A 57,671-nucleotide genomic window follows, 5' to 3' on the forward strand; every position below is an offset into this window, starting at 1 on the left:
AAGCAGAGCTGTTTTATGAAGTTTTAGATTCACCTTCATCAGTGTTAAACTGTAATTTTGTAAAGGTTTCTACTGCTAAATATATTTTTGGTAAACATTTAAAGCCAGTGAATACAGCAGCTGATGTCACGTCAGCCAACACAGAAAAAGACGTAAAATAATAAAATTAAATATAAAAAGCAATGAGTCTGAAGTGCCCCCACAAATTTAGGACACTTATATTAGCTGCTAACTGAGGACTAACTTCCGATATTCAATCGGAGTTAGTCCTTTTTAGGGCACGCTTGTCTTTTAAAAAGAAACAGAAAAGCGATTCTTTTGGGTCGCCCCAGACGCAGGTAAAAGTTGTTTATTGGTTCGGCGCAAAGTTTAAACAGCTTTATTGATTTTTAATAATACAATTGAAATAGCAATAAAAACTGCAATACCCAGTATAATGATTCCATATAGAGCATACGTAATGTCAGTTGCACTAGCAATGCTTGTAAAAACTGTAGTGGTTAAAGGGCCTGCCATCACTAAAATTGTATTTAACAAACCAACAGATGAAGATAAAATTTTACGATCAACAGTAGTAACAAGCCACTGTAGTAATTTAGGGCTTACAATACCAGCCAAAAATCCTAATATTGTTAAGCAAAATAAACTAGCAAAAATGTTTCCATAAATAATAGCAATAGCTAAAGTAATAGTAGCAATAGTGTCTGCAAGGACAATTAAAAATAATGAAGTGTTTTTAAATATCTTAGTACCGATTGCACTGCCAGATGCCATGCCAATAGCTGCAACAGTGCTAACCACAGCTATTGTAAAACTATAATTGCCAATTAACATGTTTTTATTGCCAGCAAGTACAATTGAAATTAGTGGTTCGACTGTGCTAAGAAGGCCATTAAGCAAAGCGATGACCAAAACAATCGTTAAGAGGCCATTAGCTTGTTTAACTTGTTTAAGTGAAGAAACAATGGTTGCTCCGAATTTTTGAGTGTTAACTTCTTCTGGCTGTTTATTTACTTCTTGTTTTTTAACATTCATACCAATGTTAGCGTAGATGATACCGGCTACTAAAAAAGTAATGGCATTAACAATTGCTAATCCTGAGTATGACATAAATAGTAGAAGGCCAGACCCAGCGAATTGTGCGATCATAGTAATTAGCTGTGAAATGCCATTAGTAAAGCCTTGAGCTTCAGACATTTCATTTTCACCAACTAGACTAACTATTAGTGGGGTTTGCAAGCCCCCTGAATATTTACCCGAAAGATCTGAAATGAAATTAAGTCCGATAACCAGTAATACTAAATTCCAGCCAGATATGTTAGTTGCAAATAATAACCCTACTAACAGATATAGTGCGAATCTAATTATTGCTAGCCAAACAATGACATGATACTTGTTTTTTGTCCGATCAGCTAGATACCCACTAAGACTTTGAATTAGATTAGGTAAAGACTCTGTAATTGCAATCAAAGAAAGAGCTAAAGAGTAATTTTTAAGTCTACTAGCATAAGTCATAAGAGCTAGATAAAAAAGTATGTTGCCGGCACTTGATAGCCAGCTGGCTAAAGAAAATTTTCTATAATTTGTATTTCTTAAAAAAATATCCAAAACTATGCCTCCTATTTCTTTATAAACGCTATTTTTATTATATTTGGGTTTATAATTTTAAATGATAAAATGGCGAATTCGAATTTTTTTGGCTAAATAAGAAAGAGGGAGGTAAATTAATGAAGATATATGAATTATTGAGACAATACAGATTGGAACAAGGTAAAACTCAAAAAGAATGGGCTAGCAACGTAATCAGCCCTTCGTATTATTCTAAGGTTGAAAAAAATATTCACCGTATTTCAGCAGAAGACTTAATTGCTTTGTTAGAGGCTAATAATGTTTCGCCAATTGATTTTTTTAGTAAATTAAATAGTAAAGCGCAATTACGACATAAGCAACAAGCAATCTTTGAGCGGCTGGCAGGTGATGCGTATTATCAAAATTCTAAAGCGCAATTATTACGGTTAAAACACTTAATTAATGAAAATGATATTTTTGCTAATAATGATTTAATAATTACTATAGATGCTTATATTGCATTATTAAATGATGATGTAGATAGTTTGGATAAAAAAACTAAAGAAGCGATTAAAGAAAAAATTTTTAATACGACAAAGTTTGATAGAAGTAAGTTAGCTATGTATTGTTCGTTTATGCCTTTTTACGATATAGATAGTAATCTTTTACTTTGCCAAAGGATTATGCAACAGTATCAAAATAGTGCAGATACAAAGATTCAATCAATAATATTGGCAATAATAGCTAATTTACTAAGTTTATGCATTGAACAAAAAAGATATGAAGTAACTAAACCGTTTATTAAGATAGCAGTTGGAGTGGAGTCAAAACCAGAGCTGTTTTTTTATAAAAACATGCTATTGATTTTTATCAATATAATTGCTTATCATGATGAAAACAGCCCAAAGTATTTAGCTAAATGTAAAAAGGGAATTGAAAATCTAGCTTTGCTTGGTATGCCAGAGTATGGTAAAAAGGTAGAAAAGTTTTTTTATGAAAATATAAAAGTCGATAATGATTAATAAATATAGTAGTTGTTTTGAATATTAGGTACAGTTATATTAAATGGTAAAAGTTTGAATTATAATTGGTCTAATTGTGAAATTACTAGGTAACGAAAAAAGGGAAGGCTGTTAAATCAGTCTTTCCTTTTGCTATATGGCTTCAATTTCATAAACAATTATTTGTTGCAGTTTTAAGCCGTGTAGCTCTAAGTTTCATAGCAACTTCGTTCAATGTACATTATGTTAAGTTGCTTTGGTATATATGAAATTATAAATATATGTAGAAAATGTTGGTGCTTATCTTTGGTTTTTTACAATTGTTATTTGACGAAGACCATGTTGCCTGAAGCCCACATAATGTAAAAAAACAGAATAACACTAATTATTAGAGCTAATAGCCAACCTAAAACCAAACTTATAATAAAGGTAATATGTTTGTGCTGAAAAAATGTTGTTAATACATCGGCCAAAGCTGATAGTAGGAGACCCAAAGCGCCAACGCTTAAACCAAGAGATTTGAAAAACGGTAGGATTAAAACCAACAAGAATTCGCCTAATGCAATAAGCCATACAACTTTATATAGATGATCTGATAACAGTTGTTCTTTCATCTTAGTCTGTTTTTTGGTCATTATTGATAGCTCCAGCCTTTATATTGCCAAGATCTAACCTTAAATATTCTTCCTGCTTTGTAAGCACCAACTTGTCCAAGTTCAGCACCGACTATTTTACTAGCTATTTCCTTAATTACCCAGGTAGCAATAGATCCCATGTTGGGTACTCCAGCTATCGTAGTTATTATATTTACAGCAGTCTTAAATCCGCTACTGAAGCCCATTTTTCTAATTCTGTTTAACATCTTTTTTGAAATATAAAGGTCGAAGTTGCCATTCAATGCATTACCATGCCATTTTATCGTTGATTTTCCGGCTTTTCTGGTAAGGGTGTAGTCTGGTGCGTCTATCACATGATATTTGGCTAAAATTGATTCTACGGCATTGTCAGAAATAGTAAAGGTAGTGTCTTCACCATCTGTAGTAAATTCTCCGCTAGCTTTAATATCTTCTGCAATTTTTTCCGCTGTAGCGTCATCTATGGTTTTATCAGTTTGATTCGGAGTGTTGTTTTCAGTTATAGCGGGATCTTTTTCAACAGCTGCAAATGTATTATTAGTAAAGGCTGTTGCCATAGCTGTTCCAAGTAGACTGGCAGCTGCGAAAGAAATACTTAATTTTTTAAATGATTTTTTCATAAACGAATGACCTTTCTAAAAATAAGTAAGTTATATAAGAGAGCTATATAACTTACTTATATAATATTATAAGTTTTTAATAATGCAAGTGCTTAAATTAAAAAATGATTAATTTAATGTATAACTATCATATATGTCGTATAACAAATTTTTTAGCAGCGTTTTCCTCGGTTAAACAGGGTATGAAAAAAACAACGGTCTGCGCACTAGTAATGCCGTTGTTTAAGAGGTTTCTTTTGCTTATTGCGATTAATACAAGGTATCTGATGAGGAAAGCTGTTTAGGAATTATTATGCAAGTTCTGCTTGTTTTATCTTGTTAACTTTTATCATTACAAGCAAAGTAGTAGTGAAAACTATGACGCTAAGTCCTAAAACGCCATAAAGTGCATAATTAACATTGATTGCTCCAGCAATAGATGTAAAAAATGTTGTCATTGCCGGTCCTGCAATTGCTAAGATCGTATTTAAAAGACCTGCTGAAGATGCTAAAATTTTGCGGTCTACTGAAACAACTAGCCATTGCATTAATTTAGGACTACTTGTACCAGCTAAAAATCCAAGGGTTGACATTAGGATAAGGCAAAATACAATATTTTTATTTAGAATAGCAATTGCCATAACAGCACTATTAACAGTAGATAATAAAGAAAGCTGGAAAAGTGAAACGTTCTTTAAGAGTTTAGTACCTATTGCACTACCTGAAGCTAATCCAATAGCTGCTGCCGCTCCTAAGAGTGCGATTGTGAAGCTATAGTTGCCAATAAGCATACTTTTATGACCAGCTATAACGATTGAAATTAGTGGTTCTATTGAACTAAGTAAGCCATTAAGTAAAGCCACAACCAAAACAATGGTTAAGAGTCCATGTGCTTGTTGTACTTGTTTAAGTGATGACTTGATTGTTACAAAAAAGTTCTGATCATTGACATCTTCTTTTTGAGTATGCTGCTTACGAACTTTCGACCCTATATTGGCAAAGATTAATCCAGCTATCAAGAAGGTTAATGCGTTGACAATTGCTAATTCTGAGTAAGACATGAAAAGCAGGAGACCAGATCCAATAAATTGTGCAGCTAATGTAATTAACTGCGAGATACCACTGGTAAAGCCTTGTGCTTCTGCCATTTCATTTTCCCCGACTAAGCCAACAATTAGTGGGGTTTGCAAGCCACCAGAATACATACCAGAAAGGTCAGATATAAAATTAAGTCCAATAACTATTAACACAAGACTCCAACCGTTAATGTTGGTTGCAAATAGTATGCCAACTAGCATATACAATGCGAAACGAATAATAGCAAGCCATACAATTACACGATATTTATTATGTGTTCTATCGGCCAAGTAGCCACTAAGGCTTTGAACTAAATCTGGGAGAGATTCGGTAATAGCTATTAAAGATAATGCTAATGAATAATTTTGTAACTTGCTGGCATAGGTCATAAGCGCCAGGTAAAAAAGAATATTACCTGCTCCAGATAACCAGCTAGCAATAGTGAATTTTCTATAATTTTTATTTTTTAAAAAAATACCCATGACTTCTCCTTCATCAAATATTATTTCTTTGTAATGATATTTACAGTATATTTTGACTATAATGAAAAATATAAAAGTTTCGTATTCGAAATTTTTTGTCAAATAAGAATGTTATATTGAAAATAAGAGGAGGAATATATGACTATTGGTAACTTGTTAAAAAAATATCGATTAAATAAAGAAAAAACACAACGAGAATGGATAGGAAATATTATAAGTCCTTCTTATTATTCTAAGGTAGAGAAGGGGATCCATCGTATATCTGCAGAAGACTTAGTAAGTTTGTTAAATTATAATTCTGTTTCTTTAATTGATTTTTTTGGAGAATTAAATAATTCAAAGCAGATAGGTTACAATCAAGAACAGGAATTAATGGGTATGATAAATGATGCTTATTATCGCAATGCCAAAAATGAATTGGTAAAATTGAAGGAGATTGTTAACGAAAGTGATTTACCTAATAAAGAAGCTGACCTACTTTATCTAGATGCTTATATTGCGGATATAAACAACGAGGATTTAAATGATAGAGAAAAGCAAGCTTTAAAAGATAAGATCTTTAGTAGACCAAACTTTGATAAATCTACGTTAGTCCTTTATTGCAATTTTATGATGTTTTATGACCTAGAAAGTAATGTGATAATTTCTAGAGGGATAATTAAACAATTTCAAGGATCAAATGATGTAAAAATTTTAGAAATGATTTTAAGTGTTATTGGTAATTTGTTAATCCAATGCATTGAAGAAAAAGAGTATGATGAAACCAAATTCCTAGTCAGAGCAGCAAATCAAATATCAACCAAACCAGAATTGTTCTTCTATAAAAATGTCATAGTATTACTTGAAAACATGATTATGTATCACTATGACGCTAAGGATAAATATTTACAGATTTGTCATAAGTTAATTGAAAATTTTTCTTTATTAGGAATGACTGAATATGGCAAGGAAATAAATAAATTTTTTGAAAAGCAAAAATAAAAATATCGTATTTAACATAAAAATTGATGTAAGTCCCAAAAGTTAAACAACTTTTGGGGCTTTTTAGCCCGTTATGAGAGCGATCTTTAGATTAACCTGTAACTAAGCTAGCAGTCTTTAAAGCAGCTGCCTGAAATCCAGAGAAGGAATCTTGTTTATAAGGCTTCTTTTTTGCTTGTATGCACATTATGGTTTGAGCAAATTAGTCTTGTGCAATAAATTGCAGGAGTAGGTAAGAATGGTCTAGGCAATAGCCTTTTGTTGTCTCGAAAAAATTAGACAAGTGGCTGACTGTTACAACTGAGAGTACAAGAAATAATCCTAGTAAATTTGCCATAAGGATTAGAAGATATATGAAGCATAAAAATATTTAATAGTGGGAAAGATAAGTATTTTTAACTTCTTAAGCTTTTTTCAGATACACGAATTAAGCTATGCAAGTCTAAAGTATTCCATTCTAATTTTTGAAACATGTTTCAGAAAAATGTTGACTTTTTGAAACAAGATGTTTATATTTTATATGTAAACGATTGCAAAATCGCTTTTAAACTAGAAGTAGGAGTGAAGAAAATGTCTGAGAAAAAAGAAAGTAATTTTCTTAACGAAAAATTGATTCCTTTTTTTAACAAAATATCTAGTGCCAGACACATGGTTGCGCTGCGTGATGGGATGACAGCCGCTGTACCGATGATCATTATTGGTTCAATTTTTATGATTATTGGTCAGTTTCCTGTTAAAGGTTATTTAGACTTTATGGCCAGTATTTTTGGTTCCAATTGGTCTAATGTCGTGCAGTATATTACTAATGCGTCATTTCATATTATGGGGCTAGTGGCTGTAGCCGGTATTTCATATAGTTTAGCCAGAAGTTATAAAGATATTGATCCATTTTCAGCGATGATTGTGGCAATAGCAGCTTTTATCTTAACTATTCCTATGCAGGTAGGAAAAGATGGCGGATTACTAATTCCTCTGAATCAATTTGATTCATCAGGTTTATTTACCGCATTGTTAGTTGGACTATTTGTCACTGACTTGTATGTTTGGCTGATGCATAAAAATTTGGTATTTAAAATGCCAGACTCTGTTCCACCAGCTGTAAGTAATTCATTTGCGGCACTGTTTCCAGGGGCAATCTCATTATTTGTGGTTTGGTTAATCAGAATTGGAGTTGAAGCGACTCCAATGAAGAGCATTCCTAATGTGATTACTTTCTTCTTACAGGCACCGATGAGTAAAGTAACCAATACTTTAGGTGGAGCAATCGTAATCGAATTAGTAGTATGTATACTCTGGTTCTTTGGTATTCACGGTGCTAACGCAATTTCTGGAGTTATTGACCCAGTATTGTATGCTGCATTAAGTGTTAACTATACAGCTTTTAAGGCTAACAAGCCTCTTCCCAATATCATTACCAAAACATTTTTTGATAACTTTGTCCGGATAGGTGGCTGTGGCGCTACACTCGGTTTTGTAATTTTAATGGTTTTTGTTGCTAAAGATCAGGAAATGAAAGCACTAGGAAAGCTTTCTATCGGTCCAGCTATTTTTAATATTAATGAGCCGGTGGTCTTTGGTGTACCTATTGTATTAAATTACCGTATCATTATTCCGTTTATCTTAGCGCCAATGGCTAATATAATTGCAACTTACACAGCAATGAAAATGGGTTGGGTCGCTAAAACAATCGGGATATATCCACCTTGGACAACACCACCAATTTTATCCGGAATTCTTTCTACGGGACATATTTCCGGTGGAGTGATGCAACTGTTTAATATCGTAATGGATACCTTGATATATTATGGCTTCTTTAAGAGTATGGATAATGCTAAACTAAAAGTTGAAAAAGAAATGGAGCAAGCAAAAGCTTAAATCAAAAGTCTAAACTGAGGAATAACGATGCGTACAAAGCAGAAACTGACAGCAACACAATTGCAAATATACAATTATATTGTAGCTAATAAAAAAGAAGTAAAAGATATTACTTTACGTGATTTGGCTAGTATTCTGTCTGTTTCACCTGCTTCTGTAGTACGAACCATAAAAGCTTTAGGCTATAAGCATTATTACGATTTGCAAACTGAAATTAAAGACGAGCTGAATAGAAATAAAGTAGTTGATGACATTACTTATCAGGCCCAATATTATTTTTCGCAAGATTTTTTAACCGATTATGATCAAAAGATTGTTGCTTTTAAAAAGATTGCCAGTAAGACGACAGACTTTATCTTTTTTGGAATAGGATCTTCCGGTGATCTATGTGACTACGGTGCCCGCCAGTTTGTTAATAATGGACGCAATGCCTTTGCAATTGGCGATCCCTATTATCCAGTGGAGCTAAGCAGGGATTTATTTCATGGTAAAACTGTTATCGTACTATCAGTAAGTGGTGAGGGCCAACCGACTATTGACCAGGTAAAAAACTTTAGGCAATTGGGTGCGACAATTGTCAGTATTACTAATAATGAAAATAATACAATTGCCCACTTGTCGGATTTAAATTTTGCTTATCATCTGGAATTTAAAATTATCGGTCAAACTATTAATTTAACCTCTCAAGTTCCAGTTGTATATTTGCTTGAACGCTTATCGCGGGCGCTGCAGGATAACAAATAAAAAGTTAAAATATCAAGTCCCAAAAGTTAAACAACTTTCGGGGCTTTTTTATGATTAATTAGCTAAACAAAAACTCTTAGTGTCTTAATAGGACTAATTATTTAGAGATATTAAGAACTAGAATTTAGCTAACAGCTATAAACTACCTAATTTTAAAGTTCAAATCATTAGTACTCAAGTATTTTTAGTAACATTGCCATTTTTTGCATAATTTTCATTATAATTAAAGTGGTGCGAGAAGTTAGTATAATTCAGAAATAGTAATGGCAAGCTTGAAGCAGAAATTAAGTATTAAATTCTACGCTGGAATAATTATTATTGGCTTGATTTTACGGGTATTGGTATCCCTTCTTTAAAGCCTATGACAAGCAATTGTATGAAAAAGAACAAAGTGTTTCTCAAAATTAAATTTAGAAATGAGGTATAAAAATGAGTTTTAAGAAAGATTTTTTATGGGGTGGCGCGACTGCCGCTAACCAATACGAAGGAGCCTTTGATGTTGACGGTAAAGGGCTTAGTGCTGCAGATGTGATCACACAGGGTTCCTATGAAAATCCTAGAAAAATAACATGGAAAAACCCTAAAACTGGGGAAACAGGTTATGTGCCTTTAAGCATGGATGTTGATCAGATGAACTTTCCTGAGAATGCTGTGCCGGCTGTCCTTGATGGGTATTACTATCCTAGTCATAAAGCAACGGATTTTTATCATCATTATCAAGAAGATATCAAATTAATGGCTGAAATGGGCTTTAAATGCTTTAGAATGTCTATCAACTGGACCAGAATTTTCCCTAATGGTGATGATGAAGAGCCTAATGAAAAGGGTCTAAAATTCTACCAGTCTGTTTTTGAAGAGCTGCAAAAGTACCATATTGAGCCGCTGGTAACTTTGTCACACTATGAAATGCCACTGAATTTAACGATTAAATATGGCGGCTGGAAGAATAGAAAATTAATATACTTGTTTACTAGATATGCTGAAACGGTAATGAAGCGTTATAAAGGTCTAGTTAAATACTGGTTGACGTTTAATGAAATTAACGCCTTAAATTTTTCAGGTTATATGGCAGGTGGAATTTTAAATCCAACTTCTCAAGATATTGCTCAAGCTGCTCATAACCAGTTTGTAGCAAGCGCCTTAACTGTAAAGGCTGGTCATGAAATAGATCCTTATAATCAAGTTGGTCAAATGCTAGCATTTACAGCAGAGTATCCGTATACTTGTGATCCTGCAGACCAGATAAAAGTTATGAATGATATGCACAGCTCTCTGTTTTATTCTGACGTGCAAACTGGTGGCAGGTATCCTGAATATAAGATTGCAGAATATAAGAGAAATGGTATAAAGCTTGATGATTGCCCAGAAGACTACGATTTACTGAAAGAATATTCAGCCGACTTTTTAAGCTTTTCCTGCTATTCTTCATCTACAACTACGGTTCATAAGGATCAAGCAGCTACAACCGGTGGTAATTTTGTAGCAGGTGTTAAAAATCCCTACTTAAAGAGTAGTGAGTGGGGCTGGCAAACTGACCCTTGCGTATTGCGCTATGCTCTTAATGTATTGTGGGATCGTTATCATAAACCGCTTTGGATTGTTGAAAACGGCTTAGGAGCGCGTGATCAAGTCACTGAAGATGGCAAGGTTCATGATCCGTATCGTATTGATTACTTACAAAGTAATATTAAATCTATGAAAGAAGCCGTTGATATAGATGGAATTGACCTTATGGGTTATGAAATGTGGGGCTGTATTGACTTGGTTTCTGCTGGTACGGGTGAGATGTCTAAAAGATATGGTTTCGTTTATGTAGACCGGGATGATCAAGGAAACGGTAGTTTGAAGCGTACCCCAAAGGATTCTTTTTACTGGTATAAAAAGGTCATCGCTTCTAACGGTGAAGATTTATCTAATTAATCGTACTCTTGTAAGAAAGCAATTGATTCAGCAAATTTTAGGTTGAAAGTTGGTTTCAGCTACATTAAAAAGCTCTATTTTTAAAAAAATAGGGCTTTTTTGTATGTAATTGTAGAAAAAATAAGTAGCTATCATGATATTAATTGGTTTAAAAATTGGTTCTATTTTAAGACCGATTTACTAAATTGGTTACATTTCTTATTGATATAAAGCGTTTTCAATAATAGAATTTGGTTGATAGAAGGAAAAGCTGATAAAAGGGGGAGATTATTATTGCAAATAATTTTAGCAAGTCATTCTCAAATGGCCAAGGGTTTAAAGCAAACCGTTGAATTGATTATGGGTAAACAGTCTAATTTACATGCAATTGCCGCTTACGATGATGAACAAGAATCATTAAAAAAGCAGATTGCTGACCAAATAACGTCGAATTCTAATGAAAAGTATCTTTTTCTTACCGACATTATTGGTGGAAGCGTCAATACTACAATTGCACAAATGATTGATGATAAGGAAAACATGTTTTTAGTAACGGGTATGAATTTACCTTTAGTATTAACGGTTTTAACCGCTAAGATGGACAACTGTTCTTCTGACCAAGTAGCTAACAAATTAGAGGAGTTTTGTGAAGAGGCACGTAAGGAACTTAAGGTTGTCCGTGTAGCTGCCCAAGAAGCAGAAGATTTCTAAAGAGGTGGTATTTAAATGATAAAAATGTTACGTGTTGATTATCGTTTAGTTCATGGTCAAGTTGCCTTTGCCTGGACTAATTTTTTATCAGCAGATGCGATTTTGTTGGCAAACGATGATGTTGCTAAAGATGATTTTCGTAAAAGAGTGTTAAATTTAGCCAAGCCTAATGGTGTCAAATTAATTTTTAAAAGTATTGCAGATTCTCTCAAAGCAATCAAAAGTGGAGTTACCGAAAAATACAAAGTCTTTATTGTGGTAGAGAACGTTCAAGATGCATACGAGATGGCGAAAGGGACAGACGAAATTAAGCTAATTGATATTGGACTGGTGGCTGATCGAGAAAATACTAAAAATATTGCGAAATCTGTTTATGTTAATGAAAAAGAAATACAGCAATTGACTGAATTAGAAAATAAGGGTGTTGAGGTTGTAGTTAAACAAGCGCCTACTGATCGTGATGTTCAATTCTCTTCACTAGTTTAAAAAGGAGTGATGACAAATGGTAGGACAAGTAATAGGAATATTCTTTATTTCTTTAGTCGCTAATTCGCAGTACTTTCTTGGTACCAGTTTTATTGGCAGACCGATTGTAACCGGTATGTTTGTCGGATTATTATTTGGAAACCTCAAAGAAGGCCTGTTAATGGGAGCAGCTTCTGAATTAATCTTTATGGGATTAATGGGAATTGGAGCAAGTGTCCCTCCGGATGAAGTTATTGGCGGTATTCTAGGTACGGCTTTTGCCTTAAAAAACGGATTAGGTGTCAGTGCTGCGATAACTTTAGTATTGCCAATAGCATCTTTAAGTTTAATCGTTAAAAATATACTATATGTTTTGGTTTTTCCAGCAATGACTCACCGAGCAGATCATTTGGCTGATGAAGGCAAAATAACTAGAGCTGGAAATATGCACTTATGGATGTGCTTTTTACAAATTGCAGTGTTAACAATAGTGACTACTCTTGCTTTTGCAGTCGGAAGCAATGCTGTAGGCAATTTAATAAAAATGATTCCCAAGGCAGTAACCGATGGCTTAACCATTGCAACATATATTCTTCCAGCTATTGGCTTTGGGATGTTAATTAATATGACATATTCTAAAAAAGTGGCTCCATTCTTCTTTTTAGGATTTGTCTGTGCCGCCTATTTAAAATTAAATACTATTGCTACAGCTATTATTGGTGCAATTTGTGCGGCAATAATGTACGTCATCTTTGTTGAAATCAGAAGCAATAGTGAAAAGACAGCAGCTAAAGGGGATGAAATTTATGACGACTTCTAATCAAAGTGAAGGCAAAAAGCTGAGTAAAAAAGATTTAAGGGGTATTTTTTGGCGAACACTTCCAATGGAAGCTTCGTTTAACTATGAACGAATGATGAGTGCGGCTTTCGCCTATTCAATGACGGGAGTAATTAAAAAATTATATTCTGATCCGGAAGACCAAAAAGCTGCAATGAAAAGACATTTGGAATTTTTTAATTGTACGTCGGCAATGTCACCGTTTATCGTTGGTGTCGCTGCGTCAATGGAAGAAAAGAAGGCTAACGACCCCAGCTTTGATGTCTCATCAATCAATTCCATGAAAGCAGGTTTAATGGGACCACTTTCCGGAATTGGTGATTCAATTTTCTGGGGCAGCTTAAGAATTATTGCGGCTGGTATCGGAGTTTCTTTAGCAAAACAGGGTAGTGTATTAGGTCCTATTTTATTTATTTTAATTTATAACATTCCGAACATGTTAGTGCGATACTTTGGTACAATGTGGGGCTACAAGTTAGGTGTATCACTGGTTGATAGAATGAAGTCAGATTTGATGGACAACATTACTTATGCAATTAATATTTTAGGTAATACTGTTATTGGCAGTATGGTTGCATCAATGGTTGTCATTAAGATACCTTTAAAAATTTCTAGTGGTAAAGGTGCACCAACTGTCCAATCCATTCTTGATTCTATTTTGCCTGCATTATTGCCACTACTTCTGACATTCTTTATTGCTCATCTTCTAAAGAAGAAGGTAAATGTATTATATCTTTTATTAATAATTCTAGTTGTAAGTATTTTAGGTGCAATGTTTGGCTTTTTAGGAGTTTAACATGCCCGAATGCCCTAAATTAGAAAAAAGGCTCTTTGAGATTTTGCTAATTCATTTTCGCTTTGTATACTATCGTAAACAACAATCTAAATTAGTTAACTGGATATCACAACAATTCTTTGCGGATTATGAAAAGAAGCAAAAAGGTTTTTACTTAACCAAAGCTGAAAACAAAAAATTATTGATTGTTAATTGTTCAGCACCAACGAAGTCTTTTATTGGAAAAAGAAGTTTTAAGATCAATCATTGGCTGAAAATGCCAAAAATTATGACAATAATGCAATTCTTATCTTTATTATTGGTAATAATTTTTATCTTCATAAGCAGCTATCTTTGGTACAGTGGACAGTTGCTTCAATTATGTATCAGTTTATTTATCTGTGGAATTTTATCTATAATTGCGATTGGTCTGCCGCAAACTAAGTGTTTTTCACATATAGCAACACTAACTACTGCGATTATGATGGCGAAAAATAGTCAAATGGACTTGCTCTTCTTAAAAGGAGAGATGGCAGAATTGCCACATAAGTTAATTGCTAATAGATATAGTAAAATTGTGTGGCTAAGAGATATTTACAATGGAGAGCAGGTACTGTTAACTAAAAGTAAAGTTGATAATAGTATTGAAGAAATGATTTTTGCTGCAGATAAAACTCAGGATAACCAACTCGTTGTTAGAAATGTTAATCGTTACGGGAATGAAGTAGTTCCCAAATCATTAATAGTTTCCTTACAACAGTTGGAATGTCTATCTAAAGAGATAGTAATTTAGATAATATAACAAAGGTTTCTTATCTTAGTTGCTGCTAATTAGGCTTTAAAGTTTAATTAGCAGCATTTTTTGTAGATTGTGACACATAAAAACATAGATAGAGTCTGGAGATGGTCATTTGAAGAAGCTCAATAAAGTGTATAAGTAATAAAACTGTAAGGTTTATAAAAAAGGATTAAAGAACTAGCTATGTAAAAGAATTTTTAAGCCGTATTTTTAAAGTAAAAAGGACCTGTTTCTCAAACATAAGAAACAGGTCTATATTTAAAAACAATAACTGAAATAGCTATACCTAAAATAAAATGTAAGACTTTTTAATTATTTAAAAATGAGCAAAACTATGTGCCTTTAACGGGTACTTAGAAGTATCATAGCCAATTGCTTCACAGTTGCGGGAGGCAATAATCTGGAACGGTATAATGAGATTAAACGGTGATAGTTCATCATTATGTAATGAAGGGACTTTAAGGATCTTAGCACCAGAATCAAAGGCAATATTTTGATCAGTAATAATAAAGATATGTTTAGTTATTTGTTTAAGAAATTCAATATATTTATTTGCTAAGGACTTTTCTGGTCCGTTAGCAATAATTAAGAAGATATATTGATCTGCATCAAAGGCCATCTCATAACCGTGTATCAGTTCTCCGAATTCATGTACGCTTAAAGGAGCATGGAAAGTTTCATATAATTTCAAATAGGCTTCCATTGCTGTTGCGTAATTATAACCATATCCCGCAATAGCTCCCTTTCTCATAGTAACTAATTCATTTTTATGTTGTTGATAGAATTCTTCTGCAGTGTCCAGAGTTGTAGGTAGTTTAGTAATATCTTCTTTAGTTTGAGTTAAAAAGTCCTGGTATTTTGCTTCATTGAGTTTGTTTTGTGCCAATCCCAGTCGTAAAGCTAAGATTAACCCCAACATAATTGTAGAAGTATACCCCCGAGTCTCTACGGGAATACCTTCATCACCTGTATTTAAGTAAATAACGTTATCTGCTTCTTGAGCTATTTTACTTTTAGTTTCTTCTGAAATAGCAACAGTATTAAAATTAAGACTGTTTGCCTTTCGTATTGCATCCAGTGTGGAACTTGATGTACCAGATTGAGAAATTCCTATTAATAAGGTTTCATCCGGCTTGAAGTATAACGAAGGTACAAAATAGTGAGTAAAGTTATCAGGTATAACTGCTTGTGTATCCAAAGTAGTAAACTTGTTAAAATACATTGAAATTAAAGTAGAAGCATGAAAGCTAGTACCTGAACCGGTGAAATATACTTTTTTAATGTCCTTCTGTTGTACGAGCTTAATCAGACTATCAGCAATGGTTCCCTCAGTATCCAGAATTTTTTGTAGCCTTTCAGGTTGGTTATAAATATTGTCAATAATTTTCATTTTAAAACCTCTTTTAATTTGTACTATAAAATTAAGAAATATTTAGTTCAAAAAAGTGATAGAAGAAACAAGCTGTAAATATTGAATATTTCTTAATTAACTAGATTTTATATTTGATTTTTGAAGTAAACAATCAAAAATAGACCGCATTTGAAAATACCACCAAAATGCAAACCAATTTTGGAACCAATTAAATAAAATTAGTTAACTTATATATTAATAGAGATAAATAATTCCTTGAGTGTTAGAATAAATTTAAGTTTATCGTGCAACATTAAGGATTTAATATTAATGCAAACCAATTTCATTAGAAGCCTAAGATACTTATTTATATTTATCCGAGATAAGTGGTGATAAAAATTGATTACTAATAAATTGAAAAATTATTTAACACCTCAGGAACGAGAAATAAGTTCAGAATGGCAAATTCAGTTAATTAGTTCAGAAGTGATTGAACAAAGTAATTTCTGGGATGATCTTTTTATGAATGAAGTGGGTTCAATATGGCGACGGCTTTTTTTGTTAAAGTATCAAGACGATCCATTTTCTCTGATTAAATCCTTTATCCCGCAAAAGCTTGTTAGAAATAAGCCTAAACAAAGTAATGATATATCTAAGCAGAATCTGGAATTAGATATAGACTGCATCAATAAGGCGGATAGAATTAAGAAAAATATTCTTTTAACTTGGCCTACTTCAGAAGAATGTCGGCTTTTGTTATTAAAGCAGGAATCACAGGTTTTTGTTGAGAAGAATTATATTTTGTGTGATAAAAATATTATTAGGTATGAAGAAGAAATTATTATTCCAGATAAAATTGAGTATGAAGATTAAAAATGACTAGTTTTTTATATACTGCAGCTAAAGAAAAAATCATCTCTTTAATTGAAAGTAATGAGATTTCTATGGATCAAAGATTACCTTCTGAAAGAGCTTTGGCTCAAAAATTAGGGTTTACACGAATGACAATTAAAAAAGCACTGAATAGTTTAGTTGATGATCACGTTTTAATTCGTCATCCCGGAGACGGTACTTATCTTTTACATGGCAAACATTCAGGAAGAATTGATGCTGGTGATGATGCTCCCTGGTCATTAACTCAGACTATAAAAATAAAAGGTGGAGTCCCTAACAGTGAAATAAAATCATTTAAATTAGTTTACGATGTCCCGATGTTAACTAAAATATTTCCTGATTTTACAGAATTTTATGAGCTGATTAGAATTAGAAAATTTGATGATATCGTTTTTTCGATTCAGAAAGCATATATACCTTTTAGGCTATTTGAAGATGCTCACCGTTATGATTTTAGTAAAATATCATTATATGATTATATGAGCTACAAAAATATGCGTCCTGCTCTTTTCCATAGAAAAATTAAAACTTGTCCTGTGACTAGTGACTCGCTTTTTAAAAATTTTAGCGTGGGACCAAGTAAATTAGTTTTAAGTGTGGAATACTTGGGTTATACAAAACCCGATTGTTTGGTTGAGTATACTCAATCTTACTTTGATTCCAATCAGGTTGATTTCAAAGTCGAAATCCCATACTCTCCTAAATAAATGTTAGTAATTCTTACTAAAAAAATTAGAACCATCTCTTTAGTAAGCTATTAGTTACAGCTACATTAAAAAGCTCTATTTTTAAAAAAGTAGGGCTTTTTTGTGTGCAATTTTACACGTGCCGCGAATTTTTATACTTTTTAATAAAAAACTTAAAATTTCGAATACGACATTTTTTTAGTGGTCTTGCTTTATTAATATAACATTATGATAATAAAGAAATTAAAACAAGGAGAAAAACAAATGACTAAATTTAATATTCGTGGTGGCTTTGGCGATACTACTAAGCCAGATGTAAATACCCGTGAACAAGATAACCTTTACTTGGCTGTAAATTCAAAATGGTTAAAGGACAATCCTGTCCCTGCAGGTGAGCCGTGGATTAGTAGTTTTGATATAGCAGATAAACAAACACGTAAACACCTTTTAAAAGATTTTTCTGCTTTTGTTGCTGGTAAAAAACCAGTTCCCCAAGTTAAAAATCTTAACAAAGCAGTTGAATTTTACCGGATAGCTGAAGACGAAGAAAAAAGAGCCGCTGACGGTGCTGCTCCAATTAGGGAAGACTTGACCTTTTTAACCGGTCTCAACAATTTAGCTGATGTCAATAAGAACTTAACGAATTTGTTGCTAGCCGACAACTTGCCCTTCAAATTTGAAGTGGAACCAGATTTTAAGGATGCACAACTAAATATTGTCACTTTTTACCGGCAAAATTTGATTTTGGCTGATACCAGTTATTATGGTAATGAAAAAACTGCCGACTTGCTTGATGTTTGGCAAAAGCAAACCATTAACTTGCTGGTAATGAGTGGTATTAAGCAGGCTGAAGCTGAACAATACGCCACAGGAGCAGTTAAATTGGATCAGCGTTTGGCGCAGGTTTACCAATCAGCAGAGTATAATTCTAAAATTGAAAATATGTATCATCCAATGGGTATGGCAGAATTTGCAAACCAGAGTAAAAATATTCATTTAGCTGATTTGATGAAAGAAAATGGACTTGAAACTGCTAAGAAAGTTAATGTTACTGAGCCAGGCTATTTAGCTAAATTTGATGAATTGTTTAATGAACAACATTTTGCTGAATTAAAGGGTTGGCTAATCGGATATTTTATTAATCAAGCAGCTGGATATTTATCACGTAAATTTAGAAAGGCAATACTGCCACTAAGAAAAGCAATGTACGGCATAGATTCTTTAGTTACAGACGAGCGCTTTGCTTATGATGAAACGGTCAGATTATTTGGCGATGTCATTGGTCAATATTATGGTGAAAAATACTTGGGTGCTGAAGCCAAAGCTGATGCTACTAAAATCGTTAAGAATATGATTGCGGTTTACCAAGATCATTTAAAAAAGAATACTTGGCTGTCAGATACTACTAAGAAAAAGGCATTAAAGAAGCTAGATACTTTAGTCTTAAAAATCGGCTATCCAGAGCATGTTCAAGGGTTTTATGACAAATTCAAGGTAACACCAGCTCTAGCAGGTGGCAGCTTATATAGTAATGTTAAAGAAAATAGCCAGATTAAGCTTAAGGATAACTTTGCAGATATTAACAGACCCGTTGACCGCACACTTTGGATAATGTCGGCGGTAGAACCAAATGCTTGTTATAATCCGCCAAGTAATGACATTACCTTCCCAGCACTTTTACTGCAAAAGCCTTTTTATGATATACACCAAGATCGAGCAGCTAATTACGGTGGTTTTGGTGCAGTTGTAGGTCATGAAATTTCGCATGCGTTTGACAACAACGGCGCACAGTTTGATGAGTTGGGTAATATGAAAAACTGGTGGACTGATGAAGATTATGCCGAGTTTAATAAAAGGGTCAAAGCTGAAATTGAGCTGTTTGATGGCGTTGAGGTCGGTACGAGCAAAATCAACGGTAAATTAACAGTTTCAGAAAACATTGGTGATCAGGGTGGCTTGACAGTAGCTGTTGCAGCTAATAAGCAAGAAGGTGGAGACGCCAAAACTTTGTTTGAAAACTATGCGCGAATTTGGGCAACAAACGCTAAGCCTGAATTTTGGCAATTAGTCGCCGCATCTGATGTTCATGCACTCTCTCAGGCTCGAGCAAATGTGCAGGTACAATGTCAAGAGGAATTCTATCAGGCTTTCAATGTTAAAGAAGGAGATGGCATGTGGCTTGATCCGGATAAACGAGTACAAGTCTGGTAAAATTTGATACTATAAATTAAGTATTTTTTAAGAAAATCAGCTCCTGCTTTGTGCTAAAACAGATATAAGTCCAGCACGTGATGCTAGAAAAATAGTAAAAATAATTTTTTAGGCAGGAGAAAATAATAATGAAAAATATTCAAAGACTAACTACTATATTAGCAATTGTTTTGTGGCTTGTTGTGATTGGCATTGTTGCAGTTGCTATCTCTAACAATCAGTTGTGGAGTATGGCTCCGGTTATTGCATATAACCGACCGCAAAACGCTCTTGGCTGGTTAATTGTAGCTGCTATTGCGGCAACAGCGGTCAGTGTAATTTTAAAACTGACAAGGGATAAGTAAGATAAAAAGGGAATGTTGTGCCATTAAAATTGCCCTAAATAAATATGCGGCCAGAAAAGGAAAGCTGCTGGTTTTATTTTTGAACCAGCTCATAGAAACTTAGCGCACAAAAGAGTATTTTTCTCAGAATAAATGTTCACAAGTTATTTCTTTGGAATATTTCATTATATTAAATGGAAACAACCCTTAAGAAGTTGACGCTGCAATAATCAAAATGACAGACAATAGATAAGACAGATACCTGATATGTATTAAATAGTGTCAGGTATTTTTGCTCGCTTAATATAGATGAAGTATAATGGTTTCTTATATTAATATTATGTTGCGTCTTTGGCATTTAGATAATTACATTATTTAAATTTATTGCGTTAAAGAATAACTGTAAGGAGATAATTACAAATGAAAAAAATTGACGGGCATTTTCACCTGGTGCGCTCAATTGCAGGCTTATCCGGTCAAGGGCGAATGACACCTTTGGGAAATGGCAAGGCAATATGGGATAATGGTACTTTTCTCAAGCTAATCCCTAATGGCTGGGGTGATCATGACTTTACAGCGGAATCCGCTTTAAAAGTAATGCAGGAAAATGAAGTAGAAAAAGCAGTTTTACTGCAAGGCAGTTTGTATGGCTTTCAAAATTACTATTCTTATCAAGCGGTTAAAAAGTACCCTGAGAAATTTATTGCGGCATTTTCAGTAGACCCATTTGCAGATGATGCAATGAAAATTGTTAGGCGTCATGTGGAAGACTTGGGTTTCAGAGCAATTAAATTTGAAATTAGTCAGGGCGGTGGCTTACAAGGCTACCATCAACCATTTCGTTTGGATACTACACCTGAATTAGGCAAACTTTTTCACTTTTTTGCGGATTATCCTGGATTTGTGATCGCTGTTGATTATGGTAATTATAGGCAAATCAGCTATGAACCAGAAGCAATTGTTAACTTGGCAAAACGATATCCCAAACTGGATTTTGTTGTTTGCCATCTGTCTTTTCCCAATGCCGACCATTTGAATCGCTTGGAAAATGCTTTAGAACAATGGCAACCGTATCCTAATATCACTACGGAAATTTCAGCGATTCAAGATATTGAAAATGAAACTGATTTTCCGTTTCCTCGTTGCCAAAAAGACGTTGCACTAGCCAAAAAGATTCTGGGGGCTAAAAGGATTTTTTGGGGCACAGATTCCCCGTTGTCATCAACTTTTAATTCGTACCATAATTTAGCAACTTGGCTGGCAGCTACTAATATTTTCACTGAGGCAGAATTAGAAGATGTCATGTATAATAATGCTAACCGCATTTATTTTAAGCCACAAAATGTGCAGGCAATGCGTGATAGCGCAGATCCTGTTTTAAAAAAATGATAAGAGGCCCTAGGAAATGAAAGAGACAAAAGTTTTGGTAACTGGAATTGTTCCAGATGCAGGTCTAACGAAGTTAAAAAAGAATTTCATAGTAACTTGTAAACCAGAAACAGTTGGTAGAGCGTGGGTTTTAGCGCATTTAGCTGAATACGATGGGTTGATACTTACTGGAATGAAAGGCGATCGTGAATTAATAGATGCCGGCACTAATTTAAAAATTATTACTGCTAATGGCGTTGGCTTTGATCATATTGATATTGATTATGCAAAGCAAAAAGGTATTGTTGTGGCCAATTGTCCTAAAAGTGTTCTCATTCCCACTGCTGAAATGACATTTGCCTTACTTTTAGCAACCGTAAGACGCCTGCATTTTTATGATAAAACCATTCGTGAAGGAAAATGGGTTAATGTTTCTCAGCCGGAAAATATGGGAACAGGGCTCAAGGGAAAAACGCTCGGTATTTATGGTATGGGCCGCATTGGTTCTGCGGTAGCAAAGTATGCCCAAGTTTTTGGTATGAAAGTTATTTACCATAATAGACATCGTTTAAGTTCTCAAGAAGAAGCAAAGAAGAATGTTCATTACGTGGATTTTGCTACTTTAGTTAAAACAGCTGATGTAATTACTCTGCATGCTCCTGCAACTCCTGCTACAACAGGGGTTTTCAACGCTCAAGTATTTAAGCAAATGAAAAAGACAGCTTATATTATCAATGTCGCCCGAGGTAAGCTAATTAAACAAAATGATTTAATTGCCGCATTGCAAAATGGGGACATTGCTGGAGCAGGTTTAGATGTTTATGAAACTGAACCCAAAGTGCCACAAGCACTCTGCAAATTAGACAATGTAATTTTGTCACCTCACGCGGGTTCAGGGACGCTCACTGCCCGCACAAATATTACTACTGAGGCTTCACAAAATCTCATTTCATATTTAAGGGATCACAAGCCATTAAACCAAGTTAATAAGTAATTTTTTAATTAGTAAAAATAATCATGAATAAAAACCAAGTTTTTGCTTGGCTTTTTTCTTTTACTGTAATAAAATATGAAGTTAACTACATGAAGCCAACTTCATATTGCTAAGAAGGTGAGATTATCAAAAATTTAGTTAAGGAAAATAGAAAAAAGCTGCACTTAACGCAACGTGAACTTGCCGCTAAAGTGGGTGTCACTGAACGAACGATTATCTCAGTAGAAAATGGTAAATACAAGCCCTCACTCATCTTGGCGTATAAACTAGCGCAAGTTTTTAGGACCGATATTGAAACCTTATTTTGTTTACAGGAATATATAGAAAATGAAGAAGAATAAGAAAAGAAAGATCAAATATTATTTCGCAGCATGCTTTTTTACATTTTTAGCACTTCTTGAGTTAGTGCTGATCAGTTTAGAGGTTCTGCAGCACCGCAGGCAAACCGATATACCGAAAAATATTATTTATGCAGTTTTTGCTATTAGTTTTGCTTTTTATCTTTATTATAAAGCCAAAACTGTGGGCACAGATAAAGATGTTGAAGACGAGCGTGATGAGTTTATTGCAGTAAAAACTGATCACCAAATGTATAAAATAGCTAACTGGTTAATTTATATTCTGAGCCTGGTCTTTATAACTAGCGCAGCGTTCATGTATGAAGCTCAAGGCTTTACGACACCGGTCATAATATTGACAACTATTGCCGCTACTTTAAGCGTCTTATGGAACTTATTATTGTTAATTGAAATGATTATAGGTATTACTAATGAACTTAGAAACTGATGAGACATAAATATTGCTAAATAATATCCAAGCAACTTTGCATTTTAGTATAAAATTTGTCCCACTTACATTCCTGATAGTGACCTCTTAGTTAAATAGTATTGTAATCACGGTTCTTCTCAAGTTTAATTAATTTATCATCTTTGAAGAATGAAAAAATTATTAACAAAACTGAGGGAGAAAAATAATGATTTACCATAACTATTCACATTTAAAATTCTTTTGGCTTAATGTTTTCGGTTTGATATACAGTACTTTAAATATCTTTGCTGCTTATATGCTTAGCAATTTGATCAATATGGCAACCAAAAGACAATTTTCAGCTTTACCTTCTTTAGTAACGCAGATCATAGTAGCGTTAACTATAATCTTAATTTCAGGCTTACTATTTAATTACTTAAAAACCGATGCAGTTAAGCAGATTAACACTAAGTTGAGATCTAAAGTGCTGAAAGGAATGCTGCTAAATAAAGAAGAAGACAGCTCTGATTTAGGTTTTTTAACTAACGACTTTAAGTTATTAGAAACTAATCGTTATGAAGCTGAAATTGAAATTCTGATCTATGCCTATACCGTTATTTTGGCGCTGGGTTATGCTTTATATTTAAACTGGTTTGTTACCTTAATTTATTTCGTGGGCTCAGCAATCCCTACAATCGTCTCCAACTTTTTCCAAAAACCAATTCAAAAGGCTTCAGGTGATTGGACTAAGGCTAACGACAAGTATGTCAGCCAAACCAAAAATATTTTAGCTGGTACCGGAACTTTTAACTTATACGGCAAGCAAGACAATGCTGTTAAGCAGAATAAGCGTGTCGTTGATCGCTTGGAAGAAAAACTGGCCAAAATGAATGTGCTGAATAATAATACTAATACCTATCTTAATGTTATTGCGATTGCCAGTGCCTTTTTACTACCATTTGCTTTTGGGACATTATTGGTAGTCAATGGTCAAATAACTTTGGGAGCTTTATTTGCCATTACCCAGCTTTCTAACTCATTTGTTAACCCTATCCTGCAAATTTTAAATGAACGAAACAATTTATCGACCACGAAGGGTATTGTTAACAAGATCAAGCAGTTTATTGCTAAAGGGGAACAAAAGCCGCAAAACGGTGTTGCTACTGACGACTTTAAGCAATTAGAAGTGAAAAATCTGACTTTAAAGCGTCAGGGTAAAGAATTAGCTAGTCAAATTAATTTTGCAGTTGCCAAAGGACAAAAAGTTGCGGTCATTGGACCGTCCGGCTCTGGTAAATCCACCATGCTTCAATATTTAATGTATGGTGATTACGGCCAAGCACAAGAAGAGTTGCTTAATCAAAAAGCAGTACAACCGGGCTCTTTTACCAACCTGTTTGCATATTCAAGCCAAAGTGCGGTCATCTTTGCCGACTCATTATGGTTTAACCTTACGTTAGGTGCGGACATCCCGCGAGAAAAAGTTACAGACGTGTGTGAACATTTAGAACTGGGACAGCTGGTTAAAGAAAAAGGTTTTAACTATCAATTAGGTGATAATGCTGATCAATTATCAGGTGGGCAATTAGCCCGAATTGAACTGGCAAGGGCTATCTTAGCCAAACGACCAATTTTATTACTGGACGAAGTCAATGCCTCATTAGATAAGGCAACTTCTCAAGCAATTCATGATTACTTGTTTGATTCAGACTTTACTTTCATTGAGGTTATTCACCACTATGAACCGGCAGAATTGAAGCGGTATGATGCCGTAATTGATTTCAATAATTATATTGGCAATCATTAAACTATAAAACTACTAAAGAAATATATTTTTGTAATTTAAATTGCAGAAATAGATAAATTATCTTATAATCTGTGTAAATAAAAGATCATTATTCTTCGGAAGTATAACCTTGTAAAAGACCTAGTTATATAGTCTTTTAGAGGTGATACTTCCTTTTTTATATAAAAAGAGTTTACAATATGAAAATTTTTGTAACAGGTTCTACTACTGGGTTAGGTTTTTTAGCAGCTAAAAAATTGATTGAAAATGGTAATGAAGTTTATTTACATGCTCGAAATAAAGAAAAAGCAATTTATGTAAAAAATAAATTACCACAGGCAAAAAATGTTTTAATAGGTGATTTAGGAAAAAGGTCAGAAGTTATTAGACTTTCAAAAGAAATAAATAAATTGGGTCAACTGGATACTATTATTCATAATGCAGGTGTATATAGTTCGAATAATGAGCTTATTTTTAAAGTGAATGTTTTAGCACCTTATATAATGTCCTCATTAATCAGAATTCCTAAGAAAATAATATTTACTTCATCTAACATGCATTTAGGTGCGAGCTTGGAAATTGATCAAATAGAGAAGGATACGGACTACTCTTCTTCTAAGCTGCAGGTACTTTTGCTAGCTAAAAGCATAGCAAGGCTTTATAAAAATACTATTGTGACTACTGTAGATCCGGGTTGGGTACCAACAAGAATGGGAGGATCACAAGCAACGGACAGCTTAATTCAGGGTTATTCAACGCAAGTATATTTGGCAACATTAGATAATAATGCGGTTTCAGGCAAGTACTTTTATCATTTAAAAGAAACTAATTATGACGCTAGAGTTGATAATATTGACTTACAAAATAAGTTTTTAGCAAAGATGTATCAAATAACTAAGCTAAAAATTTAGCTTTCAAAAAGTGTTACTATAAAAATGATACTTTATTTAATTCTTAATAATTAAGGAGACTATTATGGGATTTAATCAAAACTTTTTATGGGGTGGTGCAACGGCTGCCAACCAATATGAAGGAGCATATTTAGAAGATGGTAAAGGTTTAAGTACTGCGGATGTAATGACTAATGGCTCTTATGGAAAGCCTAGAAAGGTAACTTGGAAAAATTTGAAAACAGGTGCAACAGGCGCTAAAGACTTCTTATTTGGTTCAGGACAAAGAGTTGTACCTGAGGGAACAGTACCAGCTGTTATTGATCAAAAATATTACTATCCAAGTCATGAAGCATCAGACTTTTATCATCACTACCAGGAAGATATAAAGCTTTTTGCTGAAATAGGTTTTAAAACTTTCCGCATGAGTATCAATTGGTCAAGAATATTTCCTACCGGAGAGGAAAAAAAGCCGAATCAAAAAGGACTTGAATTTTATGATAAAGTATTTAATGAACTAAAAAAATATAATATAGAGCCTTTGGTAACTCTTTCTCATTATGAAACACCATTACACTTAGCAATTAAATATAATGGTTGGGAAAGTAGAAAGCTAATTGAACTGTTTATGAGATATGCTGAGTTAGTAATTAATAGATATCATGATAGAGTCAAATATTGGCTAACATTCAACGAAATTAATTGTATGGATGTAAATCCATTCTTAGCAGGTGGATTAATTGATGGTTCAAAAGAGAAAAGAGCTCAAGCTGCACATAATCAATTTGTTGCTAGTGCTATGACTGTCAAAATGGCTCATGAAATTGATCCAGAATTGAAGGTCGGAGAAATGGTAGCATATAGTCCAGTATATGCATTAACTTCAGATCCTAACGACCAGTTAGCAGCAATGAAAATGATGCAAGATACATTGTTCTATGCTGACGTCCAAACTGGAGGCTTTTACTCTGATTATAAGCTTCAAGAATATAAGAGAGAGCATATTAAATTAAATGATACTCCTAAAGATTACGAGTTAATTAATCATTTTAGAGCCGATTTCTTAAGCTTTTCTTGTTACACTTCAAATACAGTTACTACTCATAATGGAGAGACAGACTTTTCAGCTAATTTACAAGCTGGTGTGAAAAATCCATATCTTGAAACAAATGACTGGGGCTGGGCTTTAGATCCCAACTCGCTCAGAATAGCTTTAAATACATTATATGATAGGTACCATAAACCATTATGGATTGTTGAAAATGGTTTAGGTGCTATTGATAAAATAAATGAAAATGGAAAAATTGAAGATGATTATAGAATTAAATATTTAAAAATGAACTTAAAATCGATGCTTGACGCAGTTGAAAAAGATGGTGTTGATTTAATGGGATATACAATGTGGGGCTGTATAGACCTAGTTTCTGCAGGTACTGGTGAAATGGATAAGAGATATGGCTTAATTTATGTAGATAAGCATAATGATGGAAAAGGAACATATAAACGGATGCTTAAAAAATCTGCATATTGGTATAAAAATGTAATAGAAACGAATGGCCAATCACTTAAATAAAATTTAATTCAGGAAAATGAGTTTTGTGTTAGCTCTTAATTGTTTTGTTTACCAATACTAATGTAAGAAAGCTGATAAATGTCGGGTAAAGCGACAATTATCAGCTTTTTTGCATATAAAAGTTAAAACTGCAACATTTGCTGCACTTTTATTAAATTTCTTCGATAAGTAAACCACAGCGGAAATTGAAAACTAATTCAATAAGTAAAAAGATTAAAAAAATAATAATTGCTGAAACATTTTGTGAAAAGGGAACATAGCTTTTAATCATAGGCGGGATTAATAATAAAGCTGCGACCATGACGGCTATTAAGACAGAGGACTTGGGATTAGGAATAACTTTATAATGAGCGTCAGTCTTATTAATAATCATTTTGGGCGAGCGATTTAATCCGCCTTGGGTGAGTTGCAGTGTGTCTCCTTTTTTTAAGTTTAGTTTTAAAGCATAACCTGCAGCGATACTGCCTACCCTTAAACCATTGACTATTACAGTTGTAGGTTTACCCATTGAAATATTATTTTTTGATCGTTGAACTGTAATCATACCGGCACGCTTTCTTTAATAATAGTTGTTTAAGATTAGCTTATTAATAAAACAAATCAATGTCAATGTTGTTTACTAAAAAAAATTATGTTTACAAAACAAAATATATAAACTATAATTTTAGTGTAAGTTGATGTAAGCGATAACAAGAAGGAGGTAATGAATTGTGCAGTTAGTAAATGTCAGAGTTGATAGCCGTCTAATTCATGGTCAAGTAGCTCGTGTGTGGACTGGGCAATTGGGAGCAGAACGACTAATGGTTGTTGGCGATAAAGTATCTAAAGATGACTTGGAAAAAACAGCTTTGAAATTAGCTCGTCCTACCCAGGCAGCTTTAAGTATTTTGCCACCGGATCGTGCAAGTAACAATATTGTTCAAGGCCGTTACGCCGACCAAAAAATATTTATTATTACACGTGAACCGGAAGCTCTGGTTCAGATGGTTGATGCAGGAGTACCAATTAAAGAAGTTAACGTTGGTAACTTGCCAAGTGGTGAAGGCAGACTGCAACTGTTCAAGAGCGTGGGAGTAAATGACGAAGAAATAAAGGCTTTTAAGGAACTTGATGCTCGGGGAGTAAAGCTTTACCACCAGATGGTCCCGAACGATTCTAGAGAAGACTTTATGTCTGAATTAAATAAACGGATGGAGAAATAATATGAATTCATTGAGTGTAGTTCAAATAATTTTGCTGTCTTTGTTTGCTTTCTTCCAAATCAATGAAATTGTCACAGTTGGTATTGGTTTTGGTAACCCAGTTAACGCTGGATTAATTGCAGGACTGATTGTCGGTGATATGAAATTAGGTTTGGCCGTAGGAGCAACATTACAGTTAATGATATTGGGAGTCGGTACTTTTGGTGGTGCTTCGATTCCTGATTATGCCACTGGAGCAATCATAGGTACTGCAATTGCACATATTTCAGGAAAAGGAATTAACTACGGTATTGGTGTTGCTATTCCTGTTGGCCTATTGATGGTGCAACTTGATATTTTGGCTCGTTTTGCTAATACCTACTTTGCACACAGAATTGATAAGGCAATCGATCGTAACGATGATAAAGCTGTTGTACGAAATAGTCTTTATGGGGCTATTCCGTGGGGGCTTTCACGGTCAGTGCCCGTATTATTGGTGCTAATTTTTGGTGAAGCATTTGTCAAAAATGTGCTGAATTACATGCCACAATGGTTAATGGGTGGATTAAAATCTGCCGGAACTATGTTACCAGCTGTTGGTATTGCCATCTTAATGCATTATCTGCCTATTAAGAAATTTGGTGCGTACATGATTTTTGGCTTTGTAGCTGCTGCTTACTTAAATGTGCCAATGCTTGGTGTAGCGCTGATCGGAGTCGGCTTTGCCATTAATCATTATAATTCTATCATTCATAATAAGAACCAATCTGGTGGCGACAGTAATGGCTTAGATACACAAAAAGCTGCTGAAATGGGTATTGATGATAAAGGAGTAATTACCGGTGATGAAGAATAATACTACAGAAAAGACTACGACGGAGCAAAGTCATAAGTTAACTAAAAAAGATATTCGTAGCGCTAACTTACGCTGGATTTTTACCTCTGCATTAAGCTGGAACTACGAAACTATGATGGCTCCAGGTTATGTTGGTTCACAAATGCCAATCTTACGTAAGTTGTATGGTGACAAGCCTGAAGATATGAAGAAAATGATGCGGGTGCAGTCTGAATACTTTAACACTAGTCCGCATATGGGTTCTATTATCCAAGGTGTCGATATTGCTCTTGAAGAAAAAGAGGGTATTAAGTCAGTTGACGGTGTAAGAGGTATTAAAACTGGTCTTATGGGACCATTTGCTGCCGTAGGTGATACTTTATTAGGTACCGTTCAATCAACTATCTTTGGTGCGATTGCATCATACATGGCCCTTAAAGGTAATCCGTTTGGCGCTATTTTATGGATGGTTGCACTAGGCGTTCTCTACATTTGGGCTTATACTTGGATGCCATTTGCCTACAAGCAAGGTGTCAACTTAGTTACTTCAATGAGTTCTAAGCTTAATGCACTGACTGACTCAGCAACTTTGCTGGGGGTAACGGTTGTAGGAGCTTTAATTCCAACTGTTATTACGTTAAAGATTCCGTTCATCTTTAGAGCTGGGAAAGTTTCGATGAAATTGCAGGATATCTTTAATCAGATTATGCCATCGCTTATGCCAGTTTTACTAGTTGCCTTTATTTATTGGCTACTGGATCGCAAACATATGAACTCAACTAGAGCAACTTGGTTTGTTCTAATCTTGGCTATTGTTTTGTTCAACTTGAAAGTTGTTGCCTAATAGCATGAAATATAGAAATTAATAAGTAATCAGATTATCTGCTGAGAAAAAGCATATTACTAAATTTAAGCAGGTAAAGTAAGAAAAAACGGATGTATTTTTCAATAATAATACAACCGTCTTTTCTTTGAACTGCAAAAAATATTTGTTATCATAATTGCAAAAATGCCGTAATAGCAACAATTATGTGTAGAATATCAGGTTCTAAAAGTTTATATTTTTAAGAAATTTATATTAATAGCACCTGTTATAACACCCAAATATGAAAGACGAGAAGATAAGATGGCTAATATCAGACAGGTAGCTAAGTTAGCAGGTGTTTCAGCAAGTACAGTCTCACGAATATTAAATGAAGACACTTCTTTGAATGTTACTGATCAAACACGGATCAAAGTTTTAGCGGCTACAAAAAAATTAAATTATCATATCAAAAGTAAAAGCAAAAAATGTCCAGTTGTTGGCGTATTAACAACTATGGACTTAGATCAAGTAGCAGAATATACGTATTACCAACAAATAAAACAGGGAATCATTGAAGAACTCAAAAGAGAAAAAATGACATTGAGTTCTATCTATTATTTAAATAACTCTTTGGATAGTTCATTTTGGGATGGCGTGTATTATTGGGATGGCGTGATTGTTATCGGCAGCTTGTCCGAATCAGCCATTAGCGAACTAAAAAAATTAAACTCTAATATCGTCATTATTGAAGCGAGATATAAAAATAATTCCGTCAAGCTGGTTAATGCTAATTTAACTGCCGGAGTAAAAGAAGCTTTAACACAACTAGAAAAATTTGCTCAAACCAATATTGTATATGTTGGTGGTCCCCGTTATATGACTAATTTGCAAGGAGAAAAAACGCAAGCAAAAGGTGAAGTTCGTTTAAATTGCTACCGAGAGTGGATGAAACTGCATGATCAAGATGAGTGTTCAATTCTTACTCCGGGTTGGAGCATTGAAGATGGCGTCCAGGCGGGTAAAGAAATTGCACAATTACCTACTTTACCCAAAGGAATTTTAGCTGGAAATGATCAATTGGCAATTGGAATAATGCAGGAATTACATACAAAAGGTTTTCATGCTCCTGCCGATTACCATATTATTGGGTTCGATAATATTCAAATGGCGCAATATTATATTCCCAGATTGTCATCAGTTTCTGTTCCGGAAAAAGACCTGGGTATAACTGCTGTCCACTTAATTAGAGAAGACATAATAGAAAAAAAGACGCGCGCCGCTACAACGTTATTAGAAGTTAAACTAATTTTGCGAGAAAGTACTGGCAATTAATATTGGAGGCCAATGATGTCAAATTATTATCCCAAGCAGTTAAGTGGAGATCAGACTAAGACTTTATTAATAAATCCTGATCGTGGCTTTCGCTTTGAAGTATATTTAGATGTAAAAACAGGTAAGAGCATTTATGAATATGCTGATCAAGATGCTATCGCTGCTTTGAAAAGAGAAGCATCACTGTATACCGATGATCAGCCGCGAATAGTGCAGGTTTATTTTTACTTAACAGGTTATCAACATAAACCGCTGGATGCACAGGCTTTTAACCACATGAATGCCTTTTTTGACGAACTGGCTAAGTTAAACTTAAAGGCACTGCTGCGTTTTGCATATATTTCTGAAGATAAGAGGCCTTATAGACAAGCTCCTAGTGTGCACAGGGTACAGCAGCATTTGGAGCAGTTATCAGGGTGGCTGCAGGAACACCGCAGGCAGATTCACGCTTTACAAGCAGGAATCATTGGCCCTTGGGGTGAGTGGTCGCAACATGCTCGTGATACTACTGATGAATCAACTATTCTTCATAGTTTGCTGTTAAATTCTCCCCAAGATTTGACGGTTCAAGTACGCTACTTAAATATTAAAAACCGTAATATAAATGTTACTGAAAAATGGAATGAACAGCGAATTGGCTTTCATGATGATTTTCTAATTGGTATTGACCACGAATGGAATACGGCTGGTAAAAATCATGAATCTAATGAATACCAGCAACTACTAAGAGAATCAAAAAATACAGTTGTTGATGGGGAAAGCATTTGGTTATTTGCTAATCCCATGTATTTAGAAACAAAATATGTCGATCCAGAATTAATGACGCAAAGAATGGTTGAGAATCATTTCACTACTTTGAGTATTGCGCATAATTATCATGAAATAGAAACTAATTCATATTTTAACGTAACGCTAGAAAATGAATTAAAGAGAACTGGCAAGCCAGAAGGGCTTAAGTTCCCTCAAACAGGTTCATTTGAATATTGGAAGCATGTTCCTGTTACACCAGATTTATTAGATGAAAAGCATTGGCCATATCAATCTTCATGGTTTTGGGATCAGAAAAAGCAGCCAATTAAACGTAATTATTTTGAATATCTACGTGATTATTTAGGCTATCGTCTAGAGACTACACAAATTAGCTATAATTCTGCTTTAAATGCCGCAGTTTACCTGACACTGAAAAATACAGGTTTCGCTGCACCTTTAGCTTTGGCAAAAATAGAATTGCTGGCTGTGAATAAGCAGCAGGATGTTATTGGTAAAGCTTTAGTAGAAAAAAGCACTTTACAAACTAATAATGAAATAACTACGGTTATTCCATTGACTAAATCTGATCAGCCTGACAAAGTCGGAGTCAAACTGCTTGCTACTAATGGTAGTACGGCACGTCTGGCTAATGAGTGTCAATGGGCAGATGGCATCAATTGGTTTAAATTATGACCGAGGAATTATCATGAAAAAAGCATTTAAGAAACTAACTTTAATAGCTGTATTTTTAGGGCTATTTCTTTTACCAAGCCAGCAAAGTTTATCCTCAGTAAAGGCAGCAACCGTTACTGGATATGACGAAAAGCCCCTAACCGAACAACAAAATCAAGAAATTACTAACAATACCGATCGCGGCTTTCGTTTAGAGTTAAATTTAAATGTTAAGACCGGCAAGGGCTTATGGGCTAATGCGGATAAAACCGGGATAGCGCAAATGCAAAATGCGGTAGCTACATTTTCTGCTGATAATCCGCGACTTGCACAAGTATACTTTTATCTAACAGATTATAAAAATAAGCCATTAGATCAAACTGCCTTTAATAATATGGATCAATATTTCCAAAAGTTAAAGCAATACCATTTGCAGGCTGTATTGCGCTTTGCTTATATTTGGGACGATGCTCATCCAAAGTCTCAGGAACCTACGACTGAGCAGGTAGTTGCACATATTAAACAGCTAGCACCCTGGATTGCCCAGCATCGCGATCAAATAGCGAATTTACAAGCAGGATTTATTGGAGCTTGGGGAGAATGGGACAGCGGTGCCCGTAGCCGTATGAATGAAAAAGAAATTCTCCAGGCCTTGTTAGCTAATACCCCTAAAGATTTATTTATTCAAGTCAGATATTACAATATCAAGTCACGAAATATTGATCCGCAGAGTTCTGACTGGCAAAGAGTTGGATTCCATGATGATTACCTGATTGGTCGTCCTCATGTTTGGAATACTGCAGGTGCTGATTCTAATTCTGCTGAATGGAAGGCGATGGCAGAACAATCTCAGACTGTACCGGTTGACGGTGAAATGATTTGGGGTTCTGCCAATGCATCAGACAATAACGGTCAGTTAATTTCTGCACCACTGATTGCTCAACGTCTAGCAGTTCATCATTTTACTTCATTGAGTATAGCTCATAATTATAAAGAAGACGGCAAAGACTATTCTTTGAGTGCTTGGAAACGGCAACTAGTAACACCTGCACTTTTAGACCAATATAAATTACCGTATCAGAAATCATGGTTTAAAGATACTAATGATAATGAAGCAAGTCGTTCTTGGTATGAATATATCAGGGATTATCTGGGCTACCGCTTAGCAGTTAAAGATATCAGCTATCAAGTAAATGAACAGAATATCGACTATCAAGTTAATCTAACTAATTATGGCCTGGCTGCTCCTGTCCTAATTAATAAAGCAGAACTAGTATTACTGGATGCAGCTAAAAACGTAGTGGCTACTAAAGATGTAACTGATATTGCTCACCTACAGTCTTTGCAAACTTTACCAATCAAATGGCAGGTAGATAAAGCCTTAGTCAGCCAAGCAAAATATTTAGCCTTTAAGTTTACTGGTTACAGTAATAAGGGAAACCGCTTGGCCAATAATATTAATTTTGCAGATGGCTATAATTATTTGCTGACACTTAATTAAATATCGTATTACTATAATTAAACATTAAAAAGCTGCTGGATTACGTCTTAAAACGTTAGTTCAGCGGCTTTTTTTACTTGATTTAAATTAAAGACGAGATTAGTTTTTGTTTTAATTTAGCCACTATCCTTTAGAAGATATAATAAATTTGATTAAAATATGATAAAATCATTATTAATTACTTTTGCCGGTTTCTAGTGAGTTTCATAAAGTCAGGTGTTATTATTCATGAAGAGCACATATTTTAAAGCCAATTTCAATATCGCACGCAAATCCAAGAAAAACATTCTGCTAATGGGAGCCTTAATTGTGTTCATGGTTTTCTTCGTTTTATTGGTTGGAAATCAGAATCTGGGCGACAATTACCGTCAGTGGCAGTCATACTATGACTCACTGGAAATTAATATCAGCTATTTTAATGGTAACTTATTACGTAAACAAAAATATAAACAAACTTATGACAATTTAAACGCCCAGGAAGGTTGTATTGCCAGCCTGCAAAATGGTGAAGTTTTAGAGTCGCCACAAACATATTTAGAGAGTTCACTTAACTTATTTCAAACTATGCTTGATGGTTATCAAAATAATTATTTAGGTGCCAGCACCTTAAATGTCCCCCCTAAATACCAACTGCATCAGAGACTGGTTACATATAAATATCTTTACCGGCATCATATACCACCTGCAATGAGCTCAAAAGTATCCGTAACTTATTTAATTTATATTGTGAACTTCATAGCTGTCCTGATCTTTTTTTATATCTTGCTTATTGCTAATGATGTGTGGATGGTTAAATTAGATCATGAAACGGTTTTACGTAATATTCCATATCGCGTAGAAGATGAAGTAAAAGGTAAAACAATGATTAATCTGGTTTTAACTTTAATACCATTAATTATTGGTTTAATTGGCGCATATCTGTTTGCCGGCCTTCTTAACGGCTTTCGCAGTTTGAATTATCCTAATGTTTTTTATTTTAATAAAATTAGGGCAATTCCTATATGGCTGGATTGCTTAATTTTTTTGTTCTATACAGCGGTCTTAGTGGTCTTTGTGACCAGTCTGACTCTGCTTCTTAACCAACTAACCAAAAACGTTTATTTAAGTACCTTTATTGGTATTGCTCTTTATGTTTTATCTTATTTACCGAGCAAGTTGCTTAAAGCCATTACTTGGCTACCGTCTGTATACTTAAACGTTAATGATGTGCTTAACGGCACTGTGGCAAGTAAAACTGGATTTGCAGGACTAAATTTTGCCACCGCAGCAGTAATATTGCTAATTTGGTCACTTGTCTGTGTAGTTTGGTTTAGGTATTTGGTTAATAAAAAGGGGGCTGCACGATGAGATGGCGCTATTTTCTTTTCCAATTAAAGGCATTTTTGCTCAATCCTAAAAATATTGGTCTATTTATTGCTACCATTATTATGTCTCTTTATTTTGGTTTGGTCAGTGTGCCCAATCATGAAGTAATTGAGCAAGTCGATGCTAAACCAATTCAAAAAGAATATATTGACGACACAGCTTTTCTCAAAGTAGCACGGCAAGAGATAGCTTATTCCAATAAACCGGGTTATTTTTATTTTCCCAGTAAGGGTGCGATAGATGCAGTTGGTACATATCCCAAAGTTTTAGCATACGATAAACAGCTTTTAAGGGCTTTAAAGAAAAATGATTTGCAAACATATACTAAGTATGCTAGCAAACGTTATCAATATATTGATAATCTGATTCATATAGAAGGAAACCAAAATTTCTTGTATCCAGCTGCTTATAATAAAAGTAATAATTACCAGCAGGATGGGCATTTTGGTTATCAACGCACGCGTCATTTATACAATGCACTTTTAGCTGGTAAAAAGAACAGGCAAACGCCGCTGAATAAAAATATTCTAGAAGAGCGCACGGCTTTGCAGGTAATGCAAAATTCGCTTTCTGGCTGGACAGTTCTAATATTAGTAGTAATAGTTTGCTTCTTTACAGCTGATATTGTGACTAATGACCGGAAATATTATACGGTACTGGAAAATATTCCCTTAAGTAAACGAACCATTCTCTGGCTTAAAACAGGGGTTGTCGAAGTAGGAGTGCTACTAGATTTTATTGTAGCTAGTGTAATAGCTCTTCTCTGTATCGCACCTAAATATGGTATGGGGTCATTAAAATTGAATACAGTCGCCTATTTAGGGCGGATTGACTTCAAACTTATCTTTAAAACGGAAACGCTGGGTATGTATTATTTGCAATTCATTATTTTTGCAATCATTGTTTCCTTTATTTTTATCAGGCTCACAATTTTGCTGTCTTTGACTCTACGTAATGAATATGTGGCAGGGATGCTCAGTAGTCTGTTTGCCATCAGTGCCAAAGTACTGTACTTCTCATTCGGAATGGGCTTTGTTCATCCGGTGTTGGAGAAGCTGCCCATGACTTATTTTTCAATTGGTGACAGCACTACAGGCAATTTAGCTTATTTAATGGATACTCCTGGTTGGGGCTTTAACTCAGGACTAGGGCCACTACTTATAGCTATGCTTGCCATTGAAATATTACTGTTTCTGTTTACCCAAATTAAAAGTATTCCTTTAGTTAGGCGGGGTGATTAAAATGTTAGAACTAAAAGATGTCAGATTGGCTTTTGGGAAAAATGTTGTTTTAGATGACATTAACCTCAAATTTAAACAAGGTGAAATAGTTGGCTTGGTTGCTCCTAATGGAACAGGTAAGTCAACTCTGATTAATGTTATTTTGCATAATTTAACACCGCAAAAAGGGTTTGTTGAGTATGAAGGTACACGTTATCAAAGTCAAAAAGATACGATAAAATTGCACCAGCAAATCTGCTCTTTTCCCGAGCAAAGCGATTTATTTCCTTTCATGACGGGGCGGGATCATCTTAATTTATATGCTGATCTTTGGCACAATTCTGCTAAACCTGTTGATCAAATTATCGCTGACTTGCAAATGAAAAGTTATGTTGATCGGAAAGTGCAGACATATTCTTTGGGAATGAAACAGAGACTTTGCTTTGCCATGGTAGTAGCAGCTGATTCTCCAGTAATGCTTTTAGATGAGGTAATGAATGGACTCGACCCTCAGAATGTGGCTTTAATTTCACAAATACTTCTTAAATTAAAAGAAGAAAAGAAGCTGATCATTATGGCCTCACACCTTTTGTCCAACTTGCAGCAGTATGCTGATAGAGTCTTATTTATGGGTAAGGGACATATCATTGAAGATTTAGACAATAAAAAGCAAAAAAAGCGTTATTTAAAAATGCAGTCTAGTCCTGAAGCTACTCAGCTGCTATCTGATTATCATTATGAGACTCTGCCCAATAATCTGCTACTGGTTCCTTTGGCAGAAATTACTCCAGATAAGTTGACTCAGCTGCTAGCAAACCTAGTGCAAGTCGATATTCAGTACTCGGTTGAAAGAATTGATATCGAAGACTTATTTAACAAATTTTATAATTAGTTTAGAGCTTTAACCCGATTTAATATTTGTAAAAAGTAAGTAGCCGTAGTTTGCATGTTCATACTGGTTAAAAAATGAATGATAGAAACAGCTAGATCATCATTGGCAGTATTGTGAAAGGTGAGAATTGCATTTAAAAATTTGCGTCCAACAATTAGCAACATTTCGTTATCTGGTAAGTCAATCTGATTTATTTGTGTGAGCAGTTTATCTGCAAATTTAAACTGATTATTTGTAATTAAGCCGATTACACCTTCAAATAGTGCTGCTATACCAAAATGAAATGTACCTTCTCCTGCTTTTCTAATAAAAGAAATATGATTGATAACCTGAACAGAAATTTGGTAAATGATTCTGGGACTAATAATAGGGATAACATTGGCAAACAGTGAGAGAAATTCATGACCCCAAACAGTTATTTTACTTAATTGCTGGTTTAATTCATTTTGCTGGGCTATAGGAAAAATATTGTGCTGTGAAGTTTTATAATACAAACTGCAGGCAATTGCTGCATAGTCCAGGTCAAAAGGATCTTGGCTTAACTTGTATTTATTTAATGCCGATTGAGCCAGTTTTTCCAAATAGTCTTTATCGTGGTTGCTCCAAGATTCTTCTAAAATAAGTGCAATATGATCCTGCGGGTCTAGTTTGGCAAGCGCAATATATTCAGTTGCTGATAAACTGATTCTTTCGCATAGTTTTAATACCCGGTTAAAGTCCATATGGCCTTGATCATTTTCCCACCGGGATAGCATCTGAATGGAACAAATACCTTTAGCTGCTTCTTTAAGCGTAATATGCTGTTTTCTTCTTAATTGTTTAAATTCAATTCCTGATTGCATGTTGTTTTGTCCTTTTTGCTATATTATGGCACTTTTTTCTCATATATGAGAAAAGAAAGATATTCAAAAATTAGTCATGCTTTAATATAGCTAATCAAAAAATATCTTAACTGTTTTAATAATGAAAAAGGAGTAGAAAAATGCAATCTTCATTAAAATTTGCGCCTAAATGGAAATTAGGTGCATACACACTTTTAGCAATAGTCAGTGCGTTTGGCAATGTTGTGATTGCTTATGTCACCAAGATCATGTTAAATGCAGCGCAATATCGTCAAGGCGACAGTAGTAATTTAATTAAAATTGCTGGCATTGGTGCTGCAACAATCTTAATTATTATGTTGTCCAACTTTGTATACCGCTATATCAAGTGTTCTATTATTCAGGATGTCAATGTTTATCTTAAAGAGAAAACGATGGGTTATCTGATTGAACAACGCAGTGATTCACAAAAGGACGGCTTAAGCCTGATGACCAACGATCTGAAACAGATTGAGACGTCTAAGACTACAAATGAACTAATGATCATTGCAGAATTAGCTTCTTTTCTACTGTCAGTTGTGGTTGGTTTAATCAATTCTTGGATTTTAACGTTAATTTTTATGGTAACCACTTTAATTCCCGGACTAGTGCAAAGGGCATTTACCAAAACTATTCAAGCCAAAGCAAAAGTCTGGGAGACAAATAATGTTTCGTATACCCAGAGTGTGAATGACGGGCTAAACGGAGCGCAAACTGTTGGATTGTATGATGCTCAAAGTTCGACTATTAGTAAAGTCGTTAACAGTGCCAAAAGAATGGAAGAGGCATTGAAGAACTTAAACTTCACACAAGCTGCAGCGGGAGAAGTCATTGTGGCTTTCGCAGATATTTTCAGCTTTATACTACCATTTTTAGTAGGTGCTATCTTAATGTTGCAAGGTCAAATTGGTGTTGGTACTTTAATTATGATAGTGCAACTATCTAATGAATTTATTAACCCGATAGTTAATATTTTTGAACAATTAAATGCTATTAAGTCTACTAAACCAATGTGGAATAAAGTAGAGCAGGCTCTGTCTTTTTCAGCTGACAGTATTAAAAGTGCGAAAACTGGTCAATTTACTGGCTTGAAAGTTGAAGATGCCACTTATAGTCAAGGTGGAAGAAAGATTTTTGCTCATCTTAACTTGACGGTAGCACCTAACGAAAAAATTTTACTCATGGCACCTAGTGGCTGGGGTAAAACTACACTGTTAAACTTAATGTTGGGTAAAATTAAACCTAGTGAAGGTCATGTTTATATTGATGGTGAAGATGTCACTGGCAACTGGACCAAAGCCCACGATAATTTCAGTTACGTTAACCAAAAGCCGTTTATCTTTGATGATACAATTAAGTTTAATATTTTACTGGGACGAAAAGTTTCTGCAGCAAGTTTAGCTAAGGCAGCCGAAGCGGCGGGACTAACAGAGCTCATAGATGAAAAAGGCTGGGACTATCAAGTTGGTGAAAAGGGGACAAATTTATCCGGCGGACAAATCCAAAGAATTGAAATTGCACGTGCTTTTCTCTCTGAACGGCCCGTATTGCTGGCAGATGAGGCTACTAGTGCCCTTGATCCAGAGCTGTCACTTGCAATTCATAAAACGTTATTAAAAAAGCCTAATTTGGCAGTAATTGAAGTGGCTCATAAAATTTCTGCTACTGAAAAATCATTGTTTGATCGAATAATTAATTTAAATGGAGAAAATGAAGAATAAAGAAGTATTAATGCGCTATATTGATGATGATGGAGTTGTTAAAGTATGGCCTGGTAAGGCTAAAAACCGGCTGTTGATTTTACAATATTTGGCAACTAAATTTGAACCAGCTAAAAAATATTCTGAGCAGGAAGTGAACCTGATTTTAATGCACTTTGTGTCAGACTATGTTACTAGAAGACGAGATCTAATTGAAAATCATCTTTTAAAGAGAACGGATGACGGCAGAGTTTACTGGCTGAATGAAGAAATTGGGGTAAAGGATTAGGATTTAATTTAATATAATTAAGAACAAGTGGCGCATTAACCGCTTGTCCTTTTTGTTTGGGCGAAAAGCTATAGGTTAATTTAGTAGACTTTGTAGTAAAACTTAATTTGTGTAATAGCAACTGCAATATAAAATAATCTAGGAAGACTAAAAGGAGTATGTTTATAACTTCAAGTAATAAAATTATGAAATTTAATTGACTGGCATATAAAAATAACATATAATTTTAATAATTATTATACATTGAAGACTATTAGTAAACTGACTGTTGCTGCTAAGCTGAAAATCTATTTGAAATTGAAACTAGCTGAATTTGGATTACATCTTTTAGGCGATAAGTTTAGACTATTTCAAAAATGTTAGGTAATATTCACGGAGATTTCTATATGAAAAAAAAGTTTTATGCGCTCTACAAGATTTTCCTTATTAATGCTTTTAGCAACAAAATTGCTTTAATGTTTAACATTGTCTTTCCAGTTATATATTTTGCTATATCTAACGCTCCGGTCTTGATTAATAACTATACTGTCAGTAAGAGTAAATTAATTAGCGGCAGTGCATACTATTTTGCCTATATTGCTTTAACAACTGTTCTAAACTCAGTGATTCTGGCAATGGTTGAGTATCGTGACTATGGCTATTATAAAGTTATTTACATGGTAACCAATTCAAAATATCTAGTATTGATTAGTCAATTTTTATCGCAATGGACGTTTTTAATAATAGAATTATTTCTATTTAACTTAATTACCGCACTAATGTTTAAGTCTTTTGCCTATCTGGGTTATTTACTGTTAACCACTATCATAGCTGCGACTGTGTTAGTTTTGCCTTTAACTATGGGCTTGTATTTTTTGTTAACAACAAAATTAAAGTTGCAAACTTACAATATTGTTATTACATTGATTATTTTGGCCTCATTCATGGTGTCAGCTGTTGAAGCAAAAAACAAAATATTAAATTTGTTATTGCTATGTACACCTGTTAAATACCTAATGAAGGGGTATGAAGTAATAATGCAAATGATGTTTTCTAGAGTAAATTGGGCTACTCTTGTTAATTTGTTGATCGTTATTCTAATTTATGTCGTATTTGGGATGATTTTTATTGCGAAACAAAATATTTCTACAGTTTTTGAAAAATAGTTGTAAGGAGACAATATGGAAATTAAGCATTTGAACTTTTCTTATAAAAATAAAGAAATCTTTGCCGATTTTAACGCAAAATTTATTGCCGATCAGTTAAATGTAATAATTGGCGGTAATGGTGCTGGTAAAACGACTTTACTTAATCTAATTTACGGCTTTATTGATCGTCCTGCTACAGCTATGATAGCTTTTCCTTCCATGCCTAATATTATTTATAAATTTCAAAATATGTCTTTCTTTGATGAACTAACGGTAAAACAAGTAATAAATTTTTTTAAATCAATGAATGATCATACTGTTACAATTACTAATGCGCAAACTCGTTTTTATAATGAGATTATAAAAGGCCTGGTAAATACTAAACTAAGGTCTTTATCTGGTGGGGAATACCAATCTGTTATGGTTTATTGTACTAGCATAATGGAGCGGGAATTATATTTATTCGATGAACCTCTTAGTGGAATTGACAGTTATATTGAAAATTTAATTCTAGACTTAATTGTATCTTTAGTTGTTGAGAAAAAGAAAAAAGTTATTATGACTTTGCACCAGCTGGATAAATTAGATTCCATGCAGGCGCATATTGTATTCGTTGGGAACAAAAAATGTGTTTTTCAAGGTACCTACAGTGAAATGTTACACATTGCAGATACAGATGATATTGATATTGCATTTAAGAAAATGCGATCAGGCAATATCTTGTTAAATCAAGAGTAACTATCCTTTTGATTTATAAGAGGTAATAAAACTGATTAAGCTGAACAGACTATTTTGGTTTGCATGGTGTATTAATCAGCAATGCATTACTATATATTAACAAATAGAACTAAGAAGCTAATAACTACTTGGTTCTTTTTTTGTTAATTAAGAAGTGAAATAAGTCCGTGATAGCAGCTTTGGTGAATTAGTTGAGCGACTTTAGCTGGGGCAACCTTGGGATGTTTGGCCCACCATTTTTGTGTTTCTAATAAACTGACAAAATAAAGACTGGCAAAGTATTCTAAAATATCGGGAGCAATTTTTTCCTTTTGTAATATCTGCCTGATTTCTTTTTTAACATTATTTTCGATTTCGCGACTGGGATTAAATGTTGCGGTTTTGATGCTAAGCAAAAGCGGCAGAAATTTAATTTGTGGCGCTATATCATTCAGTGCAGCAATAGTTCTGGTCATGTTGTCTTTAGGTTTAAGATCAAGTGAGTTGCGCAAACCGGCTACAAACGGAATCATATACCGGTTAATAGAAAAGCGCAGCAATTCATCTTTATTGTCAAAACAAATGTAAAAAGTTGTTCTGGCCACTTTAGTTTTTCTGGTGATATCTGAGATTGTGATTTGTTCATAATCTTTATCATTCAACAAGCTAAATAACGCGTTACTTAGGCGTAACTCTAAACTGGGATTTTGCTTTTCCATTAAGTAATGCCTTCTTCTGACTCGACAAAATTTAAATATTTGTCATTACACCTTAACCAAGGAATCGTTATGCTAATTTTAGCAAATTTATAAATGATGGAGGTAAAAACTAAATGGTGAATAGAGTAAAAGAAGTATTAGGAATTGAAAAGCCAGTAATTCAGGGTGCAATGGCGTTTACTTCACTTTCTCCTTTAGTATCTGCAGTCTCAAACGCTGGTGGTTTGGGCGTATTGGGCTTAGGTTATATGCCTAAAGATGCCAGTATTGCAGAAATTAACAAAACTAAAAAATTGACTGAAAAGCCGTTTGCCGTTAACGCAATCATGCAAGAGGGAATTGTTGAGCAAGCAGATGAAGTGTTGACAGCAACCAAGCCGCCTGTAGTTTATGCTGATGCTATGCGGCTTAATGGCGCTTTATGCCAAAAGTATTTCCCTCGTTGGCATAAACTCGGTATGAAAATAATTGTCAAGGCCAGTTATTTGGCCGATGCGGTCACTGCAGAAAAAGCGGGAGCTGATTTGGTAGTCGTCAAAGGCTGGGAAGGAGGCGGTCATGTCTCTTTTGAGTCCACAATGGCTTTAGTGCCACAAGTGGCAGCAGCAGTTAATATCCCAGTAGTAGCTGCTGGTGGTATTGTAGATGGCCACAGTGGTGCTGCAGCATTTGCTTTAGGAGCCGAAGGGATAGAAATGGGCACTGCTTTTTTAGTAGCAGATGAGTTACCGATTAGTGATAAAGCAAAACAAGCAATTATTGCTGCAGGAGATATGGCCACTGCCGAAGTTTCTTATGCTAATGATGCGCCCTTTAGAATGATCGCTAATAACCTTTCTGATCAGATCAAAGATTTAGAAGCTACTCATCTGAAGGCTGAAGCAGCTCAAAAAGAAGCTGGTCTTGATGCTAAAACTATCAAAATGGGGATGTATCAAGGTGATACGCAAAATGGCGCAATTATGGTTGGTCAAGATTTGAGCCTAATTAAAGAAACAAAGTCTGTTAAACAGATTATTGCGGATGTGTTACAAGATACTAAAAATGTTCTGCAATCATTGCAAAATGTAGAATTATAATTTATCTGCTAATTATCCTCGCAGAAATGAGGAAATGATTACGGCATAAAATGATGATGCTGTCAGGCATCATGCGAATTTAATAAAGATAACGATTAAGAACTATTACTTTGAAAATTGGTAATTCTCTTTTTGCAACAATTTTATGCTAAAGTATAAATGTATGAATAGTTTAGCGATTCCACTGGAATCACAGAAAAAAGCTCTATCCCAACAATAGAGCTTTTTTGCATGCTAATTATTAAAGAGCCAGTTTTCAATTAGAATCTAGGAAACATTTCAACTTTAGAATTTATATTTTATTTATGACTGCATTGAGGCACCGGAATCTACATCGGTTGCCTTTTTGCTTTCATCAGGAACTAGCTTCTGCCCCGTTTGTTTTAGGTACCAGTTAATGATTGGCAATAAATCAACAATCCATTCTGTGACTCCAGCATATTGGTCATTCTTGTCAGTCATGTTCTTAAAGGAGGCAACCATATATTCGTTATCACTTGGTTTAATAAGTTTATAGGTTTTGCCAGTTTTGGCGTAATCCATTATTTCTTGAACATGAGGCATTGAAGTCTTTTTGTGAACTTCAGATAAAGTTTGGCCAAGTTTTTCAGGCCACCGAGGTGAAAGTAACATTTTCTTAGGAATTTCATTATTGCAATAGACATAACGATCGTCTTTATCAATAGTAATTAACTCGAGTGGCAGACAGTTGAGCAATGCGTCGATTTGGTCAACTGTTAATAGTCCTTGATCTAATTCTACATAATCTGAGCCCTTAGCAGCATTAACTTTTTTAGCTGTCTCGGTAATCCATGTACTAGTAGCCTCTTCTGTATGTTTAACCATTTTAATCTCCTTATTTATTATATAAACCGTTTACAAAAATAGTATATTTTATTTATAATTATAAGTGAAATTAATATCAGTTATTAATAATAGAAATAACTTATAAGGAAAAAGATATGGATATAAAAAAACTTGTTACTTTTGTTAATTTAGTTGAAACAAAAAATTTTACCAAAACTGCTAAGGCAATTCATGTAACCCAGCCAACTGTCACACATGATATTAATGCTATCGAGGATGAAATTGGCGTTAAGTTGTTTAATCGTAACAAGCGCTATGTTAATGTAACGAAAAGTGGTGAAGTTTTTTATCAAAAAATCAGGCCATTAATTAATAACTATAATTCTGCAGTACAGGAGATTCAGGAAAAAGATAAAAAAGAAAGATTGCAAATAAATTTTGGCTATTCATATAATCCTTTTAATGATAAATATATTCCCCTTTGGCTAAGTCAATTTCAAAAAAAGTTTCCTCAAGTGAAATTTGTACTGGTAAACTTGAATCGTAACGAGCTAAAGCAGCAATTGGTGTCTAACAATTTGGATGTTATGCTGACAACTGGATTGGAAGCTGAAGATTTAAATAATATTAAGGTCTATCCAATTGAAACAGAGCCGTTCAAAGTAATTGTTCCGCGAAATAACCCTTTGAGTAAAAAAAGTATAATTAAATTGACGGATTTTCAGAGTGAAAAATTACTGTTTTTAGATAACAGATGGGCAGCGACAGATATCATTAATTTACAAAATAAGATTATTCATCTGAATAAAGATTTAAATATTACTTATGCTGCTGAAATATCTTCTTTAAATGTTTTGCTTAAGGCAAATCAAGGTCTGGGATTAGGTCTTTACTGTATTTATCCTGAACTTGACAGCAGCTTAGCCTATGTTCTCCTTGACTGGGAACCGCAAGTTGATTTAGTAGCCATTACACAGAAAAATAATGCGAAAAGAATTGTCTATCAATTTATCAAGTTTATTCAAGATTTTAATTTTGATTTTGAATAGTACAGAATTCTCTTGTTAAAGGTGGGAAGAGAGAAGTGTTTTTACTGTTACGTATTGGATTTTTTTGTGAGTTAGATATGAACGAGCTGCTATATCGAGAGTTAACGGAAGAAGCACTTTTGGAGTGATTTTCTTAAAAAACAGGAAAATGTTTTTTCATTACTAGTTTTTATTGATTAAAAGTATATATTTGTTAATAGTTAGAAAGCTAAAATTGTAATAAAACATGAAATTAATTACTTAAGATTAATGAAAGTAGAAGGTCAGAAGAATGTTTAAGTGGTTTGGTAAGAAACATGAGAAGCAGGAAGACTTTACGGTCACTGCACCAATTAGTGGCAAACTTGAAAAGATTGAAAAAGTAAACGATCCGGCTTTTGCACAAAAAATGCTGGGAGACGGTTTTGCCATTATTCCTGATGAAGATAAAGTAACCGTTTATGCACCTGTAGCAGGCAAAATTGAGACTCTTCCCAAGACAAAGCATGCCGTAGGTATTAAAACTGCACAAGGTATCGAAATTCTTATTCATATTGGGATTGATACTGTGAACTTAAAAGGAGAAGGCTTTGAAGTGATGGTAAACCAAGATGACCAGGTAACTCAAGGTCAAAAATTAGAAGTATTTGATAAGAGCGTAGTAACTGATAACAAATTAGACCCTACTGTCATTGTTGTGTTCACTAGTGGATATGAAAAGGAAATCAAACTGAACCAGGATGATGGTGCAGAAGTTAAGGCTAATGATTTACTTATTGGCTAGATGTTTTTGACAAACAAAACAGGTTAGTTTTCCAAAGATAATACCTCCAAATTTAGGACAAATTTGGAGGTATTTTTGCGTTAATCTATATTAACAAGGCTAGTGATTCATAGGGATGCAAAGCTAAAGTTTTTGGTACTTCCTGTAAATTTTTATGATAATTGCTAATCAATGTTTGTGCTTGTTGTCCTTGATAAGTGTCAGGTAAGCTATAAGTAATTTTTTTACCATAAAAGTTATTAATTACCAGTAAGGTTTGCCCGTGATAAAGTCTGCAATAAGCAAAAACTTGTGGGTGATCCAAGTCAACCGGTTCATAACTTCCCTTGGCGATAATGGGATAATGTTTTCTCAAGTAAATCAGTTTTTGATAATAAGGGAAAATCTCACCATGATCCAATTCAGCTGCAACATTAATTTTATCTTGATCTTTAGGTCTAAGCCAAGGAGTTCCTGTGGTAAAACCGGCATTAACAGTGTCATCCCAGTGCATGGGGGTTCTGCTGTTATCGCGCGACTTAGCCTGAATAATTACCAGAGCTTGGGCGTCACTTAAGCCTTCCTGTTTAAGCTCGTCATAAGCGTTAAGCGTTTCTACATCTACATAGTCAGTGATTGTCTGGTAATTAGGATTGATCATGCCAATTTCTTCACCTTGATAAATATAAGGTGTACCACGTAATAAATGCATTACGGTAGCTAGCATTTCAGCAGATTTTTCGCGAAAATTAATAGGATCACCAAAACGGCTCAGCGCCCAAGGCTGATCATGATTGTTCCAAAAGAGAGCATTCCAGCCGCCACCTTGACTCATTCCAATCTGCCACTCGTTAAGAGCATTTTTTAAAGCGGAAAAGTCAAAAGGTATCCTGGTCCATTTCTGGCCATCTTTGTAATCAACTTTTAGATGATGAAAAGTGAAAACCATTGACAGCTCATGATTATCTTTTCTAGTGTAAGCAACAGAATTAGCAATAGTCGTCGATGACATTTCCCCGACAGTAATTGTATCTGGCTGCTGACCAAAAGTTTTTTGATTTAATTCTTTTAGATATTGATGGACTATGGGCTGATCAGTATACATTAGCTTACTGGCGGTGTTCTGGGGTGCGTCAGTAAGTTTTTCATCTTTGCCAATAACATTAATTACATCAAAGCGAAAGCCTTTAACCCCTTTGTCGCGCCAAAAGTTAACTATTTTAAACAGTTCTTTTCTAACTGCAGGGTTGTGCCAGTCCAAATCAGCCTGAGTTTTGTCGTATAAATGAAGATAATATTTACCACTATTTCCAAAAGGTGCCCAAGCTGAGCCACCGAATTTAGATGTCCAATTGTTGGGCATACTGCCATCTGCTTTAGGATTTCTAATGTAGAAAAATTTTTGATAATATTCGTCTCCGGCTAAGGCTTTTTTAAACCAAATGTGGTCAGTAGAACAATGGTTTAACACCATATCAAGCATCACACCAATATGATTTTGCCTAAGCTTTGTGACTAATTCTTCAAAGTCAGCCATTGTACCAAACAGTGGATCAATACTATAGTAATCAGCAATATCATAACCATTATCATTCTGGGGAGATACAAAAAACGGATTAAACCAAATCATATCAATATTTAATTTCTTTAAGTAAGGAATTTTTTGGATAATCCCCCTTAAGTCACCGATCCCGTCACCATTGCTGTCATAAAATGATTTGGGATATATTTGGTAAATCACTTTGTCAGCTAAACTCATAATATAAGTCCTCCATTTTGTGCTTTTCTATGTGCAAAGTCTACAAATTTAAATTTGTCGGGCCGGTGTTGGGAAATAGTATATTGAAAAAAAGATGTATCTTTTAAATAGGTTAAACTGCGCACTACTACAACCAAGTTGGTATCGGTAAGCTGCAACTGTTTCATTACGTTTTGACTGGCTGGTTCTACGGTAATAGTTTTAGTGGCATAATCAATTTCAAGTCCTAAATCATCTTCAAAATACTGATATAACGAGCTTTGAGCTTGCTTAGCCGAAATTTTAGGTACATATTTTTTTAAAATATAATCTTCATCAACCACAATTGGTTCATTATTGATTAATCGCAAACGGGACACATAAGTTGCAGCAGTTTCTGTTAAAGATAAATGCTTAATAATAGTCAAAGGCACCTGCGTGTCTTTTAATTCCAATATTTTGGTCGTAGCATGCATTTGCTTTTGTTTATTAAGTTCATCAAAGGATTCAATATTAGAAATTGGGAAGGCAATGCGCGCGGCATTAATAACTACTGAACCTTTACCTTTTATTTTTTGAATTAGGCCAGCATCTAAGAGTTCATTTAAAGATTTCCTGATGGTTTCACGTGAAACATTATATAGCTCTGATAGTGCTGGTTCACTTGGCAAGAAATCACCGGCAACATACTGCTCATGCCTAATTTTATTCGTTAAATCTGCCGCAATTTGTAAATATTTAGCTCTCATTATTTGTTATCCACCTTTTAACACTAATCATACCACCTTATGTTAATTTTTAACCTGTCTAGTCTGGTAAATAATACAAAATTATTTATTAAAACAATATAATAAGCAATTTGTTGACACCTGTCTATACAAGAACTATAATCTTAAGGAAAGCGTTATCAATATATATGACGACCTTTTATGTGGTAGTTTCATGGAGGCGTAATTATGAGTAATACGATAAAAATACTGGCACCTGTTGCCGGTGAGGTCATTAACCTCGAGGATGTTAATGATCCGGTTTTTTCTCAGAAGAAGCTAGGTGAAGGATTTGCCGTTAAACCTAGCTCTGGGAAAATTGTCTCGCCTGTAACAGGTAAAGTGATAATGGTGGCCGAAACTAAGCACGCACTTGGCCTGCAGACTGCAGACGGTGTGGAAGTTATGCTTCACTTTGGCATAGATACCGTTGAACTTGACGGCAAACCATTTGATTTGCAAGTAGCAGCAAACTCTGAGGTAAAAGCGGGACAGCAATTAGGGACGATGGATCTGCAAGCGATTAAAGATGCTCAAAAAGATGATACCGTCATCTTGGCAATTACAAATACTCAAGATGTTCTAGCTGGTATTGACCTTTCCCTTGGCACTAAAGCTGCTGGCGAATCAGCTGCTACTATTACATTAAAACAGGCTAAAGCAGCACCAGCTGCAGCTAATAAAAATGAAAATAAATATCAAACTACAGCGCGTGAAATTGTTCAGGCTGTTGGCGGCGCCGATAATGTTAAAAACGTTATGCACTGTTTTACTCGTTTGCGGTTTACTTTAAACGATGATAGCATTCCGAATGATGATGAAGTTAACAACATTAAAGGAGTAATAGATGTTACTCGTGCTAATAACCAATATCAGATAGTAATTGGGCAAACGGTAGAAGATGTTTACGACGAGCTAATTAAACTACTTGGGCCTGAATATGCTGGACAAGGTGAGCCTGCACCTGCAACTCCAGCTCCAGCAGCTAACCAATCTCTTGGTGGCAAGATTAAAAATGGCTTCTTCCAGTTAATAGGCGTAATTACCGGCTCTATGATGCCTGTAATTGGTTTGCTGGCAGCCAGTGGTATGTTAAAAGGTATTCTCAACATTTTAACTAACTTTTGCCACATGTCTACGGCTTCTCCAACTTACACTATTATCAATGCGATGGGGGATGCGTCGTTTTACTTCCTGCCTTTAATCGTTGGTTTTACTGCTGCTCAAAGATTAGGTTCTAACCCGGTAGTTGTTTCTATTATCGGCGGCTTTCTAATTTATCCTGATTTAGTAAAGATTTATGCCAGCGGAAAATTTAGTTACTACTTAGCTGGCGTTGGTATTAATGCCAATTTCTTTGGTATTCCAATTCATATTCCGCAATATACTTATTCGATTTTCCCAATGATTTTTGCGGCTTGGATGGCTGCTAAGATTGAACCGTGGATTAAGAAGTGGATGCCAGTCACATTAAGACAAATTTTCACTCCGCTAGTAGAAATCTTTTTAGTAGGGATGACAGTCTTAATTATTGTGGGTCCTGTAATTTCATTTATTTCTACGGGAATTGCTAAAGTATTGCAATGGCTGTTAACTGTCAACACTGCACTTTCTGGTCTAATCATCGGTGGTCTTTACCAGATACTGGTTATCTTCGGACTGCACTGGGCAGTAGTGCCAATTATTGCGAATGATATTGCTGCAACGGGACATAGTATTTTAAACGGTATTGTTTCAGTAACGATGATTGCACAAGGTGCCGGCGCCCTTGCTGTTTGGTTTAAGACAAAGCACAATCCTGACCTAAAGGGCTTATCTTTAAGTGCTGCTATTTCCGCCGCTGTTGGTATTACTGAACCGGCAATGTACGGTGTTAACTTAAAGTATGGTCGTGTATTTATGACTTCCAGTCTTGGTGCTGCCATTGGTGGTTTGGTCAACGGTCTGCTTAAAGTTGATATGTATGGCTTTACTGGCAGCCTGATTGGCTTTCCATCCTTTGTTCCTAAGGCCGGACAAGGCAATCCTAATAACTTGTTAAACTTCTGGATTGCTTCCATTGTGACTATTGTTGCTGCATTTGCTTTGACCTACTTCTTTGGTTATAAGGAAAACGACGCTGATAGTCCTAAAGATGCACCCAAGAAGAAGAATTTAGCTAATGTATAATGATATGATTATTTAATAAAACATTTGAATTTTATAAAAGGGTTCTAAAACTGATAGTGATTAGTCAAGAGCCCTTTTATAATGCATTTTTGAAATACTCGGTTAAACTATAATAAAATGAATAATAGTGGATGGAGTGATTACAAATTGAAAGTTCTGATAATTGGTGCTCACGGACAGATTGGGCAATTATTGGTAAAATGCTTACAAGAAAGTACGACTTGCCAGGTCATTGCCGGTTTGCGCTCCCATGAGCAGGAAAAAGCCTATCAAGAAAAGGGAATTACTACCGCATTTATTGATCTAGCAGGACCGCAAGGGCAATTGGCCAAAGTCATGCAGACGGTCGATACAGTAGTGTTTGCGGCCGGATCAGGTGGTAAAACCGGTGCTGATGCAACGATGATGATAGACCTTGATGGAGCGGTCAAAGCAATTAATGCGGCAAAAGAAACTGGCGTTCACCGTTTTATCATGATTAGTGCAATTAAATCTGACGATCGCAGCTTTTGGTCGGATAATACACCAGCAGCAGGACCGCAAAATTATTACTATGCGGCAAAATATTATGCTGATCAGTGGTTATTGCACAGTTCACTCGACTATACAATTTTGCGGCCAGTGGCACTGACTAATCAAAAGGAAACGGGAAAGATCAAAGTGGCAAATCATTTTACTGATTCTATTGCAGATATGACAATTACTCGTCAAGATGTGGCCCGAACAGTTGCTAACATTATTTTAACGGGAAAATTACACCAAAAGGAATTTGATATTGCTAATGGGTTAGTACCTATTAAACAGGCAATAACAAACTTCCACTAAAAATATTTTGATCATAAAATTTTAATAGGCTAATAAATTAATGCTTTGCTAACATGATTTCTTAGCCTTTTATTTTGGCCTAAAACGCAGTAAAAAATGAATGAAAGTAGTATTGCAAATATTGTTGTTTTAAGTCTGCTTAAATTAAAAAACTATTTCGCTTATATTAGTGCATATGGTAAAATCTGCTTATATTGTTATTAGAAAAAAGGAGGGGCCATGCTAAAAGTAGAACATTTAAGTAAGCGTTTTGGTGATTTTCAGGCTCTTAAAGACGTTAACTTTACCATTCAGCCTGGTGAAATCATGGGTTTGATTGGTCAAAATGGCGCAGGGAAAACTACGACTTTCCATAGTATTTTAAACTTTCTGCACTATGAAGGAAAAATTACTTGGGAAGATCAGCCCATTACTGAAAAAACTTTTGATACTATCGGCTACTTACCAGAAGAACGTAGTTTACTGCCCAAAATGACTATTGAACAGCAAATTATTTATTTGGCGCAGCTAAAAAGCCGCTCGGCAAAAGAAATAAAACCACAAATCGATGATTGGTTAAATCGCTTTGATGTCCAGGGCAAAAAAAGTGACAAAATAAAAACACTTTCGAAAGGTAATCAGCAGAAAGTGCAATTAATTTGTACCTTAATTCATCAACCCCAATTAATTATTTTGGATGAGCCCTTTAGCGGTTTGGATCCGGTAAATGCAGATTTGCTCAAAAACGCAGTTTTAGATGCTAAAAAGAATAATGCAACAATTATCTTCTCTAGTCACGATATGTCAAATGTCGAAGAAATTTGCGACAGTTTAATCATGTTGAAAAAGGGACAAGTTGTTTTAAATGGTACGGTTGACGCTGTTCGTGACTCATTTGGTAAAACGGAAATTTACTGCAAAACAAATAAGTCGCTTGCAGAATTGCAGCAGCTCCCTCACGTTAAAAAAGTGGAAAAGAAAGCGCATGGTCAATATCTTTTACGAATTGATGATGAGAATAGTGGTCCGGAGGTCTTTGATGCCTTAACAAATGGAGAATATATTGAAGAATTTCGGCAACAGCCACCAACGCTTGACGAAATATTTAGAATGGAAGCTGGTGAACAACATGAATAAGTTATGGACCGTAACGCTGCAAACTTATTGGCATCAAGTTAAGTCTTGGTCTTTTCTGCTTTTAATTTTAGGACCATTTTTCATAATTGGATGTAGTGCTCTAGGAGGAGCTATCGGTGCTAGTTCTGATTCAGACAGTCAGATTGCAGTTATCAGTTCCAATGAGCAAGTTCGCCAAAACTTTATTAAAAGCAATGACAAATATGTTGATGCTAAAATTAAAACCGCTGAATCTGCTAAAAAGGCTGTCAAAAAAGAAAAGATTGATGGCTACTTGGTATTTGAAACGCAAAAAAACCAGTTTAAGGCCATTTATCACGGAGCGTCACCCATTGATGATGAATTGAAGCCTAAAGTAAAAAGTTATTTACAAGTCTTGCAGAGTCAACTGAATTTGCAAAAGGCGCAATTAGCACCACATCAGCTTAAGGCCTTACAACAGCAACCGCAGTATAGTGAGATCCTCCAGAAAAAGCAGCTGGGCGATAAACTGGCTAAAATGGTGTCATTAATTATAGTGATTATGGTCGTTTACATGGTTTTGCTTTCCTACAGTAGCATTACAGCTCAAGAAATAGCTTCTGAAAAGGGTACGAAGATTATGGAAATCATTTTCTCCAGTACAACTGCGGCAAAATATTTCTTAGGCAAAATTCTGGGTATTTTTGGTGTAATTATTACGCAGCTTTTAATCTATATTGTTGGCGGCTGGGCCACTTACCGCTGGGCTTTACATGCAAAAATTACGGCGTCTTTCATGCATGACAACCAGGTAGTAATAAATAAAATTCTGGGCAATTTGGTAAATGTCAATCTCATTTTCCTGATTCTGGGTGTAATTATTTATACGATATTAGCAGCCTTTTCAGGGGCTTTAGTAGCCAAGCCTGAAGATTCTTCAAAAGCTGCTCAAGGCACTACGATGATTTCCCTTATTGCCTTTTTCCTGTCGCTTGCCTTTATTTCTAACCCAGAACAAATTCTGCCGCAAGTATTATCCTATGTGCCATTCTTTTCTTCATTCATGATGCCAATTCGGATAATTAATGGTCATGTGGGTAATATGGAAGTTATTCTGTCGCTGGCGATTTTAATAGTAAGTATTATTGGCATGACAGTATATATTAGTAAAATCTATCAAGGCGTAATTTTGCAAACTGAAGATACCAGTTTTTGGAAGAGACTAAAACGAGGGCTGGAATATAGTAAAGCGTAAGTGATCTAAAAAAGACTAGGACGGAAAAATCCTAGTCTTTTTTGAATGTTAAACTTGATGTATAATAAAATAATATTTAAACCAAATACTGTATTTTTATGATTAGTCTTAAGTGGATTTCATTTGAATACATTTAAACTTTGTATGTCCAATGGCTGGATTTTAGTAACTGAACAACTTATAGTTACTGATAATAACTATTTCTCTGACTTTTTAATTGTGGCTGCAAAGACCAAAATATTAGTAATAGTTCTAAACTATGTTTTTCATATGGAGGAAGCATGATTATCAGTAATATTTGGTTGATTATTTTTGCCACCATTTCATCATTTTCCAGGGGAATAATATCAGTTATTGACCGTTATCAAATGGGGTATCGCAAGCAAAGTTCAATTGATGTGAACTTCTTAAATAATATATGCAGTTCAGTTTTAGTAACTTTCTTTCTAATTTACGTCTTGCATAGTTTTCCCAGTCCCAGAATAACCAACAACTACGTTATCAAAGTCCTTTTATATGCTTTTCTGGCTCAAGTAGTTGCCTACGGCTACAGCTATGTCTTTAAAAAAGTTTCAATCATGCAGTCTGTGCTATTGAGTAAAGTGACCGATCTTTTCATTCCTTGGGCCATCTTGCTGACTATGGGTTACTTTAGCAAATCTTCATATCTAGTTTCTATTATTTCCACTGTAATCGTGGTTATTTATATTGTTTTCGAGCAGCGCCACAATAATTTAAATTTAAAAACTTTATTGACCACCTTCGCTGTGATTGCGCCCTTATTGATTATTCAAGCTGCACTTTCGCCGTTATTAACTAAAGGCCTAATCAAACCGATTGATCTGGTCTTTTTTACTATCATGACAATTTATGTGCGCTGCTTAATTACCTTAATTACTTTTATTTATAAAAACAGAACTCTCAAGATCAGCGCTGAAAATCTTAAAGGTAAGGTTTATCTGATTTATGGTTCTCGGGCGGTTTTGACTCTTTTAGCACAAGTAACTTATACTTTGGCAACGTCTTCACCCAACTCAAGCATTGCCTGGATCTTTTTAAACATGACCTCTTTATACAGCGTCATCTTTGGCGATATTTTCCTCAAAGAGAAGATGAAATTTGCAGATATCTTGGTAATTGTGGCCATTTTTATCTTGGCTTTATTTTCAAAGTAACTGCAAGAGTTTGGAAAAATAAAAATTAAGCGCTATAATGGCGCTATGATTTGGAAACGCCGGTTCAAGGTGAGTGTTGGTTTCTATATTGGGGAAGAAATCTGCACTCTGAATTAAGTATTGGGGAATAATTAATGATAATTGAAACCAAGAACCTGGCGAAACGGTATCGTAAGGTGAAAGCAGCTAAGCTGTTTCACAAAGAATATCGCATTTTTGACGCAGTAAAAAATGTTTCTCTAGAGATTCATCAAGGAGATCATGTTGGCCTAGTGGGGCTGAATGGTTCCGGCAAGTCAACCTTGATCAAAATGATTTTAGGTATTTTGCAGCCTGATGGCGGCAGTATCAAGACTTTTGGTAGAGATCCGCTTAATAACAGACAAAAAAATGCGGCTAAAATAGGAGTAGTATTCGGGCAAAGAAGCCAATTACGCTGGGACTTGCCCGCAATAGACACCTTCAAACTCAACCGTGAAATATATCAAGTATCGGAGGATATTTTTACCAAACGGGTAACAAAGTTAGCGCGGATGTTGCAGGCTAGCGAGTTTTTAACGCAACCGGTGCGCACCCTTAGTTTGGGTCAAAGGATGAAAGCTGAATTTATTGCAGCTCTTATTCACGATCCTGAACTGCTTATTTTAGATGAACCCACAATTGGACTTGACGTTCTGACAAAAAATAGCATCACGCAATTTTTACAACAATTAACTGATAAAACGATCATTTTCACTTCGCACGATCTCGATGAAGTAGCCAAAATATGCTCACGCATTTTAATTTTGAATAAAGGTCAGTTGGTATTAGATCAAAGTAGTCTACAACTAGCAGAATTAGATGTGCCTACAACGGTCACTTTTACTAGTGCGGATAAATTGAGCGCCACTTTAATAAAGCAATGGCCCAACATGATGCAGCTTAAAAACGGTTCATACCAGATTGCAGGCATTAAGCAAGAAAATCTGAAAGAAGTGTTAAGTACAATTACTGCCCGCATACCAGTTGCCAATATTGAAGTTAAGAGCAATAAATTGGCATATTTATTGGCGCACCTCAAACAGCAGGAGGTGCAGCAATGAAATATAGGCTAATGCTCATTAAAATAGGAATAAAAAAAGGTCTAGCCTCAAAATATGCTTTGATTTTCTGGCTGTTTTCATCTTTAATTTCGCTTACCGTACAGTATTTTTTGTGGCAAGCTGTTCTAACTGGCAAGCCAAACGGTGAATTTAAACAAACAATTAGTTATTTGGTATTAATGCAGCTTTTGACCGTGCTTTTTCCTAAAACCAGCTACGATGTGAATGATAAAGTTCGTTCTGGTGATATTGCACTTGACCTGTTAAAACCAGTAGCATTTGCAACGCAGCTACTGTGGGAAAGCATTGGCTATTCAGTTGTCAAATTTGCAGTGATTGGTACAGTGGATTTATTAGTTTGTTTATGGATTCTGAATTTTCAAATTGCAGTGAGCACAATTTTAATGGTCTTAGTAACAACCACTTTGGCGTATTTATTGTATTTTGAACTGGAACTGCTTTTAGGGACATTTTCTTTTTATACTTATAGTATTTGGGGCATCTCCACTTTTAAAGAAGCAATACTATTGGTATTAGCTGGCAATATTTTTCCGACCAATTTTTATCCGGCAGTGATCAAAAATTTGGCCGCTTATTTGCCATTTCAATATTCATTTGGTGCAGTAGGAATGCTGGCGCAAAAGCCATCGTGGAGTTTATTTATTCAA

Annotated in this window: 56 protein-coding genes (1 of these 56 running past the window's edge); 45 read left to right on the plus strand and 11 right to left on the minus strand. The window is 34.8% G+C overall.

The genetic code is table 11. The annotated features are described in order from the left end of the window. Positions 1 to 369: 369 nt before the first annotated feature. A complete protein-coding gene (locus F5ESL0260_RS00150; RefSeq protein WP_122025414.1) occupies positions 370 to 1,608 on the minus strand; it encodes an MFS transporter in 1,239 nt (412 codons plus the stop codon). Between the two features lie 119 nt (positions 1,609 to 1,727). Here F5ESL0260_RS00150 and F5ESL0260_RS00155 point away from each other — a divergent pair, with 119 nt between their 5' ends. Beyond that, the gene (locus tag F5ESL0260_RS00155) at positions 1,728 to 2,591 is read left to right on the plus strand and encodes a helix-turn-helix domain-containing protein (protein WP_046324008.1); all 864 of its coding nucleotides are present in this window, start codon (positions 1,728 to 1,730) and stop codon (positions 2,589 to 2,591) included. 302 nt (positions 2,592 to 2,893) lie between these two features. Here the strand turns inward: F5ESL0260_RS00155 and F5ESL0260_RS00160 are convergent, their stop codons facing one another. The 3 genes from F5ESL0260_RS00160 to F5ESL0260_RS00170 all read right to left on the minus strand — a co-directional run bounded on the left by F5ESL0260_RS00160 (position 2,894) and on the right by F5ESL0260_RS00170 (position 5,363). Then, a complete protein-coding gene (locus tag F5ESL0260_RS00160) occupies positions 2,894 to 3,205 on the minus strand; it encodes a hypothetical protein (protein ID WP_122025415.1) in 312 nt (103 codons plus the stop codon). Beyond that, entirely contained in the window at positions 3,205 to 3,825 is a 621-nt protein-coding gene (locus F5ESL0260_RS00165) for a hypothetical protein (RefSeq protein WP_122025416.1), read from the minus strand. Before F5ESL0260_RS00165 ends, F5ESL0260_RS00160 begins: the two co-directional genes overlap by 1 nt. Before the next feature lie 290 nt (positions 3,826 to 4,115). Beyond that, positions 4,116 to 5,363 (minus strand): MFS transporter, encoded by a 1,248-nt coding sequence (locus F5ESL0260_RS00170; RefSeq protein WP_122025417.1) that lies wholly within the window; start codon positions 5,361 to 5,363, stop codon positions 4,116 to 4,118. A 138-nt stretch (positions 5,364 to 5,501) separates the two neighbouring features. On the opposite strand from F5ESL0260_RS00170, the gene F5ESL0260_RS00175 reads away from it, so the two are divergent. The 9 genes from F5ESL0260_RS00175 to F5ESL0260_RS00215 all read left to right on the plus strand — a co-directional run bounded on the left by F5ESL0260_RS00175 (position 5,502) and on the right by F5ESL0260_RS00215 (position 14,444). Next, entirely contained in the window at positions 5,502 to 6,344 is an 843-nt protein-coding gene (locus F5ESL0260_RS00175) for a helix-turn-helix domain-containing protein (RefSeq protein ID WP_122025418.1), read from the plus strand. A 570-nt stretch (positions 6,345 to 6,914) separates the two neighbouring features. After that, the gene (gene celB / locus F5ESL0260_RS00180) at positions 6,915 to 8,219 is read left to right on the plus strand and encodes a PTS cellobiose transporter subunit IIC (protein WP_122025419.1); all 1,305 of its coding nucleotides are present in this window, start codon (positions 6,915 to 6,917) and stop codon (positions 8,217 to 8,219) included. Between the two features lie 27 nt (positions 8,220 to 8,246). Next, entirely contained in the window at positions 8,247 to 8,963 is a 717-nt protein-coding gene (locus F5ESL0260_RS00185; RefSeq protein WP_122025420.1) for a MurR/RpiR family transcriptional regulator, read from the plus strand. 429 nt (positions 8,964 to 9,392) lie between these two features. Further along, entirely contained in the window at positions 9,393 to 10,883 is a 1,491-nt protein-coding gene (locus F5ESL0260_RS00190; RefSeq protein WP_122025421.1) for a family 1 glycosylhydrolase, read from the plus strand. A 273-nt stretch (positions 10,884 to 11,156) separates the two neighbouring features. Continuing rightward, the gene (locus tag F5ESL0260_RS00195; RefSeq protein WP_052724603.1) at positions 11,157 to 11,573 is read left to right on the plus strand and encodes a PTS sugar transporter subunit IIA; all 417 of its coding nucleotides are present in this window, start codon (positions 11,157 to 11,159) and stop codon (positions 11,571 to 11,573) included. Positions 11,574 to 11,588: 15 nt separating this feature from the next. Beyond that, a complete protein-coding gene (locus F5ESL0260_RS00200; RefSeq protein WP_046324016.1) occupies positions 11,589 to 12,059 on the plus strand; it encodes a PTS sugar transporter subunit IIB in 471 nt (156 codons plus the stop codon). Positions 12,060 to 12,075: 16 nt separating this feature from the next. Then, positions 12,076 to 12,858, plus strand: coding sequence for a PTS sugar transporter subunit IIC (locus F5ESL0260_RS00205; protein ID WP_122025422.1), 783 nt, complete (start codon positions 12,076 to 12,078; stop codon positions 12,856 to 12,858). Next, the gene (locus F5ESL0260_RS00210; RefSeq protein WP_046324018.1) at positions 12,845 to 13,672 is read left to right on the plus strand and encodes a PTS system mannose/fructose/sorbose family transporter subunit IID; all 828 of its coding nucleotides are present in this window, start codon (positions 12,845 to 12,847) and stop codon (positions 13,670 to 13,672) included. The genes F5ESL0260_RS00205 and F5ESL0260_RS00210 overlap by 14 nt, the downstream gene beginning before the upstream one ends. Before the next feature lies 1 nt (position 13,673). Next, positions 13,674 to 14,444 carry a hypothetical protein gene (locus F5ESL0260_RS00215; protein WP_122025423.1) on the plus strand — a complete coding sequence of 257 codons (771 nt, stop codon included), beginning with the start codon at positions 13,674 to 13,676 and terminating at the stop codon, positions 14,442 to 14,444. A 322-nt stretch (positions 14,445 to 14,766) separates the two neighbouring features. On the opposite strand, the gene F5ESL0260_RS00220 is transcribed toward F5ESL0260_RS00215, so the two are convergent. Beyond that, entirely contained in the window at positions 14,767 to 15,840 is a 1,074-nt protein-coding gene (locus F5ESL0260_RS00220) for an SIS domain-containing protein (RefSeq protein WP_122025424.1), read from the minus strand. A 360-nt stretch (positions 15,841 to 16,200) separates the two neighbouring features. Here F5ESL0260_RS00220 and F5ESL0260_RS00225 point away from each other — a divergent pair, with 360 nt between their 5' ends. The 11 genes from F5ESL0260_RS00225 to F5ESL0260_RS00275 all read left to right on the plus strand — a co-directional run bounded on the left by F5ESL0260_RS00225 (position 16,201) and on the right by F5ESL0260_RS00275 (position 27,273). Next, entirely contained in the window at positions 16,201 to 16,674 is a 474-nt protein-coding gene (locus F5ESL0260_RS00225; RefSeq protein ID WP_122025425.1) for a hypothetical protein, read from the plus strand. 2 nt (positions 16,675 to 16,676) lie between these two features. Next, on the plus strand, positions 16,677 to 17,402 hold the full coding sequence (locus F5ESL0260_RS00230) for a GntR family transcriptional regulator (protein WP_122025426.1): 726 nt from the start codon (positions 16,677 to 16,679) through the stop codon (positions 17,400 to 17,402). A 243-nt stretch (positions 17,403 to 17,645) separates the two neighbouring features. Then, positions 17,646 to 19,592, plus strand: a complete 1,947-nt coding sequence (locus F5ESL0260_RS00235) for a M13-type metalloendopeptidase (RefSeq protein ID WP_122025427.1) — start codon at positions 17,646 to 17,648, stop codon at positions 19,590 to 19,592. A 128-nt stretch (positions 19,593 to 19,720) separates the two neighbouring features. Continuing rightward, positions 19,721 to 19,936 carry a hypothetical protein gene (locus F5ESL0260_RS00240; protein ID WP_046324024.1) on the plus strand — a complete coding sequence of 72 codons (216 nt, stop codon included), beginning with the start codon at positions 19,721 to 19,723 and terminating at the stop codon, positions 19,934 to 19,936. Positions 19,937 to 20,335: 399 nt separating this feature from the next. Next, positions 20,336 to 21,304, plus strand: coding sequence for an amidohydrolase family protein (locus tag F5ESL0260_RS00245; RefSeq protein ID WP_122025428.1), 969 nt, complete (start codon positions 20,336 to 20,338; stop codon positions 21,302 to 21,304). 16 nt (positions 21,305 to 21,320) lie between these two features. Beyond that, a complete protein-coding gene (locus F5ESL0260_RS00250) occupies positions 21,321 to 22,277 on the plus strand; it encodes an NAD(P)-dependent oxidoreductase (protein ID WP_122025429.1) in 957 nt (318 codons plus the stop codon). Positions 22,278 to 22,402: 125 nt separating this feature from the next. Then, positions 22,403 to 22,618, plus strand: coding sequence for a helix-turn-helix transcriptional regulator (locus tag F5ESL0260_RS00255; RefSeq protein WP_122025430.1), 216 nt, complete (start codon positions 22,403 to 22,405; stop codon positions 22,616 to 22,618). Next, the gene (locus tag F5ESL0260_RS00260; RefSeq protein WP_045927275.1) at positions 22,605 to 23,063 is read left to right on the plus strand and encodes a hypothetical protein; all 459 of its coding nucleotides are present in this window, start codon (positions 22,605 to 22,607) and stop codon (positions 23,061 to 23,063) included. Before F5ESL0260_RS00255 ends, F5ESL0260_RS00260 begins: the two co-directional genes overlap by 14 nt. 187 nt (positions 23,064 to 23,250) lie before the next feature. Further along, the gene (locus F5ESL0260_RS00265; RefSeq protein WP_122025431.1) at positions 23,251 to 24,831 is read left to right on the plus strand and encodes an ABC transporter ATP-binding protein; all 1,581 of its coding nucleotides are present in this window, start codon (positions 23,251 to 23,253) and stop codon (positions 24,829 to 24,831) included. A 179-nt stretch (positions 24,832 to 25,010) separates the two neighbouring features. Then, a complete protein-coding gene (locus F5ESL0260_RS00270) occupies positions 25,011 to 25,721 on the plus strand; it encodes an SDR family NAD(P)-dependent oxidoreductase (protein ID WP_122025432.1) in 711 nt (236 codons plus the stop codon). 64 nt (positions 25,722 to 25,785) lie between these two features. Further along, the gene (locus F5ESL0260_RS00275) at positions 25,786 to 27,273 is read left to right on the plus strand and encodes a glycoside hydrolase family 1 protein (protein ID WP_122025433.1); all 1,488 of its coding nucleotides are present in this window, start codon (positions 25,786 to 25,788) and stop codon (positions 27,271 to 27,273) included. A 151-nt stretch (positions 27,274 to 27,424) separates the two neighbouring features. On the opposite strand, the gene F5ESL0260_RS00280 is transcribed toward F5ESL0260_RS00275, so the two are convergent. Continuing rightward, on the minus strand, positions 27,425 to 27,817 hold the full coding sequence (locus F5ESL0260_RS00280; protein WP_122025434.1) for a hypothetical protein: 393 nt from the start codon (positions 27,815 to 27,817) through the stop codon (positions 27,425 to 27,427). Positions 27,818 to 27,983: 166 nt separating this feature from the next. On the opposite strand from F5ESL0260_RS00280, the gene F5ESL0260_RS00285 reads away from it, so the two are divergent. The 9 genes from F5ESL0260_RS00285 to F5ESL0260_RS00325 all read left to right on the plus strand — a co-directional run bounded on the left by F5ESL0260_RS00285 (position 27,984) and on the right by F5ESL0260_RS00325 (position 37,826). After that, positions 27,984 to 28,475 (plus strand): PTS sugar transporter subunit IIB, encoded by a 492-nt coding sequence (locus tag F5ESL0260_RS00285; protein ID WP_046324037.1) that lies wholly within the window; start codon positions 27,984 to 27,986, stop codon positions 28,473 to 28,475. A gap of 1 nt (position 28,476) precedes the next feature. Further along, entirely contained in the window at positions 28,477 to 29,310 is an 834-nt protein-coding gene (locus tag F5ESL0260_RS00290; protein WP_122025435.1) for a PTS sugar transporter subunit IIC, read from the plus strand. Then, a complete protein-coding gene (locus tag F5ESL0260_RS00295) occupies positions 29,300 to 30,133 on the plus strand; it encodes a PTS system mannose/fructose/sorbose family transporter subunit IID (protein WP_110445352.1) in 834 nt (277 codons plus the stop codon). The genes F5ESL0260_RS00290 and F5ESL0260_RS00295 overlap by 11 nt, the downstream gene beginning before the upstream one ends. 282 nt (positions 30,134 to 30,415) lie before the next feature. Next, positions 30,416 to 31,426, plus strand: a complete 1,011-nt coding sequence (locus tag F5ESL0260_RS00300; RefSeq protein ID WP_122025436.1) for a substrate-binding domain-containing protein — start codon at positions 30,416 to 30,418, stop codon at positions 31,424 to 31,426. A 15-nt stretch (positions 31,427 to 31,441) separates the two neighbouring features. Then, on the plus strand, positions 31,442 to 32,869 hold the full coding sequence (locus F5ESL0260_RS00305; RefSeq protein WP_158593794.1) for a DUF4874 domain-containing protein: 1,428 nt from the start codon (positions 31,442 to 31,444) through the stop codon (positions 32,867 to 32,869). Continuing rightward, on the plus strand, positions 32,802 to 34,349 hold the full coding sequence (locus F5ESL0260_RS00310) for a DUF4874 domain-containing protein (protein WP_122025438.1): 1,548 nt from the start codon (positions 32,802 to 32,804) through the stop codon (positions 34,347 to 34,349). The genes F5ESL0260_RS00305 and F5ESL0260_RS00310 overlap by 68 nt, the downstream gene beginning before the upstream one ends. Positions 34,350 to 34,577: 228 nt before the next feature. Beyond that, complete coding sequence (locus F5ESL0260_RS00315) at positions 34,578 to 35,696, plus strand: ABC transporter permease subunit (RefSeq protein WP_122025439.1); 1,119 nt, start codon at positions 34,578 to 34,580, stop codon at positions 35,694 to 35,696. Then, positions 35,693 to 36,955, plus strand: coding sequence for a tellurium resistance protein TerC (locus F5ESL0260_RS00320; RefSeq protein WP_046324042.1), 1,263 nt, complete (start codon positions 35,693 to 35,695; stop codon positions 36,953 to 36,955). Before F5ESL0260_RS00315 ends, F5ESL0260_RS00320 begins: the two co-directional genes overlap by 4 nt. A gap of 1 nt (position 36,956) precedes the next feature. After that, positions 36,957 to 37,826, plus strand: a complete 870-nt coding sequence (locus tag F5ESL0260_RS00325) for an ATP-binding cassette domain-containing protein (protein WP_046324044.1) — start codon at positions 36,957 to 36,959, stop codon at positions 37,824 to 37,826. Here the strand turns inward: F5ESL0260_RS00325 and F5ESL0260_RS00330 are convergent. Further along, positions 37,823 to 38,668, minus strand: a complete 846-nt coding sequence (locus tag F5ESL0260_RS00330; RefSeq protein ID WP_122025440.1) for a helix-turn-helix transcriptional regulator — start codon at positions 38,666 to 38,668, stop codon at positions 37,823 to 37,825. The two genes, F5ESL0260_RS00325 and F5ESL0260_RS00330, sit on opposite strands and share 4 nt — an antisense overlap. Positions 38,669 to 38,808: 140 nt before the next feature. Here F5ESL0260_RS00330 and F5ESL0260_RS00335 point away from each other — a divergent pair, with 140 nt between their 5' ends. From F5ESL0260_RS00335 to F5ESL0260_RS00350, 4 genes are all read left to right on the plus strand, one after another. Then, entirely contained in the window at positions 38,809 to 40,407 is a 1,599-nt protein-coding gene (locus tag F5ESL0260_RS00335; protein WP_122025441.1) for an ABC transporter ATP-binding protein, read from the plus strand. Beyond that, positions 40,397 to 40,675: a DUF2087 domain-containing protein gene (locus F5ESL0260_RS00340; protein WP_158593795.1), complete on the plus strand. Its 279-nt coding sequence runs from the start codon at positions 40,397 to 40,399 to the stop codon at positions 40,673 to 40,675. The genes F5ESL0260_RS00335 and F5ESL0260_RS00340 overlap by 11 nt, the downstream gene beginning before the upstream one ends. Before the next feature lie 386 nt (positions 40,676 to 41,061). Beyond that, a complete protein-coding gene (locus F5ESL0260_RS00345; RefSeq protein WP_122025443.1) occupies positions 41,062 to 41,820 on the plus strand; it encodes a hypothetical protein in 759 nt (252 codons plus the stop codon). A gap of 15 nt (positions 41,821 to 41,835) precedes the next feature. Continuing rightward, the gene (locus F5ESL0260_RS00350) at positions 41,836 to 42,540 is read left to right on the plus strand and encodes an ATP-binding cassette domain-containing protein (RefSeq protein ID WP_122025444.1); all 705 of its coding nucleotides are present in this window, start codon (positions 41,836 to 41,838) and stop codon (positions 42,538 to 42,540) included. Between the two features lie 143 nt (positions 42,541 to 42,683). Here the strand turns inward: F5ESL0260_RS00350 and F5ESL0260_RS00355 are convergent, their stop codons facing one another. Beyond that, entirely contained in the window at positions 42,684 to 43,238 is a 555-nt protein-coding gene (locus F5ESL0260_RS00355; RefSeq protein ID WP_122025445.1) for a TetR/AcrR family transcriptional regulator, read from the minus strand. A 113-nt stretch (positions 43,239 to 43,351) separates the two neighbouring features. Between F5ESL0260_RS00355 and F5ESL0260_RS00360 the strand changes: the two genes are divergently transcribed. Beyond that, entirely contained in the window at positions 43,352 to 44,317 is a 966-nt protein-coding gene (locus F5ESL0260_RS00360; protein WP_122025446.1) for a nitronate monooxygenase family protein, read from the plus strand. Positions 44,318 to 44,620: 303 nt separating this feature from the next. Here the strand turns inward: F5ESL0260_RS00360 and F5ESL0260_RS00365 are convergent, their stop codons facing one another. After that, positions 44,621 to 45,163 (minus strand): PAS domain-containing protein, encoded by a 543-nt coding sequence (locus tag F5ESL0260_RS00365; RefSeq protein ID WP_122025447.1) that lies wholly within the window; start codon positions 45,161 to 45,163, stop codon positions 44,621 to 44,623. Between the two features lie 116 nt (positions 45,164 to 45,279). On the opposite strand from F5ESL0260_RS00365, the gene F5ESL0260_RS00370 reads away from it, so the two are divergent. Both F5ESL0260_RS00370 and F5ESL0260_RS00375 read left to right on the plus strand, forming a co-directional pair. Beyond that, positions 45,280 to 46,173 (plus strand): LysR family transcriptional regulator, encoded by an 894-nt coding sequence (locus tag F5ESL0260_RS00370; protein WP_122025448.1) that lies wholly within the window; start codon positions 45,280 to 45,282, stop codon positions 46,171 to 46,173. A 271-nt stretch (positions 46,174 to 46,444) separates the two neighbouring features. Further along, on the plus strand, positions 46,445 to 46,936 hold the full coding sequence (locus F5ESL0260_RS00375; RefSeq protein WP_122025449.1) for a PTS glucose transporter subunit IIA: 492 nt from the start codon (positions 46,445 to 46,447) through the stop codon (positions 46,934 to 46,936). An 85-nt stretch (positions 46,937 to 47,021) separates the two neighbouring features. Here F5ESL0260_RS00375 and treC read toward each other — a convergent pair whose 3' ends face one another. After that, on the minus strand, positions 47,022 to 48,674 hold the full coding sequence (gene treC, locus F5ESL0260_RS00380) for an alpha,alpha-phosphotrehalase (protein WP_122025450.1): 1,653 nt from the start codon (positions 48,672 to 48,674) through the stop codon (positions 47,022 to 47,024). Beyond that, positions 48,671 to 49,402 carry a trehalose operon repressor gene (gene treR / locus F5ESL0260_RS00385; protein WP_122025451.1) on the minus strand — a complete coding sequence of 244 codons (732 nt, stop codon included), beginning with the start codon at positions 49,400 to 49,402 and terminating at the stop codon, positions 48,671 to 48,673. The genes treC and treR overlap by 4 nt, the downstream gene beginning before the upstream one ends. Positions 49,403 to 49,609: 207 nt before the next feature. Here treR and F5ESL0260_RS00390 point away from each other — a divergent pair, with 207 nt between their 5' ends. The 8 genes from F5ESL0260_RS00390 to F5ESL0260_RS00420 form a co-directional block, all read left to right on the plus strand. Further along, a complete protein-coding gene (locus F5ESL0260_RS00390) occupies positions 49,610 to 51,589 on the plus strand; it encodes a PTS glucose transporter subunit IIABC (RefSeq protein WP_122025452.1) in 1,980 nt (659 codons plus the stop codon). Positions 51,590 to 51,736: 147 nt separating this feature from the next. Next, positions 51,737 to 52,414, plus strand: a complete 678-nt coding sequence (locus F5ESL0260_RS00395; protein WP_122025453.1) for an NAD(P)H-binding protein — start codon at positions 51,737 to 51,739, stop codon at positions 52,412 to 52,414. A gap of 219 nt (positions 52,415 to 52,633) precedes the next feature. Further along, entirely contained in the window at positions 52,634 to 53,530 is an 897-nt protein-coding gene (locus tag F5ESL0260_RS00400) for an ABC transporter ATP-binding protein (RefSeq protein WP_122025454.1), read from the plus strand. Then, positions 53,523 to 54,746 (plus strand): ABC transporter permease, encoded by a 1,224-nt coding sequence (locus F5ESL0260_RS00405; protein WP_122025455.1) that lies wholly within the window; start codon positions 53,523 to 53,525, stop codon positions 54,744 to 54,746. The genes F5ESL0260_RS00400 and F5ESL0260_RS00405 overlap by 8 nt, the downstream gene beginning before the upstream one ends. 123 nt (positions 54,747 to 54,869) lie before the next feature. Next, the gene (locus F5ESL0260_RS09425) at positions 54,870 to 55,031 is read left to right on the plus strand and encodes a hypothetical protein (protein WP_158593796.1); all 162 of its coding nucleotides are present in this window, start codon (positions 54,870 to 54,872) and stop codon (positions 55,029 to 55,031) included. After that, on the plus strand, positions 55,028 to 55,921 hold the full coding sequence (locus F5ESL0260_RS00410) for an EamA family transporter (protein WP_122025456.1): 894 nt from the start codon (positions 55,028 to 55,030) through the stop codon (positions 55,919 to 55,921). Before F5ESL0260_RS09425 ends, F5ESL0260_RS00410 begins: the two co-directional genes overlap by 4 nt. Positions 55,922 to 56,055: 134 nt before the next feature. Further along, on the plus strand, positions 56,056 to 57,003 hold the full coding sequence (locus tag F5ESL0260_RS00415) for an ATP-binding cassette domain-containing protein (RefSeq protein ID WP_122025457.1): 948 nt from the start codon (positions 56,056 to 56,058) through the stop codon (positions 57,001 to 57,003). Beyond that, a protein-coding gene (locus tag F5ESL0260_RS00420) for an ABC-2 family transporter protein (protein WP_122025458.1) crosses the window boundary here: on the plus strand, positions 57,000 to 57,671 show its 5' portion. Its footprint extends 99 nt past the window's final position; 672 of the gene's 771 nt are visible here — the first part of the coding sequence; its start codon is at positions 57,000 to 57,002; its stop codon lies off the right edge, out of view. The genes F5ESL0260_RS00415 and F5ESL0260_RS00420 overlap by 4 nt, the downstream gene beginning before the upstream one ends.

It is taken from the genome of Lactobacillus sp. ESL0260, from assembly GCF_003692935.1.
GTDB classification, from domain to species: Bacteria; Bacillota; Bacilli; order Lactobacillales; family Lactobacillaceae; genus Lactobacillus; species Lactobacillus melliventris.

Bases quoted from the DNA above. Each gene is read 5' to 3' on its own strand.
- F5ESL0260_RS00155 (WP_046324008.1), top strand. From the start codon at position 1,728: ATGAAGATATATGAATTATTGAGACAATACAGATTGGAACAAGGTAAA.
- F5ESL0260_RS00160 (WP_122025415.1), bottom strand. From the start codon at position 3,205: ATGACCAAAAAACAGACTAAGATGAAAGAACAACTGTTATCAGATCAT.
- F5ESL0260_RS00165 (WP_122025416.1), bottom strand. From the start codon at position 3,825: ATGAAAAAATCATTTAAAAAATTAAGTATTTCTTTCGCAGCTGCCAGT.
- F5ESL0260_RS00170 (WP_122025417.1), bottom strand. From the start codon at position 5,363: ATGGGTATTTTTTTAAAAAATAAAAATTATAGAAAATTCACTATTGCT.
- F5ESL0260_RS00175 (WP_122025418.1), top strand. From the start codon at position 5,502: ATGACTATTGGTAACTTGTTAAAAAAATATCGATTAAATAAAGAAAAA.
- celB (WP_122025419.1), top strand. From the start codon at position 6,915: ATGTCTGAGAAAAAAGAAAGTAATTTTCTTAACGAAAAATTGATTCCT.
- F5ESL0260_RS00185 (WP_122025420.1), top strand. From the start codon at position 8,247: ATGCGTACAAAGCAGAAACTGACAGCAACACAATTGCAAATATACAAT.
- F5ESL0260_RS00190 (WP_122025421.1), top strand. From the start codon at position 9,393: ATGAGTTTTAAGAAAGATTTTTTATGGGGTGGCGCGACTGCCGCTAAC.
- F5ESL0260_RS00200 (WP_046324016.1), top strand. From the start codon at position 11,589: ATGATAAAAATGTTACGTGTTGATTATCGTTTAGTTCATGGTCAAGTT.
- F5ESL0260_RS00205 (WP_122025422.1), top strand. From the start codon at position 12,076: ATGGTAGGACAAGTAATAGGAATATTCTTTATTTCTTTAGTCGCTAAT.
- F5ESL0260_RS00210 (WP_046324018.1), top strand. From the start codon at position 12,845: ATGACGACTTCTAATCAAAGTGAAGGCAAAAAGCTGAGTAAAAAAGAT.
- F5ESL0260_RS00215 (WP_122025423.1), top strand. From the start codon at position 13,674: ATGCCCGAATGCCCTAAATTAGAAAAAAGGCTCTTTGAGATTTTGCTA.
- F5ESL0260_RS00220 (WP_122025424.1), bottom strand. From the start codon at position 15,840: ATGAAAATTATTGACAATATTTATAACCAACCTGAAAGGCTACAAAAA.
- F5ESL0260_RS00230 (WP_122025426.1), top strand. From the start codon at position 16,677: ATGACTAGTTTTTTATATACTGCAGCTAAAGAAAAAATCATCTCTTTA.
- F5ESL0260_RS00235 (WP_122025427.1), top strand. From the start codon at position 17,646: ATGACTAAATTTAATATTCGTGGTGGCTTTGGCGATACTACTAAGCCA.
- F5ESL0260_RS00240 (WP_046324024.1), top strand. From the start codon at position 19,721: ATGAAAAATATTCAAAGACTAACTACTATATTAGCAATTGTTTTGTGG.
- F5ESL0260_RS00245 (WP_122025428.1), top strand. From the start codon at position 20,336: ATGAAAAAAATTGACGGGCATTTTCACCTGGTGCGCTCAATTGCAGGC.
- F5ESL0260_RS00250 (WP_122025429.1), top strand. From the start codon at position 21,321: ATGAAAGAGACAAAAGTTTTGGTAACTGGAATTGTTCCAGATGCAGGT.
- F5ESL0260_RS00260 (WP_045927275.1), top strand. From the start codon at position 22,605: ATGAAGAAGAATAAGAAAAGAAAGATCAAATATTATTTCGCAGCATGC.
- F5ESL0260_RS00265 (WP_122025431.1), top strand. From the start codon at position 23,251: ATGATTTACCATAACTATTCACATTTAAAATTCTTTTGGCTTAATGTT.
- F5ESL0260_RS00270 (WP_122025432.1), top strand. From the start codon at position 25,011: ATGAAAATTTTTGTAACAGGTTCTACTACTGGGTTAGGTTTTTTAGCA.
- F5ESL0260_RS00275 (WP_122025433.1), top strand. From the start codon at position 25,786: ATGGGATTTAATCAAAACTTTTTATGGGGTGGTGCAACGGCTGCCAAC.
- F5ESL0260_RS00280 (WP_122025434.1), bottom strand. From the start codon at position 27,817: ATGATTACAGTTCAACGATCAAAAAATAATATTTCAATGGGTAAACCT.
- F5ESL0260_RS00290 (WP_122025435.1), top strand. From the start codon at position 28,477: ATGAATTCATTGAGTGTAGTTCAAATAATTTTGCTGTCTTTGTTTGCT.
- F5ESL0260_RS00295 (WP_110445352.1), top strand. From the start codon at position 29,300: ATGAAGAATAATACTACAGAAAAGACTACGACGGAGCAAAGTCATAAG.
- F5ESL0260_RS00300 (WP_122025436.1), top strand. From the start codon at position 30,416: ATGGCTAATATCAGACAGGTAGCTAAGTTAGCAGGTGTTTCAGCAAGT.
- F5ESL0260_RS00305 (WP_158593794.1), top strand. From the start codon at position 31,442: ATGTCAAATTATTATCCCAAGCAGTTAAGTGGAGATCAGACTAAGACT.
- F5ESL0260_RS00310 (WP_122025438.1), top strand. From the start codon at position 32,802: ATGGTAGTACGGCACGTCTGGCTAATGAGTGTCAATGGGCAGATGGCA.
- F5ESL0260_RS00315 (WP_122025439.1), top strand. From the start codon at position 34,578: ATGAAGAGCACATATTTTAAAGCCAATTTCAATATCGCACGCAAATCC.
- F5ESL0260_RS00320 (WP_046324042.1), top strand. From the start codon at position 35,693: ATGAGATGGCGCTATTTTCTTTTCCAATTAAAGGCATTTTTGCTCAAT.
- F5ESL0260_RS00325 (WP_046324044.1), top strand. From the start codon at position 36,957: ATGTTAGAACTAAAAGATGTCAGATTGGCTTTTGGGAAAAATGTTGTT.
- F5ESL0260_RS00330 (WP_122025440.1), bottom strand. From the start codon at position 38,668: ATGCAATCAGGAATTGAATTTAAACAATTAAGAAGAAAACAGCATATT.
- F5ESL0260_RS00335 (WP_122025441.1), top strand. From the start codon at position 38,809: ATGCAATCTTCATTAAAATTTGCGCCTAAATGGAAATTAGGTGCATAC.
- F5ESL0260_RS00340 (WP_158593795.1), top strand. From the start codon at position 40,397: ATGAAGAATAAAGAAGTATTAATGCGCTATATTGATGATGATGGAGTT.
- F5ESL0260_RS00345 (WP_122025443.1), top strand. From the start codon at position 41,062: ATGAAAAAAAAGTTTTATGCGCTCTACAAGATTTTCCTTATTAATGCT.
- F5ESL0260_RS00350 (WP_122025444.1), top strand. From the start codon at position 41,836: ATGGAAATTAAGCATTTGAACTTTTCTTATAAAAATAAAGAAATCTTT.
- F5ESL0260_RS00355 (WP_122025445.1), bottom strand. From the start codon at position 43,238: ATGGAAAAGCAAAATCCCAGTTTAGAGTTACGCCTAAGTAACGCGTTA.
- F5ESL0260_RS00360 (WP_122025446.1), top strand. From the start codon at position 43,352: ATGGTGAATAGAGTAAAAGAAGTATTAGGAATTGAAAAGCCAGTAATT.
- F5ESL0260_RS00365 (WP_122025447.1), bottom strand. From the start codon at position 45,163: ATGGTTAAACATACAGAAGAGGCTACTAGTACATGGATTACCGAGACA.
- F5ESL0260_RS00370 (WP_122025448.1), top strand. From the start codon at position 45,280: ATGGATATAAAAAAACTTGTTACTTTTGTTAATTTAGTTGAAACAAAA.
- F5ESL0260_RS00375 (WP_122025449.1), top strand. From the start codon at position 46,445: ATGTTTAAGTGGTTTGGTAAGAAACATGAGAAGCAGGAAGACTTTACG.
- treC (WP_122025450.1), bottom strand. From the start codon at position 48,674: ATGAGTTTAGCTGACAAAGTGATTTACCAAATATATCCCAAATCATTT.
- treR (WP_122025451.1), bottom strand. From the start codon at position 49,402: ATGAGAGCTAAATATTTACAAATTGCGGCAGATTTAACGAATAAAATT.
- F5ESL0260_RS00390 (WP_122025452.1), top strand. From the start codon at position 49,610: ATGAGTAATACGATAAAAATACTGGCACCTGTTGCCGGTGAGGTCATT.
- F5ESL0260_RS00400 (WP_122025454.1), top strand. From the start codon at position 52,634: ATGCTAAAAGTAGAACATTTAAGTAAGCGTTTTGGTGATTTTCAGGCT.
- F5ESL0260_RS00405 (WP_122025455.1), top strand. From the start codon at position 53,523: ATGAATAAGTTATGGACCGTAACGCTGCAAACTTATTGGCATCAAGTT.
- F5ESL0260_RS00410 (WP_122025456.1), top strand. From the start codon at position 55,028: ATGATTATCAGTAATATTTGGTTGATTATTTTTGCCACCATTTCATCA.
- F5ESL0260_RS00415 (WP_122025457.1), top strand. From the start codon at position 56,056: ATGATAATTGAAACCAAGAACCTGGCGAAACGGTATCGTAAGGTGAAA.